Source organism: Hallella faecis, from assembly GCF_018789675.1.
In the GTDB taxonomy this organism is placed as follows: Bacteria; Bacteroidota; Bacteroidia; order Bacteroidales; family Bacteroidaceae; genus Prevotella; species Prevotella faecis.
On record NZ_JAHKBE010000004.1, the window covers coordinates 1 to 57671 of the forward strand.

Sequence of the window (57671 nt, forward strand, 5' to 3'; positions counted from 1 at the left end):
TTCTCGGCATGGCAAAGATGGGCAACACCAAGTATATGACTACTAATTGGGGGGAGTTGTCTGCCAAGGCCATAATCACCAAACTTAAAGCTAAGAAGGAAGTGAAATACAGCAGGCACTACCGCTGTCATTATGCAGAAATTGAAGGTAACCATCCATTTTAGGCCGCCTTTTCTATAAGCTAACGAGGAACCGCCGTATGCGGAACCGCACGTACGGTGGTGTGAGAGGACGGTGAACACGAAAATAGGAGATAAGCACCTATGATTAGTGTTTACCTCCTACTCGATTGACAATACGTGAATCCCGATACGCTTACGATAGTAGCCACCAGCACAGCCAGTCTGAGCAACGCAGAAAAGATTGCAGTAAGAAAATGCAGCGAGCCGGAAGATGATTTACTACAGATATACGACACGCTCAAGGTGGACCAGATTCTGATAAAGTCAAGAGAATTTGTGTGGACCAAAAAAACGGATATCAGAAAAAACGAGTCCTGGAAATCAGTGTGTTAGCTGAAATATAGCTGCAATGTGGGTTAAAAACGTATCTTTGATGAGCAATCATTGTTTGGTAGCCACACAACCCTGCTCCAAGTTTATTTGATGATTTTGCAAATCAACTTCATATCTAGTAATTGCACCACCGGTATTAGGGAATTTTGCCAATATTTCCCCGTCTCTATATTCAAAAGTTCCTTCCTCTGACTCTCCAGAGGTGTAATCTATGATCGTATGATCATTCATTATGTCGAAAGTCATAACGCCCATTGGTGTCATTCCTTGCCAACGACCAATAAGCCACCCAGGCATTTGCGAACTTGAGTCGTAATCATCATCTGCCGATTGACTATCATCATTATTTTGATTGTCGCTTTGCTCTACAGAAGGATTGGAAGAGCTGCTAAGCTCATCATCATCCCCGCATTTGCCAATGACTGCAAGAAAAAAGAATACAATGATAATTGTAATCCAACATCCTTTTTTGTTCATGTTAATAGTTATTAGTTCCGTCCACTTGACCCGCTGCGAACGCTGTCTGGTTTAAAATTAATGGTTTACTGTCACACACATAAAGGAAACGTGAGCCGACTTCTAAAACATATTGAAGAAATACTCAGATATGGCAATAGCTGATGTTACGCTATCTGCTTATAGGGATGGCTAAAGCGAGCTGGTTCTATTGCGTTTGCATCATGAGGTTGATAAATTGTGACAAACTACCTGTGAATCTACATTGTTTTTTCCATTGAGGGTCAGTGTGGCTCCAAATACGCGATTCTCGCGTGAATTGGTAATGACTTGATTTACAAGCGGTTGTGATTAAAGGTTATATTTGGGTGTTCCTCGTCTTAGATCAGGCGTTGCCTTTAGGCATGTTTCGCACCTCGAAAGATGCCTAAAGGCATGACGAAAGATGGCCTTTGGCGACTCGAAAGCTTAGGTATCGCAAATCGATAGATGCCTAACGGTGAATTTGGCGCGCAAATTTCAGCGCTCCACACGATAAATCTCAATGATTCGCGCTCTGGTTGGAGCAAAATTCCGACACAACTTTTGCACCAAATATCCCTACAATGCATAAGGTTAGAAAGCCGAGTTGAGTAAGGTGAACATTGGAAAAAGCTCATGGCGAGCATCCGGCAAACCACAAGATAGGTACCCATAAAAGCAACAACAGCGGCTATCGCTCATGAAGAGAGTGGATAGCCGCTGTTGAGAAATCGTGGGTTGCGAGGGTAGGCTATAGGCTCTTGATGAGTCCTTCCATGGGCGCTTTTACGATGCGCCCCAGGTGCATGCCTTCCTCCTGGAGGGCTTCGGCGAGCGGTTGGCGGTAGATTTGCGCCAAGCTGCCGTTGAAGCCAATGGGAAGACGGTTCCAACCCTCATATTGCTTCACGTTGCGCTGCAGGAACGAGCGGAAGTTGTCCTTCACAAATTGGTAAACCACTGGCTCATGAAGGTTCTCCTCAAGGAACGGCATGAACGAGGCCAGGAAGGTGTTGGGGCGTGGCTGGCGGTACACACGATCGATGATCTCGGCAGCCGTCAAGCCATATTTGGCATGAAACCGCTCAATGATGGCCTCCGGCCACTGGCGCTTCAGGAGGTTGCCCAACAGGTACTTGCCCATCGACGCGCCACTTCCCTCATCGCCAAGGATAAATCCCAGGGGCGACACGTTCTTCACAATGCGCTCGCCATCGTAGGCACACGAGTTGCTTCCCGTGCCGAGGATACAAGCGATGCCGGGCTCATGGCCACATACCGCAATGGCTGCGCCCAGCATATCGGACGCCACCGTGCAGTGGTTACGAATGGTGAGCGTATCGCGCAGCGCCTGTTCCACGATGGGCTGCTTCTCGGGTGTGCAACCAGCACCATAGAAATAAACCGCATCGACCTCGGTGGTCGGCAAGTGGGGCAGCAAGGCAGAGCGTATTTCCGCCGCAATCTGTTCGCCGCTCACCTGAAACGGGTTGAGTCCTTGGGTCTTTATCTCTTTCACGGCCTGGTGGTTATCCACCAAAGCCCAGTCGGTCTTGGTTGAACCGCTGTCAGCTATCAGTATCATGATATAATGATTTATGGATTAGGAATGGATCATTACTCTTTCTTTCCGAAGGCCGGATCGATCTTGATAAACGCCGTAACGGCAAACGTAACGATGCAGAACAGCATCACGGCGATGAAGAAATGCTGGTAGCCCAACAGGTCCTTCAGCCATCCGCTGGCCATGCCCGGCAACATCAGTCCGAGGAACGAGATGGCCGTGCAGAGCGCATAGTGCGACGTCTTATACTTGCCTTGCGAGTAATAGAGCATGTAAAGGGTGAGCGCGGTGAAGCCCAAGCCATAGCCAAACTGCTCCACAAAGAGGCAAGAACTGATGAACACGAGGTTGGTGGGCAACGCGTAACTCATGTAAACATAAACAGCATCGGGCAAGGTGATGGCGCAAACAAATGGCCATAACCACCGCTTCAGACCGTCGCGCGAGGCCAACCATCCTCCCACGATGCCACCCAACAGCAGTCCTGCAAGGCCCACGGTGCCGTTGGCAATGCCAAACTCGATGGGCGAGAGGCCCAGTCCACCCTCCGAGGCGGGACGTTGCAGGAACGTGGCGCACATCTTGGTGAGCATGGCCTCGGGCAGGCGATAAAACAAGAGAAACAGCAAGACGAAGACAAACGACCGCCATGGCACCTTGGTGACGAAGGTGACGAGCGTATCCTTCAATCCTTGCAGCACCTCATGGGCGCTCGATGGGCGCTCAGCGTCGGCCTTGGCATGGGGCAGGATGTAGCCGTGCCACAACCAAAGCATGATGAAGAGAGCCGCCAGTCCATAGAAAATGAGGCTCCACGTAAACGCCTTGTTGTCGCTCCAGTAGCGTTGCAACACACCCGCCAAGGCGATGAGCACACCCTGTCCGAAGATGACGGCGACGCGGTAGAACGTGTTGCGTATGCCCACAAACAGGCTCTGCTGGTGCTCGTCGAGCTCAAGCATGTAATAGCCATCGGCCGCCACATCGTGGGTGGCGCTGAGGAAGGCCATGAGGAAGAAGCAGCACATGGTGCCCTGGAACCAGAGGGGCGTGTTGAGCGTAAAGGCAACGCCCGCCAACGAGGCACCCATCAGCAGTTGCATGATGATCACCCACCAGCGCTTGGTGCGATAGAGGTCGACAAACGGACTCCAGATGAACTTGAGCACCCACGGCAACTGCAACCATCCGGTGTAGATGCCAATCTCGGTGTCGCTCATTCCCAGTTGCATATACATGGTCACGGAGACCACCATCACCAGCACATTGGGCAGTCCCTCGGCAAAGTAGACCGTAGGGATCCATGCCCATGGCGAAACGTTGCGCTCATTCATCATGCTTGGTTCTTACGGTTCTTGGCAATGCGGGCCATCAGTTCCCACGTGCGCATGCGATCCTTGTAAACGTTGTTGCGGTTCTCCTTCTCGATGCTCAGGTCGCCATCGGAGTTGTCGTCCCATCTGCGGCAGTTGTAGATGGGGTCGTAGAGACGACCAATCATGTAATCGCGACTGATGGCCAGGCCCAAAGCATAGTCCTCACCATAGTTGGTGTTGGGCAGGTTGATCTCGCGCAGCACCGGCGTATAGAACGAGCGCGGGGCACCCAGGCCATTGATGCGCAAGGCGTTGTTGCGACCGTTCTCGGGTGTCCACTCCTTATGGGCTATGACACCCGGGGGCAACACGTTGAGGTGGATATCGGTGAGCGTGTAGGCGCCGATGAGCATGGCACATTGCTGCTCATGGAAGGCGTCGACAATCTTTTGCAGCGTGTTCTCGTCGGCATACACATCGTCGGAGTCGAGCTGGGCAACGAATCGGCCGCAACGTGGGTCGTGGGCAGCGAGGTTCCAACTGCCACCCACGCCCAGGTCGCGACGGTCGGTCACGATGTGGACGATACGCTTGTCGGCGCGAGCCATCTCCTCCACCAGTTCGGTGGTGCCGTCGGTGGAATGGCACTCGGGACCATTCTCCACCACAAACACATTGTAGGCGAAGGAGGTCTTCTGGTTGAGCGCACTCGTCAGGGCGTCCTTGATGGTGCGTATGCGGTTTCTCACGGGAATCATGATGCTGGCCTCCACGGGGAACGCTCCCTCGTCGACACGCATGGGCTTGTAGGCACCCGGCGCGAGGTATGCGCCCACGGCCTTGAGATGCTCGGTGCAAGCCTGCTCCATCTCGACCTGCGACTGGCGGTTCTTCGGGTCGACATAATCGAAGAGGCGCTCGCCCGTCTTGCGCGTGTCGAGCTCCACCTCCGAATAGAGATATTCGTTGACGTGAACAAGCGACTGCGCCTCCGACAACTTCAGGCGGAGGTCATAGAAACCAGCGGCCTGGTAATCGGCGGTGATGCGCTGGGCGGCCTCCTGCAAGGCGGTGGTCTTCAGGAGCACCACGCTACCGAAGTTGAAATCGTCGCGCAGACTGCCCTGTTGGTAATCTATGGTGGGCGCCTCCAATCGGCGACCGTCGGCCGTCAGCTTATAGTGGTCGGCGTAGAGCATGCCGGCCCCCGTCATCTCGGCCACGTTCACCATGCGCTCCAGGGACAGGTAACCCAATTGGATGAACTGGCGGTTCAGGTAAACGAGCGAGTAGGGGGCAGTGGCCTTGGCGGCGATGGCCTTCCATGTGGCGCTCTCGGTCATGGAAGAAGAAAGGAAATTCACTTCGTTCACAATGTCCTGTTGCAGGCATTGCTGGTTGCGCTCATTTTCCTCTTGCGTGCTGCAAGGCAGGAAACAGTCTATCAGATGGTGCATAAGAATCAATTCTGTTTTTCAGGTTGTGTTATTTTTATACCATGCAAAAGTACACAAAATAATCGATAACCCTAATTCATCCACCACATTTTTACTCCTCTTCGCATATTTCCTTCTGTCACGCATCACCTAAAAGGCCAACGAATAGACCCCATCGGTATTCCCTAATAATAGGTGTAGAGACGAAATAATGCGGACACGAAGGCCGAATCTCGATTTTTTACATTAAATTTGCATCATGAACCCAATGGGTAGCCCTCAGGGCTGACCTAAACCTGCGATGGCGATCGTGGGAAGACTCCATTGGAACTGAAACTCATCTACAAGCAAACAACATTCAGATGGATATGAAAACATCATTTTTGTTATTGGCACTTGCCCTGTCGGGTACGGCCTCGGCACAGACCGACGTGACGGCGAGCTATGTCAACAACCCCTCGTTTGAGGCCGACAACACAGCGACGCTGACGGTTGTCAACAACAACGCCGACGGACTGCGTGGCTACAAGGCGAACGCTCCCTCGGGTTGGACCGTAACCAATTCCGGCGCGATGGGCGCCTCGCTCATCGTAACCCCGGCCTGCTATACCGACAACAACTTCGGTAAGGTAACCACCGTGGCCGACGGCAACCAAGCCTTCTACATGCGTATGGGATGGGCCACCAATGCCACCACGCTCAAGCAAACGTTGGCGAACCTGCCGGCCGGAACCTATAAGTTGACCGCCAACGTGCGCTCAGCCTACGCCAACGACGCCGCCTCATCGATGCGTCTGTTCGCCGAGGGCAAGGGCACGTCGCTCACCTTCACCAAGGGCGAGGCCTCATGCTTCGCCACCATGCCCTGGGAGGAAATGGGCGTGACGTTCACCACCACTGCCGAGGGCAATGTAAGCATCGGCCTGCAGGTCGATTGGCTGTCGGGCGGCAGTTGCTTCATGATCGACAACTTCCGCCTGACGCGTCTGCCTGAGGGCTACGTCGACCCGACAGAGAAAGTAGACTCGGTGAAGAGCATCACCGAGGGCGTCATCACCGCCGACTTTGTGGACGAGGCCACGATGAAGGGCGACCTGCTGCAGATGCTCGGTCGTTTCGCCAAATACCTGAAAAACGATTTCCAAGACTGCGCCGCACCCAACAGCGTGGGCGAGGCGTGCGGATGCTTCAAGAGCAGCTCCACCATGCAGGCCAACGAGGATGGTGTGCGGTCGAACGCCGACCTGGGCATGATTGCCGCCTTCCTGGTGAAATATGGCAAGGACAAGGTGACGCTGCCCGAGGGGGTGACGTGGACCGACCTGCAAGACATGGCGCGCAAGAGCCTCGTCTTCGCCTATTCAACCCATAAGGCCAACCGCCTGAAGGTGTGCGCAGGCAACAACTATTGGGGCTCCACCAGCACCTCCGACCACGTGTGGGAGAGCTCGCTGTGGGCCATGTCGGTGGCCTATTCGGCCTTCTTCCAGTGGGACGAGCTCACCGATGCGCAGAAGGGCTACGTCAAGGCGTTGCTAAAGGCCGAGTGCAACTACGAGTTGGGACGCACCATCCCCACCGGCTACGCTGGCGACACGAAGGCCGAGGAGAATGGTTGGGAGGCCGATGTGCTGGCCGCCACACTCGGCTTGTTCCCCAACGACGATTTGGCTCCCAAGTGGTTCGCACGTCTGCGCGAGTTTGCCATCAACAGCTATAGCCACCGCAACGACGCCAATAACCACACGGTGGTCGACCCCGACTACGACAACGCCACCGTGGCCGACCTCTACAAGGGCCAGAATCTCTACGACGACTACACGTTGCAGAACCACAACTATTTCCACACCTCCTACCAGAACGTGGTCATCCAGGAGTTGGGCGAGGCCGCATTGGCCCTGAAACTCTTCCAAAACACGCTCCACGGAACGGAGAAATGGAAAACCAACGCCTTGATGCACAACAACGACGCTGTGCAGAAAGAGGTGCTCAACTGGTTGGCTCTGGCCGATGGCGAGCTGGCCATGCCCAACGGCAACGACTGGAGCCTGTTCCTCTACGACCAGATTACGAGCTATACCACCAACGCCTGCTTCCTGCGCGACGCCGACGCCCTGATGCTCGAGAACCTCGCTTACAAGATGATCAAGGCACGCCAGCAAACCACCGACGACGGCTCATGGCTGCTCCGCTCCGACATTGGCGCCCGCCGCATGGGTGTGGAGGCCCACCGTGTGATGATGACCTGGCTGATGCACGAGGCCAACACCACGGCAGACCTGACGCCCAGCACGTTCGACAATTTCCGTGAGCGTTACGGCGCAGCGAAGATTTTACCCGCACAGAACATTGTGAGAGGCTATACCCGCGACCGTTTCACCACCTTCTCGTGGGCGCCGGGCATCACCAGTTACACAGGTTACATCGCCGCCAACTCGGTCGACAAGAACAAGATCATCGTTCCCTTCAAGGCCAACAACACGGGCAACTTCCTCGGTTGGTACACCGTGAACGGCAAGAAGACCAACGCCACACCCGTGGTGAACGGCATTTACCAGCTCGACGGTGAGGCGTGGACGATGAATGGCGAGCTCTCCACCAACGAGGCTACGCTCGACAACCGTTTCGCCATTTATTCCACACCGGGCAATGCCGTCATCTATCTCGACTATGTGACCGGACTGGCCAATGGCACCATCACACGCGAGCAAGGTGGACTGATGGCCATCAGCACCGATACGCTGACACGCACACGCCGCGCCCTCTACACCGAGGAGGGCGTGAGGCAGCTCGACGGCACCCAACTGACCACCTTCGAGACCAACTGGGTGAACATCGACAACGCCTTGGGCATTGTGGCTCCCAACAACAAGAAGATGGCGTTTGGCGACCGCGCCAACAACAACTCGGTGCTCACGTCGAAGATTTACCCTGCCTACGACACGCAAAGCCGTGCGTTCGAGAACGGCACAGTGGTTGACCGTCGTAACATTGTGTATTACAGCAATGTGGACGCCACCACCACACGCAGCATGAACGCTGGCCTGGTGGCCTTGCGCGACCTGCTGCCCGAGGGATGGAACGGCGTGATCGCAGCCGATCCCGACTCGGTTCGCTACCTGCTGATGAGCAATTTCTGCAGCGTGCAAAAGGCTACGCTCAAGGGCGTTGGCACCTCGCTTGGCGCTCCGGTGTTCCCCGTGGCCACCAAGATCCAAGGCAGTGAGGTGGCCGAGGCTACCTTTGTGGCCGAGCAAAACAACAGCGTGGCTTGCCCCATACGCTTCTTTGTGACGGGCAGCGATGTCACCGCCAAGCAGGATTCCACCGCAAAGGCCATCTTTATCCGCAACAACAAGGGCACAAAACAAACCGTAACGGTGAGAGCTGCCCATGAGAGCAAGGTGGTTGAGAAAGCTGTTGCCGTGAAAGGCGATGTGAAAGTGAGCCTCGTTGAGGGCGAACTGGTGGTGGAAAACATCCCTTTTCCCGAAGCGGTCGGCGACACGCTCACCGACGGATACGCTGACGTAACCGACCGCTATCTGGCAAATGCCAACTTCGAACAAGACGAGACCTATGGCGCACGAGGCAAGAATGTCACGGCGAGCGGTGTGACCTACGCCGACTGTTACACCAATGTGGTGTCGGCAATTAGCAGCAAATGGCCCAACCTGTTGCCCGTGAAGGGATGGGGCTCAGCCACCAAACTCAACGCCGGCAGTAAGTTCTGCCGCATGTACTCGATGCCATTCAGCCAGACGCTCTATTGCGTCAGTCCCTCGTCGGTGGGCAACTATGCCGCCCGCACAGCCCAACCCGTGGCCGATGACAGTTGCGGCGTGCGCTGCCTGACGGTGCTCAACTCATGGGATTCGGGCGCCAACGCCATCACGCAGACCATCACGCTGCCTGCCGGAAGCTATCGCCTGTTGCTCGACATGAAGTATGAGTGTGCCAACCAAACGGGCAATGACGGTCGCACAATCACCACAAGCGGCGGCAACAACAACACCAGTCTGACGGGTGTGGTGGTCAACGGCGAAAAGCGATATGCCTATCCGAAGGTGGCCAACACATGGACCGTGATGCCCTTTAACATCGACCTCAACGAGCCCGCTGAGGTTGTGGTCAGCGTGGGCTATCAGAGCGACAAGTCGGTAGGTGCAGCTAACAACACCTTACTGTATGTGGACCATGTGCGATTGCTCGAAAAGGTAACCGATGGCATAGCCAATGTGATGCGCGTGGATGTGCGCCCCAACGCCGATGTCATCTACAACCTGATGGGGCAGCGCATCAATCGTCCACAGCATGGCATCTATATAAAAGGTGGAAAGAAATTTGTGAGCCATCCGTAACGCTGACAAGAGTAGTAGAGAATCAATAACAGCCTACTGTTTCTCCTATTTCGTCTAATGGCCCATTGGGGTTAAAATGATAGCTACAATAGCCAAAGGCCCTTCTTTGAAATGGAATAATCCATGAAAAGAAGGGCCCTTGTTGTTTTTCCCGCATATTTATTTGTGGTTCTCAAAGAAAAATTATAATTTTGAAATCGTAAAATCTAGTAACAAAACACATCTATTTACCTATGGCTTTAAGTAAAAAGATCATTGAGTGCGTGCCCAACTTCAGTGAAGGACGCGACATGCAGAAAATCAATTCGATTGTGGATGCTGTGAAGAGCGTCAAGGAAGTTATGTTGCTCGACGTTGATCCGGGTGAGGCAACCAACCGTACGGTGGTGACCTTCGTCGGAGAACCCGACGCCGTTTGTGAGGCAGCCTTCCGCGCTGTGGCACAAGCCGCACGTGTCATCGACATGAGGGAGCACCACGGAGCACACCCACGTATGGGAGCCACCGACGTGTTGCCGTTGATTCCCGTGAGTGGCATGACCCTTGAGGAGTGCGCCGAACTCTCACGCCGCTTGGCTGAGCGCATAGCCAACGAACTGAAAGTGCCTTGCTACAGCTATGAGGCAGCCGCTTTCAAGCCTGAGCGCCGCAACCTCGCCGTGTGCCGTAAGGGTGAATACGAGGGTCTGGCAGAGCGTGTCAACAATCCCGCCGAGGCACCCGATTTCGGTGCTCGTCCCTGGGATGAGGAGCTGGCCAAGACGGGCGCCACGGCAGTGGGCGCTCGCGATTTCCTCATAGCTGTCAATTATAACCTGAACACCACGTCGACCCGTAGGGCCAACGCCATCGCGTTCGATGTTAGAGAGAAGGGCCGTCCAATGCGCGAGGGTGGCAAGCTTACCGGCAAGCCGCTGAAGGATGAGAACGGAAAAACCATCATGCAGCCCGGAACGCTTAAGGGCACGAAAGCAATCGGTTGGTTTATCGATGAGTATGGCATCGCCCAGGTGTCGATGAACATCACCAATATCAATGTGACGCCATTGCATAAGGCCTTCGACGAGGTGTGCCGCGCTGCAGCCGCACGCGGTGTGCGCGTCACAGGCACCGAAATTGTGGGACTGGTTCCCAAGCGTGTGCTGATCGAGGCCGGCACCTATTTCCTGGAGAAGCAGGAGCGCTCGGTAGGTATTCCAGAGGAAGACATTATCAAGATAGCCATCAAGTCGATGAGTCTCGACGACCTAAAGCCTTTCAACCCACGCGAGAAGGTCATCGAATACCTGTTGGAAGACGCCACGCCCGTGAAGCGTTTGGCCGACCTGACCGTGAAGGAATTCGTGGAAGAGACCTCTCGTGAGAGTCCCGCACCGGGCGGTGGAACCATCGCCGCTACCATGGGAGCGCTGGGCGCTGCCCTCGGTGCTATGGTGGCCAACCTCTCCGCACACAAGCGCGGATGGGATGATCGTTGGCAGGAGTTCAGCGTGAAGGCTGAAGAGGGCCAAAAGCTCATGAACAAGCTCATGCACCTCATCGACGAGGATACCGACGCCTTCAACGAGATCATGGCTGCCTTTGGCTTGCCTAAGGGCACCGACGAGGAGAAGGCCGCTCGCAAGGAGGCCATCCAGACGGCCACCCGTCATGCCGCTGAGGTGCCGTTGGAGACCGTGAAGTGCTCGTATGAGGTGTTCGATCTCTGTCGGGCCATGGCCCAGGAGGGCAACCCCGCAAGCGTTAGCGACGCTGGTGTGGGCGCTCTTGCTGCGCGTGCCGCCGTGCGAGGCGCTGCGTTGAACGTGCGAATCAACGCCGCTTCATTGGCCGACAAGACCGTGGCAGAGGCGCTTATCAACGAGGCAACTGACTACGAGGAGAAAGCTGAGCGCATGGAACAGGAGATTCTGGCCATCGTAAACGACAAGATCGACGCCTAACACACCTTCGTTCCACCTGCTTGCCCATGGGCGCAGGATTGAGAACGTACCACTATCCATCAAACTGAATGATAACAACAATGAGGGCGGATCATTGTGTCCGCCTTCCTTCTAAACCACATTTTATATGACTCTCGAAGAATTTCAGGCCGACATTCGAGTCGGCATACCCGACACCTTGCCGGAATTGCAAGATTATGATTTTGCCATCAATCATGCACCCAAGCGCAAGGACATCCTAAAGCCAGAGGAGAAGCAACTGGCCCTGCGCAACGCATTGCGCTATTTCCCCAAGCATCTGCATGCCGACCTCGCTCCTGAGTTTGCTGAGGAGCTGCGCAAGTATGGTCGCATCTATATGTATCGCTATCGTCCCACGTATGAGATGAAGGCGCGCCCCATCAGCGAGTATCCCCATCGCTCTGAGCAGGCTGCTGCCATCATGCTGATGATCCAGAACAACCTGGATCCCAAGGTGGCGCAACATCCCCATGAGCTCATTGTCTACGGTGGCAATGGCGCCATCTTCCAAAACTGGGCGCAATACCGTTTGGTGATGAAATACCTCTCGGAGATGACCGATGAGCAGACGCTTGTCATGTACTCGGGTCATCCCTTAGGTCTCTTCCCCTCACACAAGCGCGCTCCAAGGGTGGTGGTAACCAATGGAATGGTTATCCCCAACTACTCGAAACCCGACGACTGGGAGCGCATGAACGCCCTCGGCGTGAGTCAGTATGGCCAGATGACGGCCGGCTCTTACATGTATATCGGCCCACAGGGTATCGTTCACGGCACTACAATCACTGTGCTCAACGCAGCACGTCGAGTGATGCACGACCCGTCGCGCCACGCCACCAATCCCATCCCGTTGTTCGTCTCGAGCGGTCTGGGCGGCATGAGCGGTGCACAACCCAAGGCTGGCAACATTGCCCAGGTAGTGAGCATCGTGGCTGAAATCAACCCGAAGGCTGCGCAGAAGCGTTACGAACAGGGGTGGGTCGACGAGATGCACTATGACCTCGACGAACTGATGAGCGCCACAAAACAGGCCATCGCCGACAAGCGCGTGGTGTCGATGGCTTACGTGGGCAATGTGGTCGACCTATGGGAGCGCCTCGCTGAGGAGAACATAGAGGTGAATTTGGGTTCCGACCAGACATCGCTCCACAACCCTTGGGCCGGTGGTTACTATCCCGTAGGCATGACGCTCGATGAGAGCAAGCGCATGATGGCAGCCGATCCTGAGGAGTTTAAGAAGCGTGTGGAGGAGTCGTTGCGTCGCCAGGTGGCAGCCGTCAACAAGCTGTCGGAGCGCGGCATGTACTTCTTCGATTACGGAAACGCTTTCCTCTTGCAGTCGAGCCGCGCAGGTGCCGACATCATGAAGGCCGACGGCACATTCAGATATCCCTCGTATGTGCAGGATATCATGGGACCGATGTTCTTCGACTATGGTTTCGGTCCGTTCCGCTGGGTTTGCACCTCATGCAACCCCGCCGACCTGGCACTCACCGACCATCTGGCTCTCGAGGTGATGGAGGAGGAGCGCAAGAATGCTCCCGAGGACATTCAGCACCAACTCGATGACAACATCCATTGGATTCGTGAGGCTGGCAAGAACCATCTTGTGGTGGGATCGCAGGCACGCATTCTCTATGCCGACTGTGAGGGACGTACCAAGATTGCCTTGGCCTTTAACGAGGCTGTGCGCGACGGACGCCTGAAAGCGCCTGTGGTGTTGGGACGCGACCATCATGACGTGAGTGGTACCGACTCGCCCTTCCGCGAGACAAGCAACATCTACGATGGCTCACAGTTCTGCGCCGACATGGCTGTGCAGAACGTTATTGGCGACTCCTTCCGTGGAGCCACATGGGTCAGCATTCACAACGGTGGTGGCGTAGGCTGGGGTGAGGTCATCAATGGTGGCTTCGGCATGGTAGTCGACGGAAGCGAAGAGAGCAGCAACAACATCAAGGAGATGCTCTTCTGGGATGTTAACAACGGCATCGCACGTCGCTCATGGGCGCGCAACGAGGGGTCTATCGACGCCATCAAGCGCCAGATGAAGTTGACGCCCGACTTCCAGGTGACCCTTCCCAACTTTGTCGATGACGACATTATTAACCAAGCATTCTAATATCTAATACGATTATTATGGCAAACATTCATGAAATAAGCGCTGGACACCTTACGCTCGACAAGGTGTGGGAGATTCTGCGCGGCAACTATAAACTGAAACTGGGCGACGACTCGCGTAAGCGCATTGTGCGTTGCCGTGAGTATTTGGACAACAAGATTGCGACCTCGGAGACGCCAATCTATGGTGTGACCACGGGATTCGGATCACTTTATAATATCTCAATCGGTGAAGACCAACTCTCGCAGTTGCAAATCAACCTGATGATGAGCCACGCTTGTGGTATCGGCAACCGCGTTCCCAACGAGATTGTGAAGCTCATGATCTTGCTGAAGATTCAGTCGCTCTCTTACGGCTACTCGGCTTGTAAGCTCGATACCGTTGAGCGTCTCATCGATTTCTTCAACAACGACATCTACCCAGTGGTTTACATGCAGGGTTCTGTGGGTGCTTCGGGCGACTTGGTGCCGCTGGCCCACCTCTGCTTGCCGCTCGTTGGTTTAGGCGAAGTGGAGTATCAGGGCAAACTGATGAGTGGCGCTGAACTCATGCAGATGATGGGATGGGAGCCCATCAAACTGGCTTCGAAGGAGGGATTGGCACTGCTTAACGGTACCCAAAACATGGGTGCGTTCTGCTGCTGGAGCATCATCCAGGCAACAAAGCTCTCTAATTGGGCCGACTATATCGCCTCTATGTCGCTCGATGCTTACGATGGTCGCATCGAACCGTTCTATCATGCCGTCCATGCTGTGCGCCCCCATCAGGGTCAACTCGACACTGCCGAGCATATCTCACACATTCTCGAGGGTAGCGAACTCATTCGCCAAGCCAAGAAGCACGTGCAAGACCCATACTCGTTCCGTTGCATTCCGCAGGTGCACGGTGCCGTGAAAGACACCGTTCGCTATGTGCAGCAAGTAACGGATGTGGAGATCAACGCCACAACAGATAACCCGACAGTGGTGCCCGATGAAGACCTGATTATCTCAGCAGGCAACTTCCACGGTGAGCCTATCGCACTTCCGATGGACTTCCTGGCCATTGCCATGTCAGAATTGGCCAACATCTCTGAGCGTCGTACCTACAAACTGGTGTCGGGTACACGTGGATTGCCCAGCTTCCTGGTGGCCAATCCTGGCGTGAACAGTGGCTTCATGATTCCCCAATACACCGCAGCCAGCATCGTAAGTCAGAGCAAGACACTCTGCATGCCGTCGTCGGCCGACAGCATCCCCACATCACAGGGACAGGAAGACCACGTCAGCATGGGCGCCAACGCTGGCACCAAGTTGTATAACGTCATTCTCAACACCGAGCGTGTGCTGGCCATCGAGCTCTTTAACGCTGCCCAAGCGTTGGAGTTCCGCCGTCCGCTGAAGTCATCGCCCATCGTGGAGAAACTCTTCGAGGACTACCGAAAGGTGGTGCCGTTCATCGACAAGGATACGGTGATGTACCCGTACATCGCCAAGTCGGTGGAGTTCCTGAGAACGGAGAAATTGCCATAACCCATTGCATTCATGCGAACACGAATCATCAACATCAAGACCCTTTACGGTCTTCGACCCTCCTCGTGTCTGCGCCTTTGTGGTGCCGACATGGGGAAACCCTACTCACTCGACAATGCGTGGCTAACGCTTCGCAATGGAACGGTGGAGGACTACGGCAACATGGACACGCTACCCGTAGACGAACACTGCGACGAGGTGGTCGATGCGCATGGCGGATTGGTGATGCCAGCGTTCTGCGACAGCCACACGCATATCGTCTATGCAGGCAGCCGTGAGCACGAGTGGGAAGACAAGGTGCGTGGACTCAGTTATGAGGAGGTGGCCAAACGAGGCGGTGGTATACTGAATTCGGCCGACCTGCTACACCAAACCTCAGAATATGAGCTCTACGAACAAGCCATGGAACGCCTGCATGAGATCATGGATAAGGGCACGGGTTGCGTGGAGATCAAGAGTGGTTATGGTTTGAACACGGAGGACGAACTGAAGATGTTGCGCGTTATCCGCCGCATTGCCGAGGCTTCTCCCATACGGGTGGTGAGCACTTTCTTGGGCGCTCACGCCGTGGCTCGCAATTATTTGGGCCGCCAGAACGAGTATGTCGACCTGGTCATCAACGAGATGTTGCCCGCTGTGGCAAGCGAGAAGTTGGCCGATTTCGTAGACGTATTCTGCGACAAGGGGTTCTTCACGCCCGAGGAGACCGATCGTATGCTGAACGCTGCAGCCAAATATGGTATGAAACCGAAGGTGCATGTGGATGAGTTGGCCTCTGTTGGGGGCATGCAGGTCTGCATCAAAAACAAGGCCGTGTCGGTCGATCACTTGGAAAACATGAGTGCCAACGACATTCCAGCGCTCAAGGCCAGCGACACCATACCCACGCTGTTGCCAGGAACGTCGTTCTTCTCGAACATGCCTTATGGCAAAGGACGAGCCATGATCGACGCCGGATTGGCCGTGGCCATGGCCAGCGACTACAATCCGGGCTCAACGCCATCGGGCGACATGCGCTTCGTGATGTCTTTGGCGTGCATGAAGATGCGGCTCCTTCCCGAGGAGGCTTTGAACGCGGTGACAATCAATGGCGCAGCGGCCATGTGCCAATCGTCTACCCACGGGAGCATCCGTCGTGGTGAGCGACCTGGCATCATCATGACCAAGCCTGTTCCATCATTGGCATTTGTACCTTACGCCTACACCACGCCGTGGATCGCTCGCACATTCTTCTAAGAACAAATCCCCGATAACAATAAACCCCAAGAGGCCATCACAACCAATAATAAAAGGTGATTCCTCTTGGGGTTGATTCTTATTGAACGTTAGATATCTTAGTAGTGTTATCGTCCAATGAGGTGAACACGTGCCTTTGGGCTACGGAGCAGACAATGACAAAGGCTCAATAGGGTGTGCATCTTCGTCATAAACATTCTTGGACAGGCAACATGACAAGAGGGGACAGAACCTTTTAACCCCAATCGGTCATTAGACCCCAAAAGGGGAAATGGTAGGATATTATTGTCTTTTTCCAACACTTGTCTGCGTTTCTTTCGGCATCTTGCTTCCATTCGCGTTTCGACATAGCCCGCTATCCCTTCAACGCGCATGTCACAAACTGATCGAAACTAACACTAACAAGAATTGAAATCTAATGATCGATTTGTGGTTAAGTCATAAGGAAAGAATCGATACTGCGTGGAGTAGGGGCGTAAAGCCTTTCCCAACAGGCACGTATGATTATCGGAACCTATTACTCTCATGATCTCATTGGCCCAAACGTGAATATTCAATAAAATAGGGAGTTCCCATAGATTATTAGGGGTTTGCCTATTGCAAATAAACTTTTCTTTCCGTATATTTGCGTACGTAATTCTAAATATCGACAACTATGAAAGAGAAGGAAAAAATTATTAGCGCTGCCATCATAGCGATTGGCATCGTGGTCTTGGGCATGTTCCTGAAGGCTGGCATAGATAATTTCACGGAGAAAGACCGCAAGGTAACCGTCAAAGGACTTGCCGAGACGGAGGTGAAGGCCGATAAAATTACATGGCCCATCGTTTCGAAGGAGCTGGGCAACGACCTGCCAGAACTGTATAACCGCATTGCTTCGAAGCAACAAACCATCAAACGGTTTCTCATGGCCAATGGAATTACTGCCGATGAGATAACCATCAACGCACCGCAGGTGGTGGATCTCTCAGCTGATCAGTATAGTAGCAACAACAAGCCCTATCGTTACAACATCACGCTGACCATCACGGTCACATCGAAACATGTTGATAGGGTTAGAGAAATCATATCACGGCAGGGCGAGCTGCTCAAGCAAGGTGTGGCCATCGTTGCAGGCGACTATAGCAATCAGATAACCTACGAGCTACAGTCGTTTAGGAAGATGAAGCCAAAAATGATGAGCGAGGCCATAGAGAACGCCCAACAGACGGCGCAGCAATTCGCCAAGAACAGTCAGTCGAAGCTCAACAAGATCGTCAGTGCCGACCAAGGCCAGTTCTCTATCGACAACCGCGATGAAAACACACCTTGGATTAAGCGTGTGAGAGTGGTAACAACCGTTACCTACTCATTAAAGGATTGATATAGCATAACAATGTATGCAGTCGTAACATATTGATTGTCAATATGGTTACGACTGCCATTTGATATTTACTTTATACAAAACCATTCATGAAAGTACTATTGGTAAGCGCCAGCCCGAGGCGCGAAGGAAACACATTCACAGCCCTGAGCGAAGTGGCAAAGACCCTCAACCAGGAGGGCATCGAAACAGAAATCATAGAGATTGGCAGCAAGCCCATTGGAGGTTGCATCGCTTGCAATTGGTGCAAACAGCATCCCGAGGAGCACCGTTGTGCGTTCAACAACGACATGGTGAACACCATATCAGCCAAGGCCCTGGAGGCTGACGCATTCGTCTTTGGTGCTCCCGTTTATTATGGTCAGCCCAATGGCAGCGCCGTTTCGCTCATCCAACGCCTTCTTTATAGCAATGGCGCAGCATTCTCGTATAAACCAGTGGCCAGCGTTTGCGTGTGTCGCCGCGGAGGTGCTGACACTTCTTACCAGTCGCTCAACATGATGTTTGAGATGATGAACATGCCCATTGTCACTTCGCAGTATTGGAACATCGCATATGGACGGGAGCCAGGCCAAGCCTCACAAGACGTGGAAGGCATGCAAACCATGAGAACCATGGCGCATAACATGGCTTGGATGCTGAAGAAATTTCATGGAGAGCCAACCAGCGAGCGACCCGAGAAGGAGCCGTGGACACCAATGGCCTTTATCAGATAATCCATACATTATGAATCCATCATCAAACAACAACGCCCCGGCATGCCATAGCCCACTGAAAGTAGTTACGGGCAAGATGCCCTTTAGAGGTTTTGAGACTTACTATCGCATAGTGGGCGAGAAGACCGATAAGGCGCCTCTGCTGCTTCTGCATGGCGGACCAGGTTCCACCCACAACTATTTTGAGGTGCTCGACGAGCTCGCCCTTACTACGGGTCGGCAGGTTATCAGCTACGATCAGATAGGTTGCGGAGAAAGTTATGTTGAGGGGCACCCCGAGTTGTGGAACCTACAGACATGGCAAGACGAGCTCGACGCCCTGCGTGAGCATTTGGGCCTCGACCACGTTCACCTGTTGGGCCAATCGTGGGGTGGCATGCTCATCATTGGTTACCTCATCGATCGTCAGCCCCAAGGTATCGAATCAATCATCCTATCGAGCACACTGTCGTCGAGTTCCCTATGGGGACGCGAGCAGCAACGCCTCATCTCATTTATGCCTGAAGAAGAGCAGAGAGCCATTGCACGTGCAGTGGCCACGGGCAACTACGACGACCCCGACTACCTGAAGGCCAACGACCACTACACGGCGCTGCATGCCGATGAGATCAACGAGGAGTCGCCCGAGTGTTTCCGTCGCAAGAAACGCTTTGGACTGGAGTCTTATGTTGTGGCATGGGGCCCCAATGAATACACCCCGACAGGCACGCTCAAGAATTTTGAGTACACCGACCGACTGGGGGAGATCACCCAACGCACGCTCGTCATTAGCGGAACCAACGACGAGTGTACACCTCTTGTAGCCAAGGCCATGTACGATGGCATTCCCAACGCTCGCTGGGAGCTACTTGATGGAGCACGTCACATGACATTCATCGACCAAACCGACAACTACAAACGTATCCTGACCGATTGGTTAAACACCGATCAGGCATAAGATCGAGAAAGAAAGAGTATAGGGACATCATCGTTTCCATTCAGCCCTTGCCAGCGATTCTATCAGTGTTGTGCTTCCATGCGTGTTTTGTCAAAGCTCGCTATGCCTTCAAAGCGCTTGTCGCAACCTGCACAAGTCAACCCATGACGAGAATTGAAACCTAAGGACCGATCGGGTGTAAAAGGGTAAGCCATAGAGCGATAAACCCTTTAGTAAGCAAAAACAAAAGATCCCTTGCCACCGAAGCGGTAACGCTTCCCAATGTGTGGCAAGGGATTTTTATGTGTTATGCGTGGAACGCCATCAAGTGTTCGTACTTGCGTTTCATCATCCTACGATAGATGTTGGCCAACCACAACTTATGTGTGGAAATGAACCCCAAGCCTATGGCCATCATGATAAGCCATGCCACCTCTTCCTTTAATAGCGCTTCCAAGATGGAGATAACTACCATGGGCACAATGAACGTCACCATCTGGACAACCACTTGTATGTAATTGTTCTCCACACCCGACTTGCTGATGAAGTTCTCATTGAGGGGAAGCTTCTGCTTGTTGTACACAGCCAACTGCATGAGGATGAAATATTGAAATCCTGCCGTAAAGATGCCATACGAAAAGAGCATCAAGATGTTCCACTTACCTACCACTACCATAGGAATCATCAGTATGAAAGGAAACACCAACAAGCCACAGAAGAAATAATACTTGGCCGTAAGAAGTTTCAGGATATTCTCCTTATGCACCATCAGTGCGTCGATGTAATTACCCTCGTACGACATGATGCGGATGAGCAACATGGCACCAAACACCACATAATTATAGAAGCACCAGAAGTTGGTCATGGCCGCAGAGTCGTAGATGTCGGTAAACGACACCAATAGACTCAGGATCAACACAATGACCACCGCGAAGGTAAACGACTTTCGTGGGTTCTTATTGCGCATGAGCGATTTGATCTCTATCTTCAGGTATTCGCCAATCTCGCCGAATCGATCGAGCGCGGTGAAATGGCTCACCGTCTTCATCTTCGTCACCTTTTGTTTGCCCATCTCGCGCCACACATTATTATATTGGAGACGGCGGTTTACAAGTGACAGGCTTACAAGCAACACCAGTGCCACCAGATGGGGTAGGAGGTTGCCATGCTCGAGGCCACGTCCTATTGAAGAATAGAAGTTGGTGAAGGTGTTGAAGTCCGTAACGATCCACACACTATAGACTCCCAAATATACCAGTATGGGCAGCACCCACCACAATGGGCTACCCACCACCAGCGTACGGCAGATGGAATACCATTGGCTATCGGCCAAAATTAGCAGGTAATAGAGCAACAACAGAGACAGTGAGGCCCCAAATCCATAGCTAAACACTACCGACATAAGGCAGTAGGGCACCAACATAACAAACCAAAGAAGGTTGCCCCAACTCATGAGAGAGTTGATAACGAAGCTATCAATGCACGCATAGCGAGGTATGGGCAGCAGCACATAAGGCTTGATGATTTGCGAAGGAGTTTGTTGCCCGATAAACCTTACTCCAAAATCGATGGAGAGAATGAACGGCATCACACCGAAGATAAACTCCAATGCCGTATGGCTTTTCGATTCGTTGGCACCAAGAGCAAAAAGGATTGCAAACATCAGGAGATAAAGCATCATCAATCCCATGACAACTCCAATAATCCATCGAGCCGCTTTGTTGGTGTAGAACATGGGGTCGCGGCGCTCGGCCAACTTACGGTGTTGCCTCAACAGTTTGAACAGAGCAAAGAAAGAGAGGCGTTGCGTTTGAGTGTTGCGTGTCATGGGAGTGATGTTTTATCTCAGGTCGATAACCTCAGCCGAAGGGAATTCCTTCTGTTTGAAAATGAAGGTGCTATTGGGAATGTTCTTGGTTTGGAACTGCGAGAGAGTGATGGTCATCCATGAACTGCCCTCCTTCACCTTGATGGTACGGGGTACATAACTCTTGCTATTAACCGTCAGGTAAATCTCCTTGACAGACTTCCTGCTGTTTTGCGCCACCATGTGTACCACATAGTTGGAGCCTTTAGTCGTTACGCCAAGCTTATAACCACTCTTATACATGGTGATAAAGGCGTATGGGTTCATGCGCATGCGCTGTGCGTCGGAGGGATTGGAAACATTCACCTCATTGGTCGACTTCAGGTAGCTCCACTGAGTCTTGCCATTGTACCACACAATAGCCTGCGAGGTTCTTGCGTGAAACATGCTGCCCTTGATGGCGATGGTTCCCGAGGCCGTTCCCATCTTCGCACCCGACAGTTTGAAATGCGCCGATGCGCCTCTCTTGTTTCCTACGATGGCCGCCGTTTTATCGAGCACCTTACAAGCCAGCGCAGGGTTTTGCGCATACGTTCCTATGGTTTGCAAAGCTGCCAAGAGCAGAATAATGATCGATTTCTTCATGATAATTAATGTTTGGTTGTAAGAAGCAAACGTCCCAACATGGCCATTTGTTACTTTCTTTAAATAGCTTTAACGCTTATCCCCGGGCGCCATGAACCTGCGCAAGGGTCACATTGAGCGTGTTTTCGTCGGCTATAAGCACCTCACGAGGCTTCGATCCCTGTGCGGCACCCACAATGCCTGCGGCCTCCAACTGGTCCATCAGTCGGCCCGCACGGTTGTAACCTATGGAGAATCGGCGCTGAATCATACTGGTTGAGCCCTGCTGCGTGATGACGATGGCACGTGCCGCCTCATCGAAGAACGGGTCGAGGCTTCCCAAGTTGGAGTCACCGCTGGGTCCGCCAACACCACCTTGCGGGTCGTCGGGCTCAGGCAGTTCCATCGGTTCGACCGGACCGGCCTGCGCCTCGATATGCTCATTGACACCCTCAATCTCAGGCGTGTCGATAAAGGCACACTGCACACGCACCGGGTCGCCTCCCGAAAGGAAGAGCATGTCGCCACGTCCCACCAGTTGTTCGGCACCTGTACGATCGAGAATGGTTCGCGAGTCGATCTGCGAGGCCACACGGAACGCCATACGACCAGGGAAGTTGGCCTTGATGTTACCCGTGATAATCTTGGTGGTCGGGCGCTGGGTAGCGATGATCATGTGTATGCCTACTGCACGCGCCAACTGCGCGATGCGGGCAATAGGAAGCTCGATCTCCTTGCCAGCGGTCATGATCAGGTCGCCAAACTCATCGATGATGACCACGATATAAGGCATGTATTCGTGTCCGTCGGTGAGCTTCAGCTTGTGGTGAATGAACTTATCGTTATACTCATCGATCTTCTTCACCTGCGCCTTCTTCAACAGATCATAGCGGTGATCCATCAGCTTGCAGAGCGAATTGAGCGTACGCACCACCTTCTGCACATCGGTAATGATAGGCTCCTCCTCATTCTCGGGAAGGGCCGCCATGTAATGCGACGTGATTCGGCTATACACGCTGAACTCCACCTTCTTCGGGTCGACCAACACAAACTTCAACTCATTTGGGTGCTTCTTATAGAGAAGAGAGGTGATGATGGCGTTCAAGCCCACCGATTTACCCATACCCGTGGCACCAGCAACGAGCAGATGGGGAATCTTCGCAAGGTCAACCATAAACACCTCATTGGTGATGGTCTTACCGAGCGCCATTGGAAGGGCCATCTTGGTGGTTTGGAACTTCTTGGAATTGAGCACGCTCTCCATCGACACAATCTGCGGATTCTTGTTTGGAACCTCAATGCCAATGGTGCCCTTTCCTGGAATAGGAGCGATGATACGAATGCCAAGGGCCGACAAACTCAGCGCGATGTCGGCCTCCAAGCCACGAATCTTACTGATGCGCACACCTTCAGCGGGCGTTATTTCATATAAGGTGACGGTGGGACCCACCGTGGCGTTGATGCGACTAATCTGCACACCAAAGCTGTTGAGCACCTCGATGATACGAGCGTTGTTGGCCTTAATTTCATCCATATCGATGCTGGCGTTGGTGTCGTAACGCTTCAGGAGAGTCAACGCAGGGAACTTATACTTTGTAAAAGGATCCCAAGGATTGATGGGTGCCTGCGATTTGTCCTCTTCACCCACGATATTTCCTGTAGCCTCGTCTTCCTGCTTGGTTTTCTCTATGACCAAGGTGGTATCGTCGCCCTTCACTTCATTGGCATTGGTGACGTGCAGTGTGTCGCCCGGTTCGGCGGCACTATTAGGCTGTTGACCTTGCGTAGTGTCGGTAAGATCCACCACACGCGGCGCTTCGTCCTCCTCCTGGGTCGCTGCATGGTTGACAACAGTTTCCTCCTCAACATACCCATCGAAGGTCGACACATCATCATCGGCATCGTCGCCGGTCTTATCCGTAACCGTGAACTTCACCTTATTACGAATGTATTTCACGGGATTCAACGCCTTTCTTACCACTTCAATGGTCTCAGAAGTGAGGTAGGTGAGGAACGCCAAGGCCACTATCAGGAGAACCGCCGTCAGTCCCGGAGGGCCAATCAGATTCTCGAGAAACTGCTTGCAGAACAATCCGTGGGCACCGCCGGGGTTGAACACCATGTCGCCCGCAAAGGGAGAGAGGAACGTAGCCAACGCCACCGAACTCCAAATCATGATGACAGCGAGGCAAAGAAACCACTTCCAGAGGTTCACGCTATACACATGCATGAGCTTCAGGGCTGCAAGAATAATGAAGAACGGTATGATGAAAGCCGGGAATCCGAAGTTGACCGTCATGAGGTAGTACGACGTCAGCGCACCGATGGAACCGCCATAATTGGCGAATTCATGGTGCTGGTTGAGCCATTCTCCCGGTCGCATGCTCTCAAGAACACTCTGGTCGGCCTGCCCGGTATAGAGATACGACACCATGGCAATGATGGTTATCACAGCCAAGGCAAGCAAAAAAAGTCCTGTGAAGAATCCTGTGGTCTCGCTCTCTAAAATATTTCGTAATCCGATAGCATAGGCGAACGATTTCGACTTGCTCTCAGTTTTCTTTTTCCCCATTATTGATGATCGTTTATTTTCTGCAAAATTAGTGGATTTTACCGTAAAACCAAAACAAATCCTACTGAACTTTCATAATTTGATGAAAGAAAACACGTTCGAGCTCGTCACTCCGTTTGAGAAAGCCTAAAACTCCCAACACACAGCCCTGACAAACCGTCCCATAAATCGACAAACATCCTACGAAACAAGCATGGTAACACCTTTTGTGTAAGGAACCGATGATTTTGTAGCGCATTTTTAGGAATATTTCATATCTTTTTTATACTTTTGCACGCTGATACATAGAGCAATGAAGAAGACCATTTACAATAAGTTCGACAAGAAAGCCATCACCGGCTTGCCACAAGTAACGTTTCCTGGACGAATTATCTCCATTATTTCGCCGGGTGAAACACAGAAAGCCGTCGATTATCTCCTGTCGAGCGATATCCTCGGGGTAGACACAGAGACCAAGCCCGCCTTCCATAAAGGCGAGCATCATCAGGTATCATTGCTCCAAGTGTCGAACCGCGACACTTGTTTCCTGTTCCGCCTCAACCTCACAGGCATCACGCCGGCCATCAAGCAACTGTTGGAAGACACCACGGTGAAGAAGGTCGGCCTCTCGTGGCACGACGACCTCAGGGGTCTTGAGGCACGCGAACCGTTCCAGCCGGGCCTGTTCATCGACCTGCAAGACGTCGTTCCGACCTTGGGCATCGAAGACCTGAGCCTGCAAAAGTTGTTCGCCAACCTGTTCCACCAGAAGATTTCCAAGCGCCAACGCCTATCCAACTGGGAGGCTCCGCTGCTCGACACCAAGCAACGTCAGTACGCCGCCATCGACGCTTGGAGCTGCATCCTGCTTTACGAGGAGATTCTTCGACTGAAAGAAACTCAGGAGTACGAGTTGATACGAGTGCCCGAGCCTGAGGAGCCCGCTCCCAAGATAGCCAGCGAAGAAGGCAAGAAGAAGACAAAAAAGAAACAAAAAGAAGAACAATAACTGTCCATGTACAAAAGCATATATCTGAAAAGAGGTAAGGAGGAGTCGCTTCTGCGCTTCCATCCGTGGGTTTTCTCGGGTGCCATCCACCATGCTGACGCCGGCATTCAGGAGGGCGAGACGGTTCGCGTGATCGCCAGTACGGGCGATTTTATCGCTGTAGGCCATTATCAGGTGGGCAGCATCGCCGTTCGTGTGCTGTCGTTCAGCGATATTACCATCGACCAATCGTTTTGGCGTGAGCGCCTTGCGGCTGCCATAACCATGCGTTGCCATATCGGCATTGCCGACAACCCAGAGAACAACACCTACCGCCTTGTGCATGGCGAAGGCGACTGGTTGCCCGGCTTGGTCATCGATTGTTATGGATCAACGGCCGTGATGCAGGCACATAGCGTAGGCATGCACCTCAACCGCATGGACATCTGCCAGGCGCTCACCGACGTCATGGGCGGCCGCATCCAGCAAGTCTACTACAAGAGCGAGACGACCCTTCCCTACAAAGCCCACCTTGAAGAGGAGGACGGCTTCATTTTCGGCCACACCGACGACGACATCGCCGTGGAGAACGGCCTGAAGTTCCACGTCGATTGGCTTCGCGGCCAAAAGACTGGATTCTTCGTCGACCAGCGCGAGAACCGCTCCTTGCTCGAGCATTATTCCAAGGACAAGACGGTGCTCAACATGTTCTGCTACACGGGCGGCTTCTCCGTTTACGCCATGAGAGGCGGTGCCAAATGTGTTCACTCGGTGGATAGCAGCGCCAAGGCCATCGAAATCACCAACAACAACATCGGCCTGAACTTTCCGGGCGACCCGCGCCACGAAGCCTATTGCGAGGACGCGTTCCGTTTCCTGGAGGAAAAGAAAGACAAATACGACATCGTTGTGCTCGACCCGCCAGCCTTTGCCAAGCATCGCGCAGCCCTGCACAACGCCCTGAAGGGTTACATACGTCTCAACGCCAAGGGCATACGTCTCGTCAAGGAAGGCGGCCTGCTCTTCACGTTTAGTTGCTCGCAGGCTGTCAGCAAAGACCAGTTCCGCAGTGCGGTGTTCACCGCCGCAGCGCAAAGCGGCCGAAAGGTTCGCATCATCCACCAGCTCCACCAGCCCGCCGACCATCCCATCAACATCTATCACCCCGAGGGCGAATACTTAAAAGGACTGGTTCTGTATGTAGAATGACAACCCATCATCATGATGGACAACACCAATCATAACATGGTTCATACCTTCGAACGGAAAATTGAAGACGCCATAAGCCGTCGCGACCTATTGTGTCGTGACGGCTTTTATGTTGTGGCATTGTCGGGCGGTCCCGACAGCGTGGCATTGTTGCGTGTGCTCGTGTCGTTGGGCTATACCGTTCATGCCGCCCATTGCAACTTTCACCTACGCGGAGAAGAGAGCAACCGAGATGAGAAATTCTGTGAAGCACTGTGCAAAAAGATGGGCATCGAACTGCACAGAATACACTTTGACACAGCGGGTTACGCCAAACTACATCAAGTATCCATCGAAATGGCTGCCCGCACACTGCGTTACAGCTATTTCGACCAACTTTGCAAGGACATAGCAGCCCGCGGCATCTGTGTGGCGCACCATAGCGACGACCAGGTGGAGACCATCCTACTCAACCTCGTAAGGGGCACAGGCCTACGTGGGTTACAGGGCATGCGATGGCGCAACGGCAACATCCTGCGCCCCCTGTTGGGCGTCACGCGCAACGATGTGATGCAATATCTCGAAGCCGTGGGGCAGGATTACGTAACCGACCACACCAATCTTGAAGACGAGGTGCAGCGCAACAAACTGCGGTTGAACATCATCCCACAGTTGGAAAAGATCAATCCGGCCGTCAAGGAGAATGTTTTGCGCATGGCGGAACACCTGGGCGAGGCCGATGCCATCATCCATCAGGCACTCCACGACCAGGCTGAAAAGGTCTGCAACCCAACGACAACCGAAGGCGTTTCGCTCAATATCGACCTACGCCTTCTCCACCAACAGCCCTCACCCGAGCACCTTCTTTGGCACCTTTTAAGCCCTTACGGCTTTCGTAGAACACAAGTGGGCGAAATCGTTGATAACCAAACAAATGGGAACATGTGGCTTGCCAACAAATGGGTGGCGTTCATCGATCGAGAACATCTACTCGTCATCAACAAGGACGAGTGGGGGATAGCCACGCCAGCCATGCACATTCCTGAGTGTGGCACATACGTTCTTCGGCAAGGCAACCACGAAAGACGCTTCTCGTTCCAACAAACGGAAGGGCCGATGGAACCCTCGCGGCACCCACACACCGTCACCCTCGACGCCGACAACGTGGCCTTTCCGCTGACCCTACGCCCCGTGGAGGCAGGCGACCGCTTTGTGCCCTTCGGCATGAAACACAGCAAACTCGTGTCGGACTTTCTCACCGACCAGAAGGTTTCGGTGATTGAGCGACGCCAACAACTGGTGCTTGTAGACGCCGCCGGAGCCATCGTGTGGGTCGTTGGGCGAAGGGTCGACGACCGGGTGGCCTTGAACAAGAACACCACCCAACGCGTACTGACCATTAAATGGATGTGAAATTATCTATAATTGGCTGAAAAAGCACCATCACGATGCATGAAAAGCCGAAATTTATAGGTAAATTTGCACAAAAGGAAACACTAAAATATCAAGCGCAATGTTTACAGAAGCAGACAAGAAACAAATTGAGAGCCGCGGCATGACCGTGGAACAGGTGGAGCGACAGCTCGTACAACACAAGGAAGGTTTTCCTTTTTTGAAGATCGAGGCCGCTGCTGCCGTTGGCAAGGGCATCATCGCACCCGACGCAACCGCCCAGAAAGAGGCCGAGCAGGCATGGGAGGACTACAAGCGTGAGGGCCACAAGGTGGTGAAGTTTGTGCCCGCATCGGGCGCTGCCAGCCGCATGTTCAAGAACATGTTCGCCTTCCTCAGCGCCGACTACGATACACCCCAGACCGAGTTTGAGAAGACCTTCTTTGACAACATCAAGAAGTTTGCGTTCCGCAAGGCATTGTGCCAGAAATGCCACGCCAACAACGATGCGTGCGCCAAGGACCTGATTGCCGAGGGCAACTACAAGGCTGTAGTGGCCAATATGCTCAAGCCCGAGGGACTCAACTACGGTCAACTGCCCAAGGGCCTGCTTCTGTTCCACCAATACGAGGACGGCCCCCGCACACCGATGGAGGAACACTTGGTGGAGGCCGCGCTCTACGCCAGCAGCAATGGCGAGGCCCACGTCCATTTCACCGTGAGCCACGATCACCTGCAACTCTTTGAGCAACGTGTAGCAGAGAAGAAGGATTACTATGAGAAGAAGTTCGGCGTGAAGTACGACATCACCTTCTCTGAGCAGAAGCCGAGCACCGACACCATCGCCGCCAACCCCGACAACACCCCGTTCCGCAACGAGGACGGCTCGCTGTTGTTCCGTCCGGGTGGCCACGGCGCACTCATCGAAAACCTCAACGACATCGACGCCGACATCATCTTCGTTAAGAACATCGACAACGTGGTGCCCGACCGCCTGAAGGGCGACACCGTGCTTTGGAAGCAAATCATCGCTGGTGTGTTGGTGAAGATGCAACGCAAGGCGTTCGAATACCTCCGTATGCTCGAGTCGGGCCAGTATAACCACGACAAGCTCGAGGAGATTATCCGCTTCGTACAGCGCGACTTGTGCTGCCGCAAGGCCGACATCAAGGAGCTCGAGGATGCAGAACTGGTTTGCTATCTGAAGGGCAAGCTCAACCGACCCATGCGCGTGTGCGGCGTAGTGAAGAACGTTGGTGAGCCCGGTGGTGGTCCGTTCTTGGCCTACAACCAGGATGGTACCGTCAGCCTGCAGATCCTGGAGAGCAGTCAGATCGACAAGAACAATGCCGATTACATGAAGATGTTTACCAGTGGAACCCATTTCAACCCCGTCGACCTGGTGTGTGCCACGAAGGACTACAAGGGCCATGCGTTCAACCTTCCCCAATATGTTGACCACCGGACGGGCTTCATCAGTTCGAAGAGCAAGAACGGACGTGAGCTGAAAGCCCTGGAGCTGCCGGGCTTGTGGAACGGTGCCATGAGCGATTGGAACACCATCTTCGTAGAGGTTCCGCTCTCAACGTTCAACCCTGTGAAGACCGTCAACGACCTGCTTCGCGACACTCACCAAGGCTAAAAAGCCGATGGGCTCGCCCAAATATCGAAAGTCCAATGCTTTTCGTAGACCTCCTACGCAACAGAGGCCATGCGAAGCATTGGGCTTTTTTGTTTTTCCACCTCATTACATGGGATAAACCAAGCGAGTCTTGGTGGAGAACTACACCGCTAACGCATAGGTTCTCCGCATGCCCATTGTTAGGTTTTGTTCCCAAAAAGTGGGACTCTGTTTTTAGATCAAATAGAGAGCGAAAAATGCGTTTGGGAGGAATTTAACAGTGGAAAAAGAGGCTCGACAGTGGGATTAGGCATGTATCGACTTGCGAAAGACCATCTTTCGCAGTGCGGTTAGGTAGTTTCCGTGCCTCGTCTGGGCATGTATCGCAACGCCGTTAGGCATCTTTCGGAAGACAAAACGAAGGATTTTCAACGGAAAAAGAATAGACAAAGCGGTAACCGTTTGATTGTTAGCGCATTACATAAAACGCCCGTGAATCGCGTATTTGCAGCCAACATTTCTTTCGTTCAAAACAAATGTGTAGATTGCTATATAGATTGTCCTGATTATTCCGTAGGGTATTTGCTATACGGCAGAATCGCTTCATGGCTTGGCGAACCACCGTCAGACTCATGATAACTATCAATTCTATAACGGTAGTTATGATAAATAGCACAACTTTGGCCACAGGAGGAATAAAAGATAGCACATACAGATCACTCGCCCAACAACGACTCAAGTTGATCGATGGCCTCCACCATATCGGCGGCGAAGGTGGCATGCGACTTCAGGAAATCGGGCCGACCATTCGACAAGGCACCGTAGAGATTGGGGTCCATCGAAACGACATACGAACTTATGGCATATTCAATGTCGTCTTGTTGCCAAGCGAGTTGCGATTGGGAATAAACGCGCCATTTCTGATGGAAAAATGCGTAAGCGGAAGCTATGCTATCGTGACTAAATTGCATGGTATGGAAGAATTTATTTGCAAAATTACATAAAATGATGCTGCATAACCAAATATTACGAATAGTTTTTAGTAATTTTGTAACGAACATATATCCATTCGCAACATGAAATCCATTCGCATCGCTTTTATCTCTGTGTTATGCCTGTTAGGCACCCTGCCGCTCTCGGCACAACCTTCCAATACGATTGAGGGTACGGTAAACCTCTCGGCCTTGCGCCAACGCCATGAGGGCTGGGGCGTCAGCCTGTGTTGGTGGGCCAACATGTGTGGCAAGTGGGATGAGGAGAAAGTGGATGAGCTGGTCGACTGGCTGGTCAGTCCCAACGGGCTCAACTTCAACATCTTCCGGTACAACATTGGTGGCGGTGAGGATCCGCTCAACCGCAACTGCGACCTTCACCACATGGGGCGCGGCAAGGGATTGCGCGCTGAGATGGAAGGATTCAAGGATTCGACCAACGGCGACTATATTTGGACAAGAGATTTAGCGCAGCGTCGTATTATGCTGAAGATTAAGCAGAAACGTCCCGATGCCATCTTTGAGGCATTCTCCAACAGTTGCCCCTATTACATGACGTATAGCGGTTGCGTGGGTGGCAACGACGATCCCAACAAGGACAATCTTCGACCTGAGTATTACGAGGAGTTTGCCCACTATCTGGTTGACGTTTGCAAACACTATAAAGATGTGTATGGCATTGAGTTTAAGACGCTCGACCCGTTCAACGAACCCATGACCGACTATTGGAACCGCAACGGCAGCCAAGAGGGTTGCCATTTCGATTTCGAATCGCAGATTGCTTTCCTGAGGGTGCTCTCCCCCATCCTGAAAGCCTCCGGACTGAAGACAGTCATATCGGCCTCCGATGAGACAGAGGTGGCCACCTCTGCCAAGGGCATCAAGGCCTACCAAGAGGCTGGAGTGCTCGATTTGGTGGGGCAATGGAACGTACACACCTACAAGGCCGACAACGAATCGCGCAAAATCGTGAACCAGGTGGCAAGAGGCGCAGGCAAGATGCTCTGGATGAGCGAGGTGGGTGCTGGCGGACGCGGCATCGATGGCAACCTGCGGTTGGCACAAACCTTGTTTGATGACGAGCGTTACATACAGCCCGACGCGTGGATCGATTGGCAGTATGCGGCTGAGCGCGACGACCAGTGGTGCATGATCGACTGCGACTTTGGGAAGCAAACTTATCGCAAGGTGAAGCATTATAGCGTTCGCCAGCAAGTGAGTAAGTTCATCAAGGTAGGCTACACGTTTGTCGACACTTCCCTACCCTCCACCTTGGCGGCCATCAGTCCCGACAAGAAGCAACTCGTTTTAGTGGCGCTTAATCTTTCAAAGGAGCCGCAGAGCTATTCCATCAATCTGTTGAACGGGAAAGCGCAACCCACTAAGGGACAAGGATATATAACCACGCGCACACAGGATGTTGAACCCTGCGATTTCCAATCGGAAAACAAGCGCAACCTTCATTTCAACATGCCTGCCAAGAGCATCATGACGATTGTTGTGCCCGTCAAAACAAATAAATAACCCCTATAACCACAAGCCCCATGATTAAGATTTATGGAATGAAAACTTGTCCCCATTGCGTCTACTTGGACGAGCAGATCGCTGGCGACGACCGTTTCCAAGTGTTGGATATCGGTGAGCATGTGCGTTACATGCGCGAGTTTATACACCTTCGCGACACCTCTCCCGCGTTCGACAATGCCAAGGAGGTGGGCGACGTAGGCATCCCTTGCTTCCTGTTGGAAGACGGTACCGTGACGCTGAAGCCCGAGGATGTGGGGCTGCGCGAATACGACCCCGAAGCGCCCTCATGCAGCCTCGACGGAAAGGGCTGCTAAACAATTCTCCCCTTTCGTTTGCACAATTACCATTATTTTACTAACTTTGCCCAATAATCATCATTCAAAACCCAAAAGATGACACAAGAAGAAATGGAAGCTCGCCGCCGTGAAATGGAGGCGGAGATTGCAGCCAACGAGGCTGCCGATCAGGAATACAGACGCAAGTTGAAGCGCAACATCATCCTTGGCGCAATCATCATCATCGTAGCCATCGTGAGCTACTTGGTGCTGAAACCCAACAACGAGCCGGATGTGTACTATAAAAATGGTGACATCGACTACGTGGCCCAGGCCGACAAGTTGCGCCGCAGCGGTAAGTTCCAGGAGGTTAGTCAGTTCAGAGGCGGCTATGCCATCGTGAGCGACGGCAAGAAGTACGGTATCGTGGACGTGAAGGGCAACATCATCTGCCCCATCAAGTACGACGCCATCGAGTCGAACTACAGCGAGCATTATCCCGACTTGGCCCTGGTGAAGGTCGGCGAGAAGTATGGCTTGGTGGACAAGAGCGGCAAGGAGACCGTGAAGCCCATCTACGACGAGATCGGCTCTATCGCAAGCGGCACCATGGAGGTGAAGCTGGGCGAGGAGACTTTCCGCATCGACACCCAGGGAAACAAGGTCAACGAATAACCATCGGTTAGAAATAACTCCAGAACCATGCCCGTTATCACCATCAAGTCGTTGGACGAGCCGGGTGTAGAAGTCTACAGTCGGCTCACTGATCACCAACTTCGTCAAGACGCGTCGGATCCCAACGGACTCTTCATCGCAGAGAGTCCCAAGGTCATTCGTGTGGCCATGGCGGCCGGTTTCCAGCCGCTGTCGATGCTCTGCGAGGAGCGTCACATCGAGGGCGATGCCGCAGACATCATACGAGAGGCTGGCGACATACCCGTCTACACGGGCGATCGGGCGCTGCTGACAGAGCTAACGGGCTACAAACTGACGCGTGGCGTGCTTTGCGCCATGCGCCGAAAGGTGATGCCCACGCCCGCCGACATCTGCAAAGGCAAGCGTCGCATCGCCGTGATACAGGGCGTTTCCGACACCACCAATATCGGATCGATCTTCCGATCGGCGGCCGCCTTGGGCATAGGAGCGGTATTGCTCACCCGGGACAGTTGCGACCCGCTCAACCGAAGGGCGGTCAGGGTGTCGATGGGATCGGTATTCCTGGTTCCTTGGACATGGATCGACGGACCTGTGCAACAGCTCAACGACATGGGATTCAAGACGGTGGCCATGGCTTTGGCGCCCAACGCCACCTCGCTCGACGACCCGAAGCTCATGGCTGAGCACCACTTAGCCATCGTGCTCGGCACCGAGGGCGACGGACTACCCAAAGAGGCGATCGCCGCATCCGACTATATCGTGAAGATTCCCATGGCCTACGGGGCCGACTCGCTCAATGTGGGCGCGGCGGCAGCGGTGGCCTTTTGGCAACTCAGGGATCGGTGATAAGTTTTTCGACAGAAACATTTTTCGCAATAGGAAGGAAAAAATATGACGGAAGTGAATGCTTTAAAATCCACTGGCATCTATGAACTGAAGGTGCTGAAGGAGGCCAACCATGAAGTGATTGCGCTGGGCATGAAGAGTGCCTACCGCGATAGGCCACAGTATAAAAAGGTATTGGATAACGACTTTGCGCGCTACAAGGAGTTCGACCATCCGAACATCTTCAAATACGTTGAGCTCAAAGAGACCGAAAACTTGGGCACATGCATCATCATGGAATGGGAGGACTGCCGCCCGTTGTCCGACTATGTTGCCGAGAGTCATAGCGAAGAGGAGAAGAAAGCCATCATCAACCAAATTGCAGAGGCACTCGATTACATGCACGGTCGTCGTTGCGTGCACACCGCCCTGTCGCCTTCAGTCATCTTTGTGACCACCAAGGGCGACAACGTGAAGATTCTCAACTTCCGCCAGCGCTATGCCGACGGACTGAAACAACCCATGGACACCTTGAAGTTTGTTGCCCCAGAGGCCAAGGATGGAACCGTGACGCTTGATGCGCGAGCCGATATCTTCTCCTTGGGACAGGTGATAAAGTATCTCAACATGCCGCTTTCGTACCGCCCTGTGATCGACGAATGTTGCAGCTTTGGGCGCAATGAGCGCTTCCCCGACATCGATGCGTTCCTTTCTGCGCTCAATCACCAGAAGCGCTCACGAGCCGACTATCATGAGGGTAGCAACACTGGCGGAGGAATACAATTTGGCAACAAGCGCAAGGGATTGGCGTTGGTTGGTGTCATCGCAGCCTTAGTAGTGCTTACTGCCATATGGATTTTCCGTCAGCGCAGTCAAGCCGACGACGCCGCCAATGCACCTCAGACGGAGCAGGTGGAGAACATCGACGCCAATGCGGCCAACCCCACCGACAGCCAATCGGTAGGAACCAACGCCGCTAACGCCACACCAACGACCGACGTTTCGTTCCTCGACGAGCTCATGCCGCAAGTGAAGACCGACCTGGACGGCATCTACGCCAAGGCCAAAGGAAAGAAATCGTTAAACAAGAAGGTGGCCAACTACTATAAAGGTCTACGTAAGGTGCTGCTGCAGCGTGGCTTAAACGACGATCAGTTGCAAGCCTTCGACAAGGCGTTTGGCGAATACAACGCACAGAAAAAGGCCGAATAACCCACCCGATCATACTGAACGGCCCACAAACCAGCGACGCACCATGTGACGGCTGGAAAGAAACGGACTTGTTGCGGGTAATGGACAGCATGCCCGCAAATAACGAATATGACCTCAAGCATTAGCATCTCTCATGAGAAAACCATATCTTAAATGCATCGTTGCAACACTCCTGTTATGCGTTTCCGCCGTCCTTCCTACGACGGCGCAGACGAAGGGCAACGGCGATCTGACCCGCGAGAACCTTCGCGACAGCCTTCGCCAAGCCATGGAAACGCTGTCGTTCCACCCCGATTCGGTCGACCTGATGTTACGAAAGGCGTCGTGGAACCTTCAGTTGGAGCAATGGCAGTATGCCAAGGATGAGTATGACAAGGTGCTTAGGAAAGAGCCCTACAATGTGGCGGGGCTCTTTTATCGTGCCTACGCCAACGACAAGTTGCGCCGCTACAAGTTTGCACGACTCGATTACCTGAACCTCCTGCGCATCGTTCCTGGCAATTTCGAGGCCCAACTGGGATTGGCGCTCGTCAACCAGAAGGACCAGCATTACACCGATGCGCTCGATGGCATCAACCGTTTGGTAACGGCCTTCCCCGATTCGGCGGTGTCTTGGGCGGCAAGAGCGGGCATGGAGAAGGAGCGCAACCAACTCGAGTTGGCCGAATACGACTACACCGAGGCCCTAAAACGCGACCCCAACAACTCCGATTACCTGCTGGAGCGAGCCGACATACGCATCAAAATGAGAAAAATCAGTGACGCTCGACACGACTTGGACGCTGTGGTCAAACTGGGTACACCCAGGATCGCCCTCAGGGAATGGTACAACCAATGCAAACAATAACACCTCAACTTAAACGAAATAGCATCAAAGAGCTTGTGAAACGGAATGAGCCGCACAACGAGATGTCCCTACAATCATGAAAGATATTAAGAAAATTGTGCTTACTGGAGGCCCCTGCGCAGGAAAGACCACGGCTTTGGTGAAGATCATCGACCACTTTTCGAGCATGGGGTTCAAGGTGTTCACCATCCCTGAGGTGCCCACACTCTTTGCCCAATCGGGCATGGACTACCTTACAAAGAACCGAAACTTCTTCTACGAAGGCGAAAAAGCAACCCTCGAAATACAGCTGGCGCTTGAGGACAAGTTCATCAAGATGGCTGAACAGGTTGACGAACCTGCCGTGATTGTGTGCGATCGCGGCGCCATGGACATATCCGCTTACATGGACGCACATCTTTGGCAGGAGATCACCTCATTGGTCGGCACCAATAGTTTGGAGCTTCGCAACCGTTACGACGCCGTGCTTCACCTCGTCTCAGCCGCCGACGGGGCCGAGGAGTTCTATACCACCAGCAACAACAAGGAACGCACCGAAGGCCTCGAGCTCGCACGCGAATTGGACAAAAAGGTTATCAACGCGTGGACTGAGCACCCGCACCTGCGCGTCATCAACAACCATCAGGACTTCAACGCCAAGATCAACCGTGTGCTGAAAGAAATATCGGCCGTGCTCGGTTTGCCACAGCCCATCACCGAGGAACGCAAGTATATCGTGAAGGTAACGGGCGAAATACCCTCCTCCATCGACTCACACATCACGCAGACCTACCTGGTTTCAGACCCCGACAGTGAGGTTCGCCTCCGACAGAGGGAATGGGCAAACGGCAATGTGGTCAACGTGCACACCACGACAAAGACGCTCAACGCCAACCAACAGGTGGAAACGGAGCGACAGGTGAGCAACGCCCTCTACGAGAGTCTGCTCTCGCAGGCCGACCCCTACCGACAAACCATTTGCAAACAACGCAAAAGTTTCATTTGGAAGGGACAATATTTTGAGCTCGACACCTACGAGAAACAGTTGGAAGGACTGGTCATCCTGGAGACGAAAGGCATCACAGACAAGGAGCATGTCAACTTCCCGCCTTTCATCGAGGAGGTGGAAGACATCACCGGAAACCAGAAATACTACAACTACAACTTGGCCCTTCGCCATTAACAACCCATCACACCACCCCACACTCGTCATAGTAAGAACCCTATAAAAGACATATTCGTAACACGTGCACATAGTTATCGCAGGAAACATCGGCTCGGGAAAGACCACGCTCACCAACCTCTTGGTTCGCCATTACGGTTGGATGCCACGCAAGGAATCGGTGGCCGACAACCCCTATCTTTCCGACTATTACAAGGACATGAAGCGTTGGGCCCTCAACCTGGAGGTGTTTTTCCTAAAAGAACGATTCAGAGACCTTCTCGAAATCAACCATGAGAAACAGGTGGTGGTGCAAGACCGTTCCATCTACGAGGGCGTTTACATCTTCACTGCCAACAATCACGACATGGGAAACATGAGCGACAACGACTACGATACCTACATGGGTTTGTTTGAGTCGATGATGATGGTGGCTCGTATGCCCGACTTAATGATCTACCTACGTTCGTCGGTGCCCCACCTCGTGGACAACATTCACAAGCGAGGGCGCGACTACGAGCAGAACATGCAGCTCAACTACCTGAAGAATCTCAATGACAGATACGACGATTTCGTGACGAACCATTATCCCGGACGCACGTTGACCATCGACGTCGACAATCTCGACTTCCAACATTCAAGGGAGGACTTCGCCTACATTGTGAAGCAGATCGACACACAGTTGGCTGAGATCGAAGGACGTGAACACACTTTGTTTAATAAAATCTGATAATACATACGCATTATGCACATAGCTATAGCAGGAAACATTGGCAGCGGAAAGACCACGCTGACAAAGATGTTGGCAAAACGATACGGATGGACTCCCCGTTTCGAACCCGTCGACAACAACCCGTACCTTGACGATTTCTATCACGACATGAACCGTTGGAGCTTCAACCTCCAGGTGTATTTCCTTAACAAACGATTTAAGGAGGTGGTGGAGATTTCGCAAAGCGACGAGAACATCATCCAGGACCGCACCATCTTTGAGGACGCCAAGATCTTCGCGCCCAACCTTCACGACCAGGGATACATGAGCGATCGCGACTTTGAGAACTACTCTGACCTCTTCGATCTGATGATGTCGCTGGTGAAGTTGCCCCAACTGATGATTTACATTCGCAGCTCCATCCCCACACTGGTGAAACATATTGAGAAGCGCGGACGGTCGTTTGAGAAGAGCATCCGCATCGATTACCTGACGGGCTTGCAGCAGCGCTACGAGGATTGGATCAAGAACTATAAGGGCGAGCTCATCATCATCGATGGCGACAAGCTCAGTTTTGAGGACACTCCTGAGGACTTCCGCAAGGTGACCGACATGATCGACGCCAGCCTCTACGGTCTTTTCCCCTTGGAAGAGGGCAAATAAGAAAACGCTAACAGGGCTATAGAGAAAGGAAACGACCCATAAGCCTCACGAAAAAATAATGATGATAACGCAACGAAGCGTGCTCTTCTTATCGATGAGCACGCTTCGTTGCGCTATGAAGAAGGGGCATTTCCAAAACAGATATTTGGCTATGCTCTAAACGTAGGGTTGCTTCTCCTGGTCTAAGACGAGGACAATTCTCATTAGGCCAACAGAGCCTCCCGGTCTAAGACGAGGCAAAACCCTGTGCGACACAGGATTGTTCAACGACTTTCGTCAAGTTGAACCTCATACGATCTGATGGGGCACATACTGTCCAAACGCCCAAATGAGGCAGAGAGACCGGTGTCTTTTCTGCCTTTCCTACCTTGGTCACACCCTTGACAAAATTCGATTTTAGAGCTTTCCCTGCTCACCCAGATAACTGTCCTTGAAACCAAGGAAGTAAAGGATGCCGTCGATACCCATGGTGTTGATGCTCTGTTGGGCATTGGCCACCACACGTGGCTTGGCGTGGAAGGCGATGCCCAAACCAGCCTCGCTAATCATCGGCAGGTCGTTTACGCCATCGCCCACGGCAATGGTCTGGGCCAGGTTAACCTTTTCCACCTGGGCGATGAGCTTGAGCAGTTCCGCCTTGCGGTGCCCATCCACAATGTCGCCAAGATAATTGCCCGTCAATTTGCCATTCTCGTCAATCTCCAGTTCGTTGGCATACACGTAATCGACGCCAAATTTCTTCTGAAGATACTCGCCGAAATAGGTGAATCCACCACTCAAAATGGCAATCTTATAGCCGCAAGTCTTCAGCACACTCATCAGGCGGTCGGTTCCCTCGGTGATAGGCATGTGCTCGGCGATGTCTTTCATCACGCTGGCGTCGAGACCCTTGAGCAGCGCCACACGCTCCTTGAAACTCTCCTTGAAATCGATCTCACCACGCATGGCTCGCGCCGTAATTTCCGACACCTTGTCGCCCACGCCGGCACGCTTGGCCAACTCGTCGATACACTCGGTCTGGATAAGCGTTGAATCCATATCGAAACATATCAGTCGGCGCATGCGGCGATACATGTCATCGTGCTGGAACGAGAAGTCGACGGCCATCTCTTGCGACATGTTCATCAGTTCCTTCTGCATGGTGGCGCGGTCGGCCGGGTTGCCACGAAGCGAAAACTCGATGCTGGCACGCACATTGCGCTGCGGCTCCTTGATGCTCATTCGACCAGAAAGGCGAAGGATGGAGTCGATATTCAATCCCTGTTGGGCAATGATCTTCGTGGTGGCCTCAATCTGTCGGGCTGAGAGCGAACGGCCAATCATGGTCAAGATGTATCGGTTCTTGCCCTGATGGTTTACCCAGTTTTCATACTCCTCGTCCGTAATGGGCGAGAAACCGATGTTCACTCCCAGCTCGGTTGTCTTAAAGAGCAGTTCCTTCATCACCTGACCCGAGTGCATCTCGTCGAGACGAATGAGCACACCGAGCGACAGCGTTGCGTGAATGTCGGCCTGGCCAATGTCGAGCACCTGCGCGCCATACTTGGCCAAGATGCCCATCACCGATGCGGTTAGACCGGGACGGTCCTGACCTGTGATACGAATTAATATCTGTTCCTCCTTTTCTCCACTCTGATTCATTGTGTAGAATGTTTGTCAAGTTAATCTATTCGAAGAGCCACCACACATGCTGCGGGAAAGGATCGCCGCCAAAGGGTAGGCCCTCATGAATTGCAAAGTTACGGTTTTTTACTGAAAAGTGAGAAGGTTTGACCCACGCATTTCACACACAATGGTTCATAAAACCCCAAAAGGTCATAATGCCGAAGTGGGAAACCATGTGATTGCGATTGCTTCTTTTCAACTTTTGTCAGCGTTTCTTACGACTTTTTCACGCAAACACAACCACCGAACGCATTATTTTTGTATCTTTGTCGCAACGAACAAACCTCATCGGCCATGGCAAAAAGCATACGTCTCATCCTTTTCGTTCTCATGCTAACCCTTGCGGGAACGGTCGTTCCAGCATCAGGGAAGTCGAAAAATCGCCTCAAAGTGGCGTTGGTGCTCGGCGGCGGAGGTGCCAAGGGCGCTGCCGAAGTGGGTGTGCTCAAGGAGATTGAGCGCATAGGCGTACCCATCGACTACATCGTGGGCACAAGCATAGGGTCAATTGTGGGAGGGCTCTATGCCGCTGGGTACCGCGCCGAGGAGCTCGACTCGCTCTTTACCCACCAAGATTGGCTCGACTTGTTCAACGACCGAAAGGCCAAGAAAGGCGAGAAGGAGAAGGCCATCAAGGGCTTTGGACTGATGAGAGGCGTGGGGGTGATGCAATTTCTCGACTCACTACTCACCGCAAAGAACCACTACCAGGGCCTTGGCGCCTACCCCGACTCCATCGATTTCGACTCGTTGCCCATTCCCTTCCGCGCTGTGGCATGCGACGTCAACACAGGACAGAGCGCCGTGCTTGCAAAAGGCAACTTGGCACTGGACATGCGTGCCAGCATGGCCATACCGGGTGTATTCAAGCCGGTGCGCGCCGACTCGATGCTGATGCTCGATGGCGGTCTGGTAAACAACCTGCCGGTGGATGTGGCGCGGGCCATGGGAGCCGACCTCGTCATAGCCATCGACCTCACACAAAACAAGCATCCCGACTTTGTGCCCAAGAAGATTAGGAAATTTATGGGCAAGGGACTGAAGTGGCTCCGTCAGCGACCCGACTTTGTAAACTACAATCGCAACCGCAAGGATGCCGACCTCTGCATCAACCCCAAGCTCAAGGGATATGGCGTAACCAGCTTTAAGACCGCCGACATACGCGCCATGATTGAACTGGGGCATAAGGCAGGGAAAGACCATCACGGCCGACTCAGGGTCATCAAGAAGAAGGCATTGGACAAATGAGCGGCAGGGCGATTAAAGCCATCCATATCTTCGCTCTTACACAAACACACAATCTCTATTCTCAAAGCCTATTGACAAAGCCTTGCGAATGAGGATAACAATTTGCTCTTACGATTCGAATAGTGGTACGCTCCCACTATTCTCCCTTCAATACGGGCAGGGAGATGTGGTACTTCACCGCCAAGAAACGAATGACGACGATGAACAAGAACGTGGCAATGGCCGACAACGCCACGCTGACGTGCAAACTAATCATGATCCAATAGAGCACTCCGCCACAGACGGAAGCCATGGCGTAAATCTCCTTGCGGAAGATAACGGGTATCTTATTGAGCAGTACGTCGCGCAACACTCCACCTGCGGAACCCGTGATGCAACCCATGATGATAGCCACCCAGATGGGATGCCCATAGTCGAGAGTCTTTTGCAATCCGGCAATGGTGAACAGGGCGAGGCCCAAGGTGTCGAACGCAAACCACGCGTTGTCGAGGCGTTTCAGCGATCGGGCGAACACGATGACGATAAACTGGGCCATGAGCGTGCAAAGAATGTACATGGGCGACGTCATCCAGAAAGGTGTGGCGTTGAGCATGACATCGCGCAACGTACCGCCGCCAATAGCTACCGCAATGCCGCATACAAAGCCACCGAACCAGTCGTAGTGCCTGGCAGCGGCATGGCGGATGCCCGATATGGCGAAGGCCAGTGTTCCCAGGATTTCAATGATTTGGAGGATGGTATCAACCACCTTAGGGTCTGTGTTGATCATTTACTAATGGAAGAAGGAATATACGAATACTTAAATGGTTTACCCTGAATGGTTTACACCTCATTGATGGGCTTACCTTCCTTAAAGGCTCTCACGTTATCGACGCAGATGCGCATCAGTCGTTCGCGCGCTTCCTTGGTTGCCCATGCGATATGGGGCGTCAGGTAGGCGTGGGGTTGGGAGAAGAGCGGACAATCCTTGCGCGGTGGCTCCTGCTCCATGACGTCGGCTCCATAGCCAGCCAAATGGCCCGACTCGAGCGCGTCGGCAATGGCTTGCTCGTCGACCAGCGCACCACGCGCCGTGTTAATGAGGATAGCACCCTCTCGCATACGGCTAATCTTCTCGGCGTCAATGAGATGGTAGTTGTCCTTTGTGAGGGGACAATGAAGCGAGATGATGTCGGCCACACCCAACAAACCGTCGAGCGTGGTCTTCTGAATGCCCTTGGGCAACGACATGGCATCCTTTGAGGTCACGGCAAACACATCCATGCCAAACTGATGGGCGATGGCGGCCACACGTTGGCCAATATGTCCCAGGCCAACAATGCCCAACGTCTTGCCCGACAACTCCATGAGAGGAGTGTCCCAATAGCAAAAATCGGGGTTGGCGCTCCAGCGACCTTGGCGTGAGGCGTCGCCATAGTGGGCCACCTGATTCGTGATATTGAAAATGTGGGCAAAGGTCATCTGCACCACCGACTCGGTGCTATAGGAAGGAATGTTGGTAACCACCACGCCACGCTTGTGGGCGGCTTCCTCATCGACCACGTTGTAACCTGTGGCCAAGACACCAATATACTTGAGTTTGGGCAACTGCTCGAGCACAGCCTCTGTGATGTTCACTTTATTGATAAGAATAGCATCGGCTTCCTTGGCGCGCTCCACCACCTCTTCGGGTGCGGTGCGCGGATAGATGGTAAGTTCTCCTAATTCCTTCAGTCCGTCCCAGGAAATGTCACCGGGATTGGCAGCATAGCCGTCTAATTCTACAATTTTCATTTCTCGTAATCTTTATCTTTGTATCGGTCTCCCCAACAGTTCACCATCCGTTGGTAGAGCTTATCCTCCGCCTGACTGTGCTGGGCATGCCAGAAACGGCAGCCTTGCAGTTCGTCGGGAAGGTATTGTTGTTCTGTGAAATTGCCGGGATAGTCGTGCGGATACTTGTATCCGTCGTGGTAACCCAGGTTGGCCATGAGTTCGGTGGGTGCGTTGCGGATAGGCAACGGCACGGGTTGGTTGCCGCTCTTTCGCACCTCGCTGAGGGCCTCGCCAATGGCTTTGTAGGCCGAGTTGCTCTTCGGACTGGTAGCCAAGTAGACCACGGCTTCAGCCAGGGGGATACGTCCTTCGGGCCATCCGATCTTCATCACCGCATCGAAGGCGGCGTTGGCCAACAACAAGGCGTTTGGGTTGGCCAGGCCTATGTCCTCTGCCGCACTGATCACCACCCGTCGGGCAATGAACTGCGGATCCTCGCCTCCCTCAATCATACGCGCCATCCAATAGAGCGCAGCGTCGGGATCCGACCCGCGAATGCTCTTAATGAAGGCCGATATGATGTCGTAGTGCATCTCGCCTTGCTTGTCGTAGGCCAGCGGATTCTGCTGCAGGCGTTCTTCCACCATCTTGTCGGTGATAACGATGGGGTCGCTGTCGGCCGCCTCCACCACCAGGTCGAGTATGTTGAGCAATTTGCGGGCATCACCGCCACTATAGCGCATCATCGCCGCCGTTTCTTGCAGTTCGATGTGTTTCTCGCGCAACTCCACATCTTTCGTGATGGCGCGTTGCAGCAACTTCTGCAAATCACTGACGCCAAGCGACTTAAGAACATAGAGTTGACAACGCGAGAGCAGTGGCCTGATGACCTCAAAGGAGGGGTTTTCGGTGGTTGCGCCAATGAGCGTCACAACACCTTTCTCCACCGCACCCAGCAAGGAGTCTTGCTGCGACTTGGAGAAGCGATGAATCTCGTCGATGAAGAGAATGGGCGACTCAGAGTTGAAGAACCTTCCTCCTTTGGCTTTCTCGATAACCTCGCGCACGTCCTTCACGCCGCTTGTCACAGCACTCAGCGTATAGAAGGGAACCTTCAGCGTATTGGCTACAATCTGAGCCAACGTGGTCTTTCCAACGCCCGGAGGTCCCCACAGTATAAAGGAGGAAATATGACCGCTGTCGATCATCTTCCTCAGTACCGCACCTTGACCCACAAGATGCTCCTGCCCTACGTAGTCGTCGAGCGTGCGGGGGCGCAAACGCTCTGCCAAAGGTTCACTCATATTATGCAAAGGTACGAAAAACCAACGTGATATATTATCTTTATGCGTTAAAGTTTTCAAAATTTGCACGCCTTTTGATAAGGCAATACGCCAAAACGAATCGACACGCACTTACCAAAGAACGAATAAAGGAAATGCTTATCGCCACCCCAAACAACAGCTAACAATGGGCCGACCATCCGTAACAGCACTTTTGTTCCATCGTTTTCGTCTTGCAAATGCATAAAAATCGAAGCTTTTTCCCCGCCTTATGCATAAGGCGTACATAAATTATAATGTAGCTTTTACTTTTTTGTCGCTTTGCTTTTTTTCTTTTAAATTATTTTGTAACTTTGCCATCATATTATTTACCCAAAAGATGAGCATCCAAAACACGATTCTCTTGCTAACTGAAACGGTGGAAAAACTTTCAGACCCTCAAACCCTGAAAGGACTCTTCCACCAACATCGTGAAGGCTATCCATTACCGTCGAGCACGGTTTTGGAGGAGATTGTGCAATTGTCGCGCGCCATCCTCTTCCCGGGATTCTTCGGAAAATCACAAGTCAACATCCAAACCATCCAGTACCAAATAGGTGTCGAGGTGGAGAAATTAAGCTATTTGCTAAAGGAGCAAATACTGGCTGGCCTGTGTTTCTCGGAAGACTACGAGACCAAGAGCGGTATGGTCGATTTGAAAAAACAAGCCCGCGAATTGGCCAGCGAAATGATTAGCCGACTACCAAAGGTCAGGAGCGTGCTGGCCACCGATGTCGAAGCGGCCTACAATGGCGACCCTGCGGCCAAGAGTTATGCGGAAATACTGCTGTGCTACCCAGTCCTCAAGGCGCTAACCAGCTACCGGTTGGCCCACGAGTTGTTTCTCATGGGAGTGCCGCTCATTCCACGCATGATGACAGAGATGGCACATTCGGAAACGGGAATCGACATCCACCCGGGCGCCACAATAGGCAGCCATTTCACCATCGACCATGGAACGGGCGTGGTCATCGGCGAGACCTGCGTCATCGGAAACCACGTGAAGCTCTATCAGGGCGTGACGCTCGGAGCTAAGAGTTTCCCGCTCGACGAACAAGGCAACCCTATCAAGGGCATTCCTCGTCACCCGATCATTGAAGACGACGTCATCGTATACGCCAACGCCACACTGTTGGGACGCATCACCATCGGCCGAGGCGCAACCGTCGGAGCCAACACCTGGATTCTCGAAGACATGCCGCCCGAAGCAAAGGTGTTTAAGAAATAGCATCGAAGAAGGCCACAATGGTCCTGCATTTAATAAATGACGCCCCATCGGTTTAAGCAAATGCAACTATCGGTTCAACAAAAACATGCAGCAAGTGAAATAAGAACAAGCAACTCATTCTGCCAAACAGGCTATCGGTTCAAGACCTGTCAAGCTCTGGGTCATGACGAATGGCCTCACATTGCAACCGTTAGCCAACAGAAAAGCAACCTTACGCCTCCACTAATTAGACATATTAAAATTAAGAATAAAATAACAATCATAAAACAATGGAATTTGAACTCATCGCCAAAACATTCATGGGCTTAGAGCCTGTTCTGTCACAAGAGCTTACCCAACTGGGCGCAAACAATGTGCAGATCGGCCGCCGCATGGTGTCGTTCACGGGCGACAAAGAGATGATGTATCGTGCCAACTTCCAGTTGCACACCGCTATTCGCATTCTAAAGCCCATTAAGCACTTTAAGGCTCGCTCGGCTGAAGACGTATATAATGAGGTAAGAAAAATTGATTGGAGCCAGTACATCACTAAGGGAAAGACCTTTGTGGTCGATTCAGTGGTGTATTCCGATGAGTTCCGAAACTCCAAGTTTGTTTCATATAAGGTGAAAGACGCCATCGTCGACCAATTCCGCGAGACCACTGGCGACCGTCCCAACATCTCAATCAGCAACCCCGACATTCGCCTTCATATCCATATCGCTGAGGACAAGGCAACGCTTTGCCTGGATTCGAGCGGTGAGAGCCTGCACCGTAGAGGCTATCGCCAGGATACGGTGGAAGCTCCGCTCAACGAGGTGCTGGCCGCTGGTATGATCCTCATGTCAGGATGGAAGGGCGACACCGACTTCATCGACCCCATGTGTGGATCGGGAACGCTCATCATTGAGGCAGCACTGATTGCGCAGAATATCTCACCGGGCGTATTCCGCAAGGAGTATGCCTTTGAGAAATGGCCCGATTTCGACAAGGACCTCTTCGACGAGATTTACAACGACGACTCGAAGGAAAAGGAGTTCAACCATCATATCTACGGCTACGACATCGACATGAAGGCTGTGAACACGGCCATCCTGAACGTGAAGGCTGCGGGATTGTCGAACGTCATCACCGTGCAACAGCAGGACTTCAAGAACTTCACATGCCCGAAGGAGAAGAGCATCATGATCACCAACCCTCCTTACGGCGAGCGCATCTCTACGCCCAACCTGTTGGGCACATACAAGATGATTGGCGAGAAACTCAAGAACGAGTTCGCTGGCAATGAGGCTTGGGTGCTGAGCTACCGCGAGGAGTGCTTCGACCAGATTGGTTTGAAGCCAAGCATCAAGATTCCCGTGTTCAACGGAAGCCTGGAATGCGAGTTCCGCAAGTACGTCATGTTCTCTGGCAAGATGAAGGATTTCCGCTCAGAGGGCGGCATTGTGAAGACCGATGACGAGAAGCGCGAGATGGCACAAAAGCACCGCTTCAAGAAGAATCGCGAGTTTAAGCAGCGCCTCGACGAACAGGAGGCCAACGAGGAAGGCGACATTCGCTCGTTCCATTTCCACGCATTCTCAAGTCGCTCGTTCCAGGATGACGACCGCAAACGCGGCGACCGTCGCCCCAAGAGATTCGGCGATGAGGAGCGTGGAGGCAATGATCGCCGCGACCGCAAGTTCTCGGGCGACCGCGCTCGCAACTTCTCAGGCAGTCGCGACGACAAGCGCGGTGGTGGCCGATTTGGCAAAGACGGCGACCGCTATGGCAAGAAAGGCGACTGGGCCGGCAAGGGCCGTGGTGGCGACAAGCGTTTTGGAGGTAACAAGAAGTTTGGCAATAAGAACCGATTCGGCAATGAAGATGAATAAATTCATGGTGATGCTGGGCACGATGACGGCATTGTTCACACAGAATGCAGCAAGCGTTCAAGCACAAGAACTGAAGAAGTTTACCCTTGAGGACCTGAACTTCGGCGGCAACAACTATCACAACATGATAGCTGAGAACCGTTGGACGGCCTGGTGGGGTGATGAGCTCGTCCGCACAGATGTGGAGGATTGCAAACTCGTTAACAAGGCTACAGGCAAGGAGAGCGTGCTCTTCACCTTGGACGACATCAAGGCAAAGAGCGGCTTGAACCTCCATAGCCTGTATAGCGTGTCGTTTCCCGAGGCCAAGAAGCCCTTGGTGCTTCTCAACGACAACAAGAGTACGCAACTGCTCAACTGGAAAACCGGCAAGGCCGTGTGGACCATCGAATACAAGGATCGTTCGGCAGCGCAGGCTTGGAACTTCCATTACGTAAGTCGTAACACGGCCTATGTAAAGGGCGACCAGCTCTATGTGCAGACCGCCAACGGCCAGTCGAACCAACTGACGACCGACGGAAGCCGTAACATCGTGTACGGACAGAGCGTACATCGCGATGAGTTCGGCATATCGGGTGGCTTGTTCTGGAGCAACAAAGGCAACAAACTGGCCTTCTATCGCATGGACCAGAGCATGGTGACCGACTTCCCCCTGATCAACATCCCTGACCCCTCATGGGCTCCCACCAGCGGTTCGCGCATGGCGACGCCGGCTCCCGAGAAGTACCCGATGGCCGGAGAAACAAGCCATCAGGTAAAAGTGGGCGTATATGACGTGAACACAGGCAAGACCGTTTGGCTCAAGGCAGGCGATCCTACCGACCGTTATTTCACCAATGTAACATGGAGTCCCGACGACAAGACGATCTATATGATTGAGCTCAACCGCGACCAGAACGATTGTCAACTCGTGGCATACGACGCCGAGACTGGCGACAAGAAGGGCGCCATCTACCATGAGACCGACGAGAAGTACGTGGAGCATCTCACTCCGATCGTCTTCCTGCCTTGGGACAGCAGCAAGTTTATCCTCGAGTGTCAGAAGGATGGTTTCAACCATCTGTACCTCTTCAACACCAAGGGCGAGCAGTTGAAGCAGATTACCAGTGGCAACTGGGTGGTCATGGAGACGATTGGCTTCAACGAGAAGCGCCACAGCGTTATCATTGCCAGCAATGAGCGAAACCTCATTCAGCGTAATATCTATAGCGTAAACATCGACAACGGCAAGCGCACCCTAATCGATGAAAATGGCGAGGGATGGCACACGGCCAGTCTGAGCACATCGGGCCAGTATATTGTCGACAAATATTCCACTCCTACTGTTCCCCGTAACATGACGATTGTCAATGTTGACAATGGCAAGAAGGTGCGTTATCTCACCGCTGCCGATCCTTGGAAGGGCTACAATATGCCTGAGTACAAGAACGGTACTGTGAAAGCAGCCGATGGCACAACCGACCTTTTCTATCGCCTGGTGTTACCCGTCGACTTCGATCCCAACAAGAAATATCCCACCATTATATATGTATACGGTGGTCCTCACGCCCACAACGTAGACGCTTCATGGCATTGGGGCTCACGCAGTTGGGAGACCTACATGGCCCAGAAGGGCTATATCCTCTTCATTCTCGACAACCGCGGAAGCGAGCATCGCGGCAAGGCGTTTGAGCAAGTTACGTTCCGCCACCTCGGCGACAACGAGGTGGCCGACCAAATGGAAGGTGTGAAGTATCTCAAGAGTTTGCCTTACGTCGATGCAGACCGCATCGGGGTGCACGGATGGAGTTTCGGAGGATTCATGACCATCAACATGATGACCACCCATCCTGAAGTGTTCAAGGTAGGCGTAGCAGGCGGACCTGTCATCGATTGGAAATGGTACGAAGTGATGTATGGCGAGCGCTATATGGACACGCCGCAAACAAACCCCGAGGGTTACGCATCTTCGAGCCTCATTCCGAAGGCCAAGAACCTGAAAGGCAAACTGCAAATCATCGTTGGCCTCAACGACAACGTATGTTTATTGCAGCACTCCCTGTCGTTCCTCAAGCAGTGCATCCAGGATGGCACACAGCCCGACTACTTCGTGTATCCCGGAGAGCCGCACAACATGCGTGGCCACCAATCAACGCATCTGCATGAGCGCATCTCTCAGTATTTCGATGATTATTTGAAGTAAGACCTTTAACTTTATTATCATAATACTTTAGAAACAAGAGATTACCATGAAACAGATTAAACATCTATTGGTTCTCGTTGCGCTGCTTCTGCCGCTATTCGCGCAGGCAGCCGACAAAGAGGTGTTGGCAAAGCTGCAAGCATTGCCGGGTGTCAGCGACGTGCAAGAGCTAAAAAGCACAGCTTACGACAACAAGTATCTGCTGAACATCACACAGGAGGTGGATCCCATCCACCATCAGGCAGGCACATTCAAGCAGCGTGTCGTGGTTTGCCATGTGGGTTACGACCGTCCTACCGTGCTCGTCACCGAGGGTTACAACTGCAAGTATGCTCTTCGCGAGGGCTACCAGGAGGAACTCTCCAAGTTGCTCAACGCCAATCTCGTTTTCGTGGAGTATCGCTATTTCGAGGCCTCCACTCCCTCACCCTGCAACTGGGACTATCTGACCGTTGAGAACTCTCTCTACGATCTTCACAACGTCAACCAGACCTTCCGCCAACTTTACAAAGGGAAATGGGTGTCGACGGGTATCAGCAAGGGTGGCCAAACCTGCATGTTCTACCGCGTTTTCTTCCCCGACGATGTCGATGTGTCGGTTCCCTATGTAGCCCCGTTGAACTCAGCCGTTGAGGATGGACGCCATGAGCCCTTTATCGACCATCAGGTTTCTACCGCAACCAACCGCAAGCACGTGAAGGATTACCAAATTGAGGTGCTGAAGAGAAAGGCAAAGCTCATGCCGATGTTCACACAATACTGCAACGAAAAGGGCTACAGCTTCCGCATACCGTTGGAGGAGATCTTCGACTATTGCGTCCTCGAATATTCGTTCGCTATCTGGCAGTGGGGCACTCCAATGACGCAGATTCCCGATGCAACGGCTTCCGACAAGGATCTTTTCAACCATCTCATCGGCATTTCTGAGCCGGGCTACTTCACTCCAAACAACCCCAACCGCTCATTCAACGTGCAAGCCGCACGTGAGTTGGGCTACTATGGCTACGACATCAAGCCCTTCAAGAAGTGGCTCACCATCAAGTCGGCCAAGGGTTACCTGCATCGTGTCATGTTGCCCAAGGAGCTTCAGAACGTGAAGTTCGATAAGACGCTGTACAACAAAACCATCAATTGGCTCAAGAACAACGACCGTAAGATGATTTACATCTATGGCGGTATCGACCCATGGGGCGCCTCGGGCGTAGCTGGTCTTAAATTCCTGAACAACAAGAAGTACATTAAGGTTTACGTGTTGCCCGACGGAAGCCATTCCACTCGTATCAGCACGTTCCCCGAGCCCACACGCACGGAGATCATCAACCTCCTCCATCAGTATCTTGAAACAAACTGATTATCAGACCGAAACAGGTGTTGGTTGCATGAAGGCTGGGAACAAGAGAGCATCGCACCCAGTCATTCATCGACCCGCCCTACTAATTTCGTAAACACATAACACATTCAGACGATTATGAAAATATTGCTATTAGGAAGTGGCGGGCGCGAGCATGCCATGGCATGGAAGATTGCCCAAAGTAAGAAATGCGACCAATTGTTTATCGCTCCCGGCAACGCTGGCACTACTGCCATTGGTGAGAATGTGAGCATTGGCGTCAACGAGTTCGATAAGCAGAAGGACTTCGTGGTTGCCAATGGCATCGACATGGTGGTGGTAGGCCCCGAGGTGCCTTTGGTAAACGGCATCGTCGACGCATTCAGAGCCGACGAGCGTACTGCCAACATTCCCGTCATCGGTCCCTCTAAGCAAGGAGCCGAGCTCGAAGGCAGCAAGGATTTCGCCAAGGGATTTATGAAACGCCATAACATTCCCACGGCAGCCTACGAGACCTTCGACGGCACAACGGTCGAGGAAGGCGTAGCTTTCCTGAAAACCTTGAAGGCGCCATACGTGCTGAAAGCCGACGGTTTGGCAGCTGGCAAGGGCGTGCTCATCGTGCCTACGCTTGAGGAAGCCGAGAAAGAACTGCGCGACATGCTGGGCGGAATGTTCGGTCAGGCATCAGCCAAGGTAGTCATTGAGGAGTTTCTCAGTGGCATAGAGTGCTCTGTCTTCGTACTTACCGACGGCAAGCACTACCAAATCCTTCCTGAAGCCAAGGACTACAAGCGCATTGGCGAGCACGACACCGGCCTAAACACCGGTGGCATGGGAAGCGTCTCTCCGGTTCCCTTCGCCAACGCCGAGTGGATGAAAAAGGTGGAAGACCGCATCATCCGCCCCACGGTTGAAGGCCTTGCGGCCGACGGCATCGACTATAAGGGATTCATCTTCTTCGGTCTTATCAACGTGGAAGGCAACCCCATGGTCATCGAGTACAACTGCCGCATGGGCGATCCCGAGACCGAGACCGTGATGCTCCGACTGAAGAGCGACCTCGTCGACCTGCTGGAGGGTGTTGCCAAGGACGACCTCGACCAACGTAAGGTGGAGTTCGACGAGCGCGCTGCCGTCTGTGTCATGCTGGTTAGCGGTGGTTACCCACAGGCTTACCAGAAGGGTTACGTCATCGAGGGGCTCAACGAGGTAGAGGGCAGCATTGTGTTCCACGCCGGAACCAAGATGGCCGATGGCAACGTGGTGACCGATGGTGGTCGCGTGTTGGCCGTTTCCTCATACGGCAAGAACAAGGAAGAAGCCTTGCATAAGAGTTTCACCGAGGCTCAGAAGATTCGCTTCAAAGACATGTACTTCCGCCGTGACATTGGTCAAGATCTCTAATTGACAAGACTTCTCTCCTCATTTCAGGATATTTGAACGTGATGGCCGACATTCATTGTGCCCCTTCAAGGCTTTCCTCTCTATGAGAACCAGCTACAAAAGGGACAAGGTGAATACCGACCATCACATATCACTTCATCAAATTCAATAGGTACAAGGGAGGCAAAGAGAAGCCGCCCATAATGAAACGTCATGATTAAACGCGCTCAAAACAGAATAGCCCAGTCGCGTTGGTCGTTACCCGTGACCGCCATCTATGGCTTGCTGCTGTTCCTTATTTCAGGAATGGCCTCGCAAGGCCTATGGTTGCAACTGCTCATTCTTGTTGCTTCCACCGTGATGATGGTTATTCTCAACAACAACAATTCGCTCATCCGCATCTACAGTCGCATGGTTTCATGCTCCTTCTATGTTGTGGTGCTGATGTCCCCGTTCTTGTTTTCATCCATCAACATTGGCATAGCGCAACTGGCATTCATCTTCTCGCTCAACTTCATTCTCCGCGCCTTTCAAGACAAGCAAGCCGTTGGATGGGTGTTCTACGCCTTTGTGGCCATCGGTGTGGCCAGCGTCTTTTATGTGGAATTGCTGTGGTTGGTTCCCATTCTTTGGATTCTGCTTACCACCAACGTGTTGGCCATGAGTTTGCGCACGTTCATCGCGTCTATCCTGGGTGTAGCGCTCCCCTATTGGTTTTTGAGCGCCTATTATCTGTTGATAGGCAACCCACAGGCCATTGCCGACCATTTTGAGGCCATGATGCTTTGGCAACAACCGTTCGACTTTTCCATGCTCGACATCCATCGAGGCCTAACATTCTTGTTTGTCGCCATCCTCGGCATCATTGGCAGCGTGCATTTCGTGGCCTATAGTTACCAGGACAAGATTCGCACCCGGATGATTTTCGAGATGTTCATCACCTTAGAGATTTGTTTGTTGGTATTGCTCATTCTGCTGCCTCAGCATTTCGATGTGCTGTTGTCGCTGCTTCTCACGGTCGTGTCGCCCCTTATCGGCCACTTCCTGTCGCTCACACACTCCAAACTATCCAACATCACGTTTTTCACTCTCATCATCGCCGCCTTAGCATTAACCATTTTCAATATATGGATGCCTTAGTCGACATATTGCTCAATTATGGCTACTGGGGCATGTTGGTAGCCGCTTTTCTTGCCGGCAGTTTCTTTCCTTTCAGTAGCGAAGCCGTTATGTTAGCGCTCCTTGCCGCCGGATTAGAACCCTTGCCCTTGGTCGTCTACGGCACCGTGGGCAATGTTGCCGGTTCGATGTTCAATTACGCCGTAGGGCGAATGGGGCGTCTCGATTGGATAGAGCACTATCTCCATGTGAAGAAACGCGACCTCGACAAAGCCCGGCGATTCATGGCGGGCCATGGCGCATGGTTTGCCTTTTTCTCGTTTCTACCCGTCTTGGGATCGGCCATCACCATCGTCTTGGGACTCATGCGGGCCAACATCCCCATCTCCCTCATCAGCATCACGCTTGGCAAGGCACTCCGTTACATTCTCCTCGTCTATAGTGTAGACCTGCTGTTGTAACTAAGGACCCCATCGCCCATAGCCACATGCCCAAGGATCCTTACCCATCCTCCGTCACAGATATTCCCCCTATAAGCCATTACCGGACCATAGCGACAAGGGGGACGAAAGGTCTGTCAACACTTACTTCTTTTGAAACGTGATGTAGGCGAAAAAGTTCGAGCATCGTTCAGCAATAAACGCCAGATACCGAACCCACTTTTTAGCCAAAAACCATGACAATGGGCCATTCAACGCACCGTTTTGCCACACACTTTCTCTTCCCTAACGAGCGCCCAATGGCCCCGTCCGCCTTCACGGCAAATGCCTCGTTAAGAATACACCAAGCCCAACAGGTCAAATCGCATAGCGGCTACAATCCCGTGATTTCTGCCCATTTTACCGAGTGGCACTAATAAAAAAACTAAAAAAACGGGCTATTCTTATCCTCTCTCTCCTCTTTTTATTAACTTTGCATTTTAGGATTGAAAAATCAAAATTAGTCACACAATAAATGAAACAGTACAGATTAGTGGACAATATCCTTGGTTGGTTGACGTTCTTCGTCGCCGCCTTTGTCTATTGTTCCACCATTGAGCCGACAGCTTCCTTCTGGGACTGTCCTGAGTTTATCACTACTGGCTACAAGCTCGAGATTGGTCATCCCCCAGGGGCACCGTTCTTCATGTTGACCGCCAACCTGTTCAGCCAGTTTGTCAGCAATCCCAGTGAGGTGGCCCGCATGGTCAACACCATGAGTGCGCTGCTCTCTGCCGCCACCATCCTGTTCTTGTTCTGGACCATCACGCACCTGACGCGCAAGCTCATCGTGAAGGATTGGAGCAGCCTTACCACAGGCAAGCTCATTGCCATTGAGGCCAGCGGACTGGTGGGCGCCCTGATCTATACCTTCTCCGATACCTTCTGGTTCTCGGCTGTCGAAGGTGAGGTGTACGCTTACTCATCGGCTTTCACTGCTGTTGTGTTCTGGCTCATCCTCAAGTGGGAAGACCACGCCGACGAGCCCCACGCTGACCGTTGGCTGGTGCTGATCTTCTACATGACTGGCCTGTCTATCGGCGTTCACTTGCTCAACCTGTTGTGCTTGCCCGCCATTGTGCTGGTTTATTGCTATCGCCGCTTCCCCAACGTCGAGTCGAAGGGCTCACTCATTGCCCTGCTCGTGTCGTTCGCCATTGTGGCCGCCGTGCTCTATGGCGTGGTTCCCGGCATCATCACCGTGGGCGGATGGTTCGAGTTGCTGTTTGTCAACGTGCTCGGCATGCCTTTCAACACGGGTCTCATCATCTACATCATCCTCTTGGTAGCCGCTACATTGTGGGCCATTTACGAGAGCTATATGGGTCAGAACAAGAAGCGTGAGAATATTTCGTTCCTCGTGGCGTTCGCCCTCATCGGCATTCCGTTCTATGGTTTCGGCTGGAGCGCTGTAGCCATTGGTGTTGTGGTACTGGCCGTGTTGGCCTTCGTGCTCAACCACAAGAAGCTTGTCGACAAGAAGCCCGTTTATCTCGTCACATCACGATTCAAGAATACCGCCCTTCTCTGCATGCTCATGCTGATGATTGGCTATTCAAGCTATGCCCTGATCGTCATCCGCTCGGTGGCCAACCCGCCGATGGACCAGAACTCACCTGAGGATATTTTCACGTTGGGTTCTTACCTTAGCCGCGACCAGTATGGCGACCGCCCATTGTTCTACGGCCAGGCCTACACCTCACAGGTGAAGTTGAAGACCGAAGGCAACTACTGCCGTCCCGTCATGCAAGGTGGCGCACCGGTCTACAGCCGTAAGGAGAAGGCTTCAAAGAACGAGAAGGACTCCTACTTCGTGGTTACCCACAAGGACAAGTACGAATATGCACAGAACATGTTCTTCCCGCGCATGTACGACGCTAACCACGCCCAGGACTACGAGTCGTGGATGGGTGGTGTCAGCGGCAGCGAGGTACCCTACGACCGCTGCGGTGAGAACATCATGGTGAAGATGCCTTCACAGCTCGAGAACATCAAGTTCTTCCTGTCTTACCAGTGCAACTTCATGTATTGGCGTTATTTCATGTGGAACTTCGCCGGTCGTCAGAACGGCATCCAGGGTCACGGCGAGTTGGAGCATGGCAACTGGATTACCGGTATCTCGTTCATCGACAACGCTCGTCTCGGCGACCAGAACAACCTGCCCGACGAGTTGAAAAACGACAAGGGCCACAACGTGTTCTACTGCTTGCCGCTGCTCTTGGGTCTCATCGGACTTTTCTGGCAGGCCTTCCGTGGCCAGCGCGGCATCCGCCAGTTCTGGGTGGTGTTCTTCCTCTTCTTCATGACAGGTCTCGCCATCGTGATCTATCTGAACCAGACACCCGTGCAGCCTCGTGAGCGCGACTATGCCTACGCAGGCTCCTTCTATGCCTTCGCCATCTGGTGTGGCATGGGCGTGGCCGCCATCATCGACCTGCTGAAGCGCTACCTGAAGAAGGACAGTGTGGTCATCGCAGCCGTTGTGGGATTGGCATGCCTCTTGGTTCCTATCCAAATGGCCAGTCAGACATGGGACGACCACGACCGTTCGGGCCGTTACACCTGCCGCGACTTTGGTAGCAACTACCTCATGACCCTGCAAGACGAGGGCAACCCCATCATCTTCACCAATGGCGACAACGACACCTTCCCGCTCTGGTACAACCAGGAGACCGAGGGAGTGCGCACCGACGCTCGCGTCTGCAACCTCTCTTACCTGTCTACCGATTGGTATATCGACCAGATGAAGCGCCCGGCTTACAACTCACCCTCAGTGCCCATCAGCTGGCCGCGACTCGACTACTGCTCAGGCACCAACGAGATTGTGGAGGTTGCTCCTAACCTGAAGCAGCAGGTGCTCGATTTCTACAAGCAAGATCCCGAGGCTGCCAAGGCACAGTTTGGCGACAACCCGTTCGAGGTTAAGAACATCATGAAGTATTGGATTCGCTCTAAGAACGACGACATGCACGTCATCCCGACCGACACCCTCTATATCACTGTCGACAAGGAGGCTGTCAAGAAGAGCGGCATGCTCATGGCTTGCGACTCCATCCCCGACCGCATGGTCATCTCGCTTGCGGGCAAGAAGGCCCTCTACAAGAACGACATGATGATGCTCGAGATGATTGCCAACTGCAACTGGACGCGTCCTGTTTATGTCGCAACAACTGTGGGAAGCAACTCATACATGAACCTCGGCGACAACTTCGTGCTTGAGGGTCTTGCCAACCGCATCACACCGTTCTCTACGAATCAGCCAAACGCAAAGACCATCGACACCGAGAAGATGTACAACAACCTGATGAACCGTTACCGCTACGGCGGTCTCAGCACTCCCGGCCTTTACATCGACGAGACCCTCATGCGCATGTGCTATACCCACCGTCGCCTCTTTGGCCGCTTGGCCATCGCATTGGCCGCCGAGGGTAAGAACGCCAAGGCTCTGAAGGTGCTGCAGAAGGCAGAGAAGGAAATCCCCGAGTATAACATCCCGATGAACTACATGAGCGGCGCCTTCGACATGGCTCAGGCTTATGCCGCTTTGGGCAAGAACAAGAAGGCCTTGGAGATTCTCCACAAGGT

At 52.9% G+C, this 57671-nt stretch carries 42 protein-coding genes (1 of these 42 running past the window's edge); 30 read left to right on the forward strand and 12 right to left on the reverse strand.

Annotated features, from left to right (window positions below; genetic code table 11):
- Nucleotides 1-563: 563 nt before the first annotated feature.
- The 4 genes from KM934_RS01700 to KM934_RS01715 all read right to left on the reverse strand — a co-directional run bounded on the left by KM934_RS01700 (nucleotide 564) and on the right by KM934_RS01715 (nucleotide 5329).
- Nucleotides 564-992 (reverse strand): hypothetical protein, encoded by a 429-nt coding sequence (locus KM934_RS01700; RefSeq protein ID WP_215758887.1) that lies wholly within the window; start codon nucleotides 990-992, stop codon nucleotides 564-566.
- 751 nt (nucleotides 993-1743) lie between these two features.
- Entirely contained in the window at nucleotides 1744-2577 is an 834-nt protein-coding gene (locus KM934_RS01705; RefSeq protein WP_215758888.1) for a BadF/BadG/BcrA/BcrD ATPase family protein, read from the reverse strand.
- 32 nt (nucleotides 2578-2609) lie between these two features.
- A complete protein-coding gene (locus tag KM934_RS01710; protein WP_215758970.1) occupies nucleotides 2610-3890 on the reverse strand; it encodes an MFS transporter in 1281 nt (426 codons plus the stop codon).
- Complete coding sequence (locus tag KM934_RS01715) at nucleotides 3890-5329, reverse strand: glycosyltransferase family 2 protein (RefSeq protein ID WP_215758889.1); 1440 nt, start codon at nucleotides 5327-5329, stop codon at nucleotides 3890-3892. The genes KM934_RS01710 and KM934_RS01715 overlap by 1 nt, the downstream gene beginning before the upstream one ends.
- Nucleotides 5330-5676: 347 nt before the next feature.
- Between KM934_RS01715 and KM934_RS01720 the strand changes: the two genes are divergently transcribed.
- From KM934_RS01720 to pepI, 8 genes are all read left to right on the forward strand, one after another.
- Nucleotides 5677-9669 carry a hypothetical protein gene (locus KM934_RS01720; RefSeq protein ID WP_215758890.1) on the forward strand — a complete coding sequence of 1331 codons (3993 nt, stop codon included), beginning with the start codon at nucleotides 5677-5679 and terminating at the stop codon, nucleotides 9667-9669.
- A gap of 233 nt (nucleotides 9670-9902) precedes the next feature.
- Entirely contained in the window at nucleotides 9903-11612 is a 1710-nt protein-coding gene (gene ftcD / locus KM934_RS01725; RefSeq protein WP_215758891.1) for a glutamate formimidoyltransferase, read from the forward strand.
- 127 nt (nucleotides 11613-11739) lie between these two features.
- Complete coding sequence (locus KM934_RS01730; RefSeq protein WP_215758892.1) at nucleotides 11740-13755, forward strand: urocanate hydratase; 2016 nt, start codon at nucleotides 11740-11742, stop codon at nucleotides 13753-13755.
- A gap of 17 nt (nucleotides 13756-13772) precedes the next feature.
- On the forward strand, nucleotides 13773-15266 hold the full coding sequence (gene hutH, locus KM934_RS01735) for a histidine ammonia-lyase (protein ID WP_215758893.1): 1494 nt from the start codon (nucleotides 13773-13775) through the stop codon (nucleotides 15264-15266).
- 12 nt (nucleotides 15267-15278) lie between these two features.
- Nucleotides 15279-16502 carry an imidazolonepropionase gene (gene hutI, locus KM934_RS01740; protein WP_215758894.1) on the forward strand — a complete coding sequence of 408 codons (1224 nt, stop codon included), beginning with the start codon at nucleotides 15279-15281 and terminating at the stop codon, nucleotides 16500-16502.
- A 655-nt stretch (nucleotides 16503-17157) separates the two neighbouring features.
- A complete protein-coding gene (locus KM934_RS01745) occupies nucleotides 17158-17865 on the forward strand; it encodes an SIMPL domain-containing protein (protein WP_215758895.1) in 708 nt (235 codons plus the stop codon).
- Between the two features lie 89 nt (nucleotides 17866-17954).
- Nucleotides 17955-18581 (forward strand): flavodoxin family protein, encoded by a 627-nt coding sequence (locus KM934_RS01750; RefSeq protein WP_215758896.1) that lies wholly within the window; start codon nucleotides 17955-17957, stop codon nucleotides 18579-18581.
- Nucleotides 18582-18591: 10 nt separating this feature from the next.
- Complete coding sequence (pepI, locus tag KM934_RS01755) at nucleotides 18592-19518, forward strand: proline iminopeptidase (protein ID WP_252344848.1); 927 nt, start codon at nucleotides 18592-18594, stop codon at nucleotides 19516-19518.
- A 286-nt stretch (nucleotides 19519-19804) separates the two neighbouring features.
- Here pepI and KM934_RS01760 read toward each other — a convergent pair whose 3' ends face one another.
- From KM934_RS01760 to KM934_RS01770, 3 genes are all read right to left on the reverse strand, one after another.
- Nucleotides 19805-21325 carry a DUF5687 family protein gene (locus KM934_RS01760; RefSeq protein ID WP_215758897.1) on the reverse strand — a complete coding sequence of 507 codons (1521 nt, stop codon included), beginning with the start codon at nucleotides 21323-21325 and terminating at the stop codon, nucleotides 19805-19807.
- Between the two features lie 12 nt (nucleotides 21326-21337).
- Nucleotides 21338-21949 carry a LolA-like putative outer membrane lipoprotein chaperone gene (locus KM934_RS01765; RefSeq protein WP_215758898.1) on the reverse strand — a complete coding sequence of 204 codons (612 nt, stop codon included), beginning with the start codon at nucleotides 21947-21949 and terminating at the stop codon, nucleotides 21338-21340.
- Nucleotides 21950-22025: 76 nt separating this feature from the next.
- Nucleotides 22026-24500 (reverse strand): FtsK/SpoIIIE family DNA translocase, encoded by a 2475-nt coding sequence (locus tag KM934_RS01770; RefSeq protein WP_215758899.1) that lies wholly within the window; start codon nucleotides 24498-24500, stop codon nucleotides 22026-22028.
- 292 nt (nucleotides 24501-24792) lie between these two features.
- On the opposite strand from KM934_RS01770, the gene KM934_RS01775 reads away from it, so the two are divergent.
- The 4 genes from KM934_RS01775 (at nucleotide 24793) to KM934_RS01790 (ending at nucleotide 29689) form a co-directional block, all read left to right on the forward strand.
- Complete coding sequence (locus KM934_RS01775) at nucleotides 24793-25488, forward strand: 3'-5' exonuclease (protein ID WP_215758900.1); 696 nt, start codon at nucleotides 24793-24795, stop codon at nucleotides 25486-25488.
- A 6-nt stretch (nucleotides 25489-25494) separates the two neighbouring features.
- Complete coding sequence (locus KM934_RS01780) at nucleotides 25495-26676, forward strand: class I SAM-dependent rRNA methyltransferase (RefSeq protein ID WP_215758901.1); 1182 nt, start codon at nucleotides 25495-25497, stop codon at nucleotides 26674-26676.
- A 12-nt stretch (nucleotides 26677-26688) separates the two neighbouring features.
- Nucleotides 26689-28068, forward strand: a complete 1380-nt coding sequence (gene tilS, locus KM934_RS01785) for a tRNA lysidine(34) synthetase TilS (RefSeq protein WP_252344849.1) — start codon at nucleotides 26689-26691, stop codon at nucleotides 28066-28068.
- Between the two features lie 100 nt (nucleotides 28069-28168).
- On the forward strand, nucleotides 28169-29689 hold the full coding sequence (locus tag KM934_RS01790) for a DUF4301 family protein (protein ID WP_215758902.1): 1521 nt from the start codon (nucleotides 28169-28171) through the stop codon (nucleotides 29687-29689).
- A 695-nt stretch (nucleotides 29690-30384) separates the two neighbouring features.
- Here KM934_RS01790 and KM934_RS01795 read toward each other — a convergent pair.
- Complete coding sequence (locus KM934_RS01795) at nucleotides 30385-30639, reverse strand: hypothetical protein (protein ID WP_215758903.1); 255 nt, start codon at nucleotides 30637-30639, stop codon at nucleotides 30385-30387.
- 105 nt (nucleotides 30640-30744) lie between these two features.
- Between KM934_RS01795 and KM934_RS01800 the strand changes: the two genes are divergently transcribed.
- The 9 genes from KM934_RS01800 (at nucleotide 30745) to KM934_RS01840 (ending at nucleotide 38519) form a co-directional block, all read left to right on the forward strand.
- Nucleotides 30745-32184, forward strand: coding sequence for a glycoside hydrolase family 30 protein (locus tag KM934_RS01800; protein WP_215758904.1), 1440 nt, complete (start codon nucleotides 30745-30747; stop codon nucleotides 32182-32184).
- Between the two features lie 20 nt (nucleotides 32185-32204).
- Nucleotides 32205-32501 (forward strand): glutaredoxin-related protein, encoded by a 297-nt coding sequence (locus tag KM934_RS01805; protein ID WP_215758905.1) that lies wholly within the window; start codon nucleotides 32205-32207, stop codon nucleotides 32499-32501.
- 78 nt (nucleotides 32502-32579) lie between these two features.
- Nucleotides 32580-33137: a WG repeat-containing protein gene (locus KM934_RS01810; protein WP_215758906.1), complete on the forward strand. Its 558-nt coding sequence runs from the start codon at nucleotides 32580-32582 to the stop codon at nucleotides 33135-33137.
- 27 nt (nucleotides 33138-33164) lie between these two features.
- Nucleotides 33165-33965 (forward strand): TrmH family RNA methyltransferase, encoded by an 801-nt coding sequence (locus KM934_RS01815; RefSeq protein ID WP_215758907.1) that lies wholly within the window; start codon nucleotides 33165-33167, stop codon nucleotides 33963-33965.
- Nucleotides 33966-34010: 45 nt separating this feature from the next.
- Nucleotides 34011-35156: a protein kinase domain-containing protein gene (locus KM934_RS01820; protein ID WP_215758908.1), complete on the forward strand. Its 1146-nt coding sequence runs from the start codon at nucleotides 34011-34013 to the stop codon at nucleotides 35154-35156.
- 133 nt (nucleotides 35157-35289) lie between these two features.
- Nucleotides 35290-36003, forward strand: coding sequence for a tetratricopeptide repeat protein (locus KM934_RS01825; protein ID WP_215758909.1), 714 nt, complete (start codon nucleotides 35290-35292; stop codon nucleotides 36001-36003).
- Nucleotides 36004-36079: 76 nt separating this feature from the next.
- Nucleotides 36080-37165 carry an AAA family ATPase gene (locus tag KM934_RS01830; RefSeq protein WP_215758910.1) on the forward strand — a complete coding sequence of 362 codons (1086 nt, stop codon included), beginning with the start codon at nucleotides 36080-36082 and terminating at the stop codon, nucleotides 37163-37165.
- Nucleotides 37166-37229: 64 nt separating this feature from the next.
- A complete protein-coding gene (locus tag KM934_RS01835) occupies nucleotides 37230-37874 on the forward strand; it encodes a deoxynucleoside kinase (protein ID WP_215758911.1) in 645 nt (214 codons plus the stop codon).
- 15 nt (nucleotides 37875-37889) lie between these two features.
- Nucleotides 37890-38519 (forward strand): deoxynucleoside kinase, encoded by a 630-nt coding sequence (locus KM934_RS01840; protein WP_215758912.1) that lies wholly within the window; start codon nucleotides 37890-37892, stop codon nucleotides 38517-38519.
- Nucleotides 38520-38915: 396 nt separating this feature from the next.
- Here KM934_RS01840 and serB read toward each other — a convergent pair whose 3' ends face one another.
- The gene (gene serB, locus KM934_RS01845; RefSeq protein WP_215758913.1) at nucleotides 38916-40160 is read right to left on the reverse strand and encodes a phosphoserine phosphatase SerB; all 1245 of its coding nucleotides are present in this window, start codon (nucleotides 40158-40160) and stop codon (nucleotides 38916-38918) included.
- A gap of 318 nt (nucleotides 40161-40478) precedes the next feature.
- Here serB and KM934_RS01850 point away from each other — a divergent pair, with 318 nt between their 5' ends.
- Entirely contained in the window at nucleotides 40479-41432 is a 954-nt protein-coding gene (locus KM934_RS01850) for a patatin-like phospholipase family protein (protein ID WP_215758914.1), read from the forward strand.
- A 136-nt stretch (nucleotides 41433-41568) separates the two neighbouring features.
- Here KM934_RS01850 and KM934_RS01855 read toward each other — a convergent pair whose 3' ends face one another.
- Genes KM934_RS01855 through KM934_RS01865 form a run of 3 tightly spaced genes read right to left on the reverse strand, consistent with a single transcriptional unit; the run spans nucleotide 41569 to nucleotide 44491 of the window.
- On the reverse strand, nucleotides 41569-42201 hold the full coding sequence (locus KM934_RS01855; RefSeq protein WP_215758915.1) for a trimeric intracellular cation channel family protein: 633 nt from the start codon (nucleotides 42199-42201) through the stop codon (nucleotides 41569-41571).
- Between the two features lie 53 nt (nucleotides 42202-42254).
- Nucleotides 42255-43205 carry a D-2-hydroxyacid dehydrogenase gene (locus KM934_RS01860; protein WP_215758916.1) on the reverse strand — a complete coding sequence of 317 codons (951 nt, stop codon included), beginning with the start codon at nucleotides 43203-43205 and terminating at the stop codon, nucleotides 42255-42257.
- Nucleotides 43202-44491 (reverse strand): replication-associated recombination protein A, encoded by a 1290-nt coding sequence (locus tag KM934_RS01865; RefSeq protein WP_215758917.1) that lies wholly within the window; start codon nucleotides 44489-44491, stop codon nucleotides 43202-43204. The genes KM934_RS01860 and KM934_RS01865 overlap by 4 nt, the downstream gene beginning before the upstream one ends.
- A 358-nt stretch (nucleotides 44492-44849) precedes the next feature.
- On the opposite strand from KM934_RS01865, the gene epsC reads away from it, so the two are divergent.
- The 8 genes from epsC to KM934_RS01905 all read left to right on the forward strand — a co-directional run.
- Nucleotides 44850-45737, forward strand: a complete 888-nt coding sequence (gene epsC / locus KM934_RS01870; RefSeq protein WP_215758918.1) for a serine O-acetyltransferase EpsC — start codon at nucleotides 44850-44852, stop codon at nucleotides 45735-45737.
- A 269-nt stretch (nucleotides 45738-46006) separates the two neighbouring features.
- Nucleotides 46007-47590 (forward strand): THUMP domain-containing class I SAM-dependent RNA methyltransferase, encoded by a 1584-nt coding sequence (locus KM934_RS01875; RefSeq protein WP_215758919.1) that lies wholly within the window; start codon nucleotides 46007-46009, stop codon nucleotides 47588-47590.
- Nucleotides 47577-49772: a S9 family peptidase gene (locus KM934_RS01880; RefSeq protein WP_394369476.1), complete on the forward strand. Its 2196-nt coding sequence runs from the start codon at nucleotides 47577-47579 to the stop codon at nucleotides 49770-49772. The genes KM934_RS01875 and KM934_RS01880 overlap by 14 nt, the downstream gene beginning before the upstream one ends.
- 46 nt (nucleotides 49773-49818) lie before the next feature.
- Complete coding sequence (locus KM934_RS01885) at nucleotides 49819-51123, forward strand: S28 family serine protease (protein ID WP_215758920.1); 1305 nt, start codon at nucleotides 49819-49821, stop codon at nucleotides 51121-51123.
- 117 nt (nucleotides 51124-51240) lie between these two features.
- Complete coding sequence (gene purD, locus KM934_RS01890) at nucleotides 51241-52509, forward strand: phosphoribosylamine--glycine ligase (protein WP_215758921.1); 1269 nt, start codon at nucleotides 51241-51243, stop codon at nucleotides 52507-52509.
- Between the two features lie 192 nt (nucleotides 52510-52701).
- The gene (locus KM934_RS01895) at nucleotides 52702-53628 is read left to right on the forward strand and encodes a hypothetical protein (RefSeq protein ID WP_215758922.1); all 927 of its coding nucleotides are present in this window, start codon (nucleotides 52702-52704) and stop codon (nucleotides 53626-53628) included.
- Nucleotides 53616-54068 carry a YqaA family protein gene (locus tag KM934_RS01900; RefSeq protein ID WP_215758923.1) on the forward strand — a complete coding sequence of 151 codons (453 nt, stop codon included), beginning with the start codon at nucleotides 53616-53618 and terminating at the stop codon, nucleotides 54066-54068. Before KM934_RS01895 ends, KM934_RS01900 begins: the two co-directional genes overlap by 13 nt.
- Nucleotides 54069-54561: 493 nt before the next feature.
- Nucleotides 54562-57671: the 5' portion of a protein O-mannosyl-transferase family gene (locus KM934_RS01905; protein WP_215758924.1), read on the forward strand. Its footprint extends 217 nt past the window's final position; only the first 3110 of its 3327 coding nucleotides appear in the window; its start codon is at nucleotides 54562-54564; its stop codon lies beyond the right edge, outside the window.

Excerpts from the sequence above, each read along its gene's own strand:
- KM934_RS01700 (WP_215758887.1), bottom strand. The coding sequence starts at position 992 with ATGAACAAAAAAGGATGTTGGATTACAATTATCATTGTATTCTTTTTT.
- KM934_RS01705 (WP_215758888.1), bottom strand. The coding sequence starts at position 2,577 with ATGATACTGATAGCTGACAGCGGTTCAACCAAGACCGACTGGGCTTTG.
- KM934_RS01710 (WP_215758970.1), bottom strand. The coding sequence starts at position 3,890 with ATGAATGAGCGCAACGTTTCGCCATGGGCATGGATCCCTACGGTCTAC.
- KM934_RS01715 (WP_215758889.1), bottom strand. The coding sequence starts at position 5,329 with ATGCACCATCTGATAGACTGTTTCCTGCCTTGCAGCACGCAAGAGGAA.
- KM934_RS01720 (WP_215758890.1), top strand. The coding sequence starts at position 5,677 with ATGAAAACATCATTTTTGTTATTGGCACTTGCCCTGTCGGGTACGGCC.
- ftcD (WP_215758891.1), top strand. The coding sequence starts at position 9,903 with ATGGCTTTAAGTAAAAAGATCATTGAGTGCGTGCCCAACTTCAGTGAA.
- KM934_RS01730 (WP_215758892.1), top strand. The coding sequence starts at position 11,740 with ATGACTCTCGAAGAATTTCAGGCCGACATTCGAGTCGGCATACCCGAC.
- hutH (WP_215758893.1), top strand. The coding sequence starts at position 13,773 with ATGGCAAACATTCATGAAATAAGCGCTGGACACCTTACGCTCGACAAG.
- hutI (WP_215758894.1), top strand. The coding sequence starts at position 15,279 with ATGCGAACACGAATCATCAACATCAAGACCCTTTACGGTCTTCGACCC.
- KM934_RS01745 (WP_215758895.1), top strand. The coding sequence starts at position 17,158 with ATGAAAGAGAAGGAAAAAATTATTAGCGCTGCCATCATAGCGATTGGC.
- KM934_RS01750 (WP_215758896.1), top strand. The coding sequence starts at position 17,955 with ATGAAAGTACTATTGGTAAGCGCCAGCCCGAGGCGCGAAGGAAACACA.
- pepI (WP_252344848.1), top strand. The coding sequence starts at position 18,592 with ATGAATCCATCATCAAACAACAACGCCCCGGCATGCCATAGCCCACTG.
- KM934_RS01760 (WP_215758897.1), bottom strand. The coding sequence starts at position 21,325 with ATGACACGCAACACTCAAACGCAACGCCTCTCTTTCTTTGCTCTGTTC.
- KM934_RS01765 (WP_215758898.1), bottom strand. The coding sequence starts at position 21,949 with ATGAAGAAATCGATCATTATTCTGCTCTTGGCAGCTTTGCAAACCATA.
- KM934_RS01770 (WP_215758899.1), bottom strand. The coding sequence starts at position 24,500 with ATGGGGAAAAAGAAAACTGAGAGCAAGTCGAAATCGTTCGCCTATGCT.
- KM934_RS01775 (WP_215758900.1), top strand. The coding sequence starts at position 24,793 with ATGAAGAAGACCATTTACAATAAGTTCGACAAGAAAGCCATCACCGGC.
- KM934_RS01780 (WP_215758901.1), top strand. The coding sequence starts at position 25,495 with ATGTACAAAAGCATATATCTGAAAAGAGGTAAGGAGGAGTCGCTTCTG.
- tilS (WP_252344849.1), top strand. The coding sequence starts at position 26,689 with ATGATGGACAACACCAATCATAACATGGTTCATACCTTCGAACGGAAA.
- KM934_RS01790 (WP_215758902.1), top strand. The coding sequence starts at position 28,169 with ATGTTTACAGAAGCAGACAAGAAACAAATTGAGAGCCGCGGCATGACC.
- KM934_RS01795 (WP_215758903.1), bottom strand. The coding sequence starts at position 30,639 with ATGCAATTTAGTCACGATAGCATAGCTTCCGCTTACGCATTTTTCCAT.
- KM934_RS01800 (WP_215758904.1), top strand. The coding sequence starts at position 30,745 with ATGAAATCCATTCGCATCGCTTTTATCTCTGTGTTATGCCTGTTAGGC.
- KM934_RS01805 (WP_215758905.1), top strand. The coding sequence starts at position 32,205 with ATGATTAAGATTTATGGAATGAAAACTTGTCCCCATTGCGTCTACTTG.
- KM934_RS01810 (WP_215758906.1), top strand. The coding sequence starts at position 32,580 with ATGACACAAGAAGAAATGGAAGCTCGCCGCCGTGAAATGGAGGCGGAG.
- KM934_RS01815 (WP_215758907.1), top strand. The coding sequence starts at position 33,165 with ATGCCCGTTATCACCATCAAGTCGTTGGACGAGCCGGGTGTAGAAGTC.
- KM934_RS01820 (WP_215758908.1), top strand. The coding sequence starts at position 34,011 with ATGACGGAAGTGAATGCTTTAAAATCCACTGGCATCTATGAACTGAAG.
- KM934_RS01825 (WP_215758909.1), top strand. The coding sequence starts at position 35,290 with ATGAGAAAACCATATCTTAAATGCATCGTTGCAACACTCCTGTTATGC.
- KM934_RS01830 (WP_215758910.1), top strand. The coding sequence starts at position 36,080 with ATGAAAGATATTAAGAAAATTGTGCTTACTGGAGGCCCCTGCGCAGGA.
- KM934_RS01840 (WP_215758912.1), top strand. The coding sequence starts at position 37,890 with ATGCACATAGCTATAGCAGGAAACATTGGCAGCGGAAAGACCACGCTG.
- serB (WP_215758913.1), bottom strand. The coding sequence starts at position 40,160 with ATGAATCAGAGTGGAGAAAAGGAGGAACAGATATTAATTCGTATCACA.
- KM934_RS01850 (WP_215758914.1), top strand. The coding sequence starts at position 40,479 with ATGGCAAAAAGCATACGTCTCATCCTTTTCGTTCTCATGCTAACCCTT.
- KM934_RS01855 (WP_215758915.1), bottom strand. The coding sequence starts at position 42,201 with ATGATCAACACAGACCCTAAGGTGGTTGATACCATCCTCCAAATCATT.
- KM934_RS01860 (WP_215758916.1), bottom strand. The coding sequence starts at position 43,205 with ATGAAAATTGTAGAATTAGACGGCTATGCTGCCAATCCCGGTGACATT.
- KM934_RS01865 (WP_215758917.1), bottom strand. The coding sequence starts at position 44,491 with ATGAGTGAACCTTTGGCAGAGCGTTTGCGCCCCCGCACGCTCGACGAC.
- epsC (WP_215758918.1), top strand. The coding sequence starts at position 44,850 with ATGAGCATCCAAAACACGATTCTCTTGCTAACTGAAACGGTGGAAAAA.
- KM934_RS01875 (WP_215758919.1), top strand. The coding sequence starts at position 46,007 with ATGGAATTTGAACTCATCGCCAAAACATTCATGGGCTTAGAGCCTGTT.
- KM934_RS01880 (WP_394369476.1), top strand. The coding sequence starts at position 47,577 with ATGAAGATGAATAAATTCATGGTGATGCTGGGCACGATGACGGCATTG.
- KM934_RS01885 (WP_215758920.1), top strand. The coding sequence starts at position 49,819 with ATGAAACAGATTAAACATCTATTGGTTCTCGTTGCGCTGCTTCTGCCG.
- purD (WP_215758921.1), top strand. The coding sequence starts at position 51,241 with ATGAAAATATTGCTATTAGGAAGTGGCGGGCGCGAGCATGCCATGGCA.
- KM934_RS01895 (WP_215758922.1), top strand. The coding sequence starts at position 52,702 with ATGATTAAACGCGCTCAAAACAGAATAGCCCAGTCGCGTTGGTCGTTA.
- KM934_RS01900 (WP_215758923.1), top strand. The coding sequence starts at position 53,616 with ATGGATGCCTTAGTCGACATATTGCTCAATTATGGCTACTGGGGCATG.